The sequence below is a fragment of the Alkalicoccus luteus genome (assembly GCF_012034335.1).
GTDB classification, from domain to species: Bacteria; Bacillota; Bacilli; order Bacillales; family Salisediminibacteriaceae; genus Alkalicoccus; species Alkalicoccus luteus_A.
Genome location: NZ_JAATHJ010000010.1, coordinates 1 through 56,462, shown reverse-complemented (window position 1 = coordinate 56,462; position 56,462 = coordinate 1). Strand labels below are relative to the sequence as shown.

General features: G+C 47.2%; 62 protein-coding genes, 1 tRNA gene and 1 riboswitch. Of the genes, 54 read left to right on the top strand and 9 right to left on the bottom strand.

From position 1 onward, the window contains the following. Position 1 precedes the first annotated feature (1 nt). Positions 2-406 (bottom strand): YueI family protein, encoded by a 405-nt coding sequence (locus HCN83_RS08805; RefSeq protein ID WP_168006416.1) that lies wholly within the window; start codon positions 404-406, stop codon positions 2-4. 143 nt (positions 407-549) lie between these two features. Between HCN83_RS08805 and HCN83_RS08800 the strand changes: the two genes are divergently transcribed. From HCN83_RS08800 to HCN83_RS18750, 4 genes are read left to right on the top strand one after another with little or no spacing between them, the layout of a single operon-like run. Then, positions 550-768 (top strand): YqgQ family protein, encoded by a 219-nt coding sequence (locus HCN83_RS08800; protein ID WP_168006414.1) that lies wholly within the window; start codon positions 550-552, stop codon positions 766-768. 48 nt (positions 769-816) lie between these two features. Further along, positions 817-1,806: an ROK family glucokinase gene (locus tag HCN83_RS08795; protein WP_168006412.1), complete on the top strand. Its 990-nt coding sequence runs from the start codon at positions 817-819 to the stop codon at positions 1,804-1,806. Beyond that, positions 1,796-2,335, top strand: coding sequence for a hypothetical protein (locus HCN83_RS08790; protein WP_168006410.1), 540 nt, complete (start codon positions 1,796-1,798; stop codon positions 2,333-2,335). The genes HCN83_RS08795 and HCN83_RS08790 overlap by 11 nt, the downstream gene beginning before the upstream one ends. After that, positions 2,332-3,012, top strand: a complete 681-nt coding sequence (locus tag HCN83_RS18750; RefSeq protein WP_168006408.1) for a DUF1385 domain-containing protein — start codon at positions 2,332-2,334, stop codon at positions 3,010-3,012. Before HCN83_RS08790 ends, HCN83_RS18750 begins: the two co-directional genes overlap by 4 nt. A gap of 18 nt (positions 3,013-3,030) precedes the next feature. Here the strand turns inward: HCN83_RS18750 and HCN83_RS08780 are convergent, their stop codons facing one another. Beyond that, on the bottom strand, positions 3,031-3,216 hold the full coding sequence (locus tag HCN83_RS08780; protein WP_168006406.1) for a DUF2759 domain-containing protein: 186 nt from the start codon (positions 3,214-3,216) through the stop codon (positions 3,031-3,033). Positions 3,217-3,391: 175 nt separating this feature from the next. Between HCN83_RS08780 and HCN83_RS08775 the strand changes: the two genes are divergently transcribed. Then, a complete protein-coding gene (locus HCN83_RS08775) occupies positions 3,392-4,030 on the top strand; it encodes an MBL fold metallo-hydrolase (RefSeq protein WP_168006404.1) in 639 nt (212 codons plus the stop codon). 46 nt (positions 4,031-4,076) lie between these two features. Here the strand turns inward: HCN83_RS08775 and HCN83_RS08770 are convergent, their stop codons facing one another. Then, complete coding sequence (locus HCN83_RS08770) at positions 4,077-4,319, bottom strand: DUF2626 domain-containing protein (protein ID WP_168006401.1); 243 nt, start codon at positions 4,317-4,319, stop codon at positions 4,077-4,079. Positions 4,320-4,546: 227 nt separating this feature from the next. On the opposite strand from HCN83_RS08770, the gene HCN83_RS08765 reads away from it, so the two are divergent. The 12 genes from HCN83_RS08765 to gcvPB all read left to right on the top strand — a co-directional run bounded on the left by HCN83_RS08765 (position 4,547) and on the right by gcvPB (position 14,004). After that, the gene (locus HCN83_RS08765) at positions 4,547-5,005 is read left to right on the top strand and encodes a YtxH domain-containing protein (protein ID WP_168006399.1); all 459 of its coding nucleotides are present in this window, start codon (positions 4,547-4,549) and stop codon (positions 5,003-5,005) included. 133 nt (positions 5,006-5,138) lie between these two features. After that, a complete protein-coding gene (gene comGA / locus HCN83_RS08760) occupies positions 5,139-6,206 on the top strand; it encodes a competence type IV pilus ATPase ComGA (protein ID WP_168006397.1) in 1,068 nt (355 codons plus the stop codon). After that, entirely contained in the window at positions 6,203-7,231 is a 1,029-nt protein-coding gene (gene comGB / locus HCN83_RS08755; protein ID WP_168006395.1) for a competence type IV pilus assembly protein ComGB, read from the top strand. The genes comGA and comGB overlap by 4 nt, the downstream gene beginning before the upstream one ends. 17 nt (positions 7,232-7,248) lie before the next feature. Beyond that, a complete protein-coding gene (gene comGC, locus HCN83_RS08750; protein WP_168006393.1) occupies positions 7,249-7,554 on the top strand; it encodes a competence type IV pilus major pilin ComGC in 306 nt (101 codons plus the stop codon). Further along, entirely contained in the window at positions 7,502-7,975 is a 474-nt protein-coding gene (locus HCN83_RS08745; protein ID WP_425483606.1) for a prepilin-type N-terminal cleavage/methylation domain-containing protein, read from the top strand. Before comGC ends, HCN83_RS08745 begins: the two co-directional genes overlap by 53 nt. Further along, entirely contained in the window at positions 7,959-8,276 is a 318-nt protein-coding gene (locus HCN83_RS08740; RefSeq protein ID WP_168006391.1) for a hypothetical protein, read from the top strand. Before HCN83_RS08745 ends, HCN83_RS08740 begins: the two co-directional genes overlap by 17 nt. After that, positions 8,242-8,832 carry a competence type IV pilus minor pilin ComGF gene (locus HCN83_RS08735; protein WP_168006390.1) on the top strand — a complete coding sequence of 197 codons (591 nt, stop codon included), beginning with the start codon at positions 8,242-8,244 and terminating at the stop codon, positions 8,830-8,832. Before HCN83_RS08740 ends, HCN83_RS08735 begins: the two co-directional genes overlap by 35 nt. Further along, positions 8,819-9,193 carry a hypothetical protein gene (locus HCN83_RS08730; protein ID WP_168006389.1) on the top strand — a complete coding sequence of 125 codons (375 nt, stop codon included), beginning with the start codon at positions 8,819-8,821 and terminating at the stop codon, positions 9,191-9,193. Before HCN83_RS08735 ends, HCN83_RS08730 begins: the two co-directional genes overlap by 14 nt. Then, the gene (locus HCN83_RS08725; protein ID WP_168006388.1) at positions 9,186-9,707 is read left to right on the top strand and encodes a shikimate kinase; all 522 of its coding nucleotides are present in this window, start codon (positions 9,186-9,188) and stop codon (positions 9,705-9,707) included. Before HCN83_RS08730 ends, HCN83_RS08725 begins: the two co-directional genes overlap by 8 nt. A gap of 96 nt (positions 9,708-9,803) precedes the next feature. Next, positions 9,804-9,895, top strand: a riboswitch (glycine riboswitch). 200 nt (positions 9,896-10,095) lie between these two features. Then, positions 10,096-11,184 carry a glycine cleavage system aminomethyltransferase GcvT gene (gene gcvT / locus HCN83_RS08720; RefSeq protein ID WP_168006387.1) on the top strand — a complete coding sequence of 363 codons (1,089 nt, stop codon included), beginning with the start codon at positions 10,096-10,098 and terminating at the stop codon, positions 11,182-11,184. Between the two features lies 1 nt (position 11,185). Next, positions 11,186-12,532 (top strand): aminomethyl-transferring glycine dehydrogenase subunit GcvPA, encoded by a 1,347-nt coding sequence (gene gcvPA, locus HCN83_RS08715; protein ID WP_168006386.1) that lies wholly within the window; start codon positions 11,186-11,188, stop codon positions 12,530-12,532. Further along, complete coding sequence (gcvPB, locus tag HCN83_RS08710) at positions 12,529-14,004, top strand: aminomethyl-transferring glycine dehydrogenase subunit GcvPB (protein ID WP_168006385.1); 1,476 nt, start codon at positions 12,529-12,531, stop codon at positions 14,002-14,004. Before gcvPA ends, gcvPB begins: the two co-directional genes overlap by 4 nt. Positions 14,005-14,236: 232 nt before the next feature. On the opposite strand, the gene HCN83_RS08705 is transcribed toward gcvPB, so the two are convergent. Next, on the bottom strand, positions 14,237-14,611 hold the full coding sequence (locus HCN83_RS08705) for a rhodanese-like domain-containing protein (RefSeq protein WP_168006383.1): 375 nt from the start codon (positions 14,609-14,611) through the stop codon (positions 14,237-14,239). 132 nt (positions 14,612-14,743) lie between these two features. On the opposite strand from HCN83_RS08705, the gene HCN83_RS08700 reads away from it, so the two are divergent. The 3 genes from HCN83_RS08700 (at position 14,744) to mntR (ending at position 19,102) form a co-directional block, all read left to right on the top strand. Further along, positions 14,744-15,574, top strand: coding sequence for a lipoate--protein ligase family protein (locus tag HCN83_RS08700; RefSeq protein WP_168006381.1), 831 nt, complete (start codon positions 14,744-14,746; stop codon positions 15,572-15,574). Between the two features lie 277 nt (positions 15,575-15,851). Further along, a complete protein-coding gene (locus HCN83_RS08695; protein WP_205774562.1) occupies positions 15,852-18,407 on the top strand; it encodes a vitamin B12-dependent ribonucleotide reductase in 2,556 nt (851 codons plus the stop codon). A gap of 251 nt (positions 18,408-18,658) precedes the next feature. After that, a complete protein-coding gene (mntR, locus tag HCN83_RS08690; RefSeq protein ID WP_168006378.1) occupies positions 18,659-19,102 on the top strand; it encodes a transcriptional regulator MntR in 444 nt (147 codons plus the stop codon). 122 nt (positions 19,103-19,224) lie between these two features. On the opposite strand, the gene HCN83_RS08685 is transcribed toward mntR, so the two are convergent. Then, positions 19,225-20,016: a hypothetical protein gene (locus HCN83_RS08685; protein ID WP_168006377.1), complete on the bottom strand. Its 792-nt coding sequence runs from the start codon at positions 20,014-20,016 to the stop codon at positions 19,225-19,227. A 65-nt stretch (positions 20,017-20,081) separates the two neighbouring features. Further along, positions 20,082-20,480, bottom strand: a complete 399-nt coding sequence (locus HCN83_RS08680) for an SA1362 family protein (RefSeq protein ID WP_168006376.1) — start codon at positions 20,478-20,480, stop codon at positions 20,082-20,084. A 230-nt stretch (positions 20,481-20,710) separates the two neighbouring features. On the opposite strand from HCN83_RS08680, the gene aroQ reads away from it, so the two are divergent. From aroQ to spo0A, 18 genes are all read left to right on the top strand, one after another. Beyond that, positions 20,711-21,148 carry a type II 3-dehydroquinate dehydratase gene (gene aroQ / locus HCN83_RS08675; protein WP_168006495.1) on the top strand — a complete coding sequence of 146 codons (438 nt, stop codon included), beginning with the start codon at positions 20,711-20,713 and terminating at the stop codon, positions 21,146-21,148. After that, entirely contained in the window at positions 21,145-22,206 is a 1,062-nt protein-coding gene (locus HCN83_RS08670) for a M24 family metallopeptidase (RefSeq protein ID WP_168006375.1), read from the top strand. Before aroQ ends, HCN83_RS08670 begins: the two co-directional genes overlap by 4 nt. Before the next feature lie 38 nt (positions 22,207-22,244). Next, positions 22,245-22,802: an elongation factor P gene (gene efp / locus HCN83_RS08665; RefSeq protein ID WP_168006374.1), complete on the top strand. Its 558-nt coding sequence runs from the start codon at positions 22,245-22,247 to the stop codon at positions 22,800-22,802. A gap of 32 nt (positions 22,803-22,834) precedes the next feature. Continuing rightward, positions 22,835-23,212 carry a hypothetical protein gene (locus HCN83_RS08660; protein WP_168006373.1) on the top strand — a complete coding sequence of 126 codons (378 nt, stop codon included), beginning with the start codon at positions 22,835-22,837 and terminating at the stop codon, positions 23,210-23,212. A 230-nt stretch (positions 23,213-23,442) separates the two neighbouring features. Then, a complete protein-coding gene (gene accB, locus HCN83_RS08655) occupies positions 23,443-23,949 on the top strand; it encodes an acetyl-CoA carboxylase biotin carboxyl carrier protein (RefSeq protein ID WP_168006372.1) in 507 nt (168 codons plus the stop codon). Between the two features lie 11 nt (positions 23,950-23,960). After that, positions 23,961-25,328, top strand: a complete 1,368-nt coding sequence (gene accC, locus HCN83_RS08650; RefSeq protein ID WP_168006371.1) for an acetyl-CoA carboxylase biotin carboxylase subunit — start codon at positions 23,961-23,963, stop codon at positions 25,326-25,328. Continuing rightward, on the top strand, positions 25,321-25,722 hold the full coding sequence (locus HCN83_RS08645; protein WP_168006370.1) for an Asp23/Gls24 family envelope stress response protein: 402 nt from the start codon (positions 25,321-25,323) through the stop codon (positions 25,720-25,722). The genes accC and HCN83_RS08645 overlap by 8 nt, the downstream gene beginning before the upstream one ends. Before the next feature lie 164 nt (positions 25,723-25,886). Then, positions 25,887-26,279 carry a transcription antitermination factor NusB gene (nusB, locus tag HCN83_RS08640; protein WP_425483605.1) on the top strand — a complete coding sequence of 131 codons (393 nt, stop codon included), beginning with the start codon at positions 25,887-25,889 and terminating at the stop codon, positions 26,277-26,279. A 17-nt stretch (positions 26,280-26,296) separates the two neighbouring features. Continuing rightward, entirely contained in the window at positions 26,297-27,154 is an 858-nt protein-coding gene (folD, locus tag HCN83_RS08635) for a bifunctional methylenetetrahydrofolate dehydrogenase/methenyltetrahydrofolate cyclohydrolase FolD (RefSeq protein ID WP_168006366.1), read from the top strand. Beyond that, the gene (gene xseA / locus HCN83_RS08630) at positions 27,151-28,500 is read left to right on the top strand and encodes an exodeoxyribonuclease VII large subunit (protein ID WP_168006365.1); all 1,350 of its coding nucleotides are present in this window, start codon (positions 27,151-27,153) and stop codon (positions 28,498-28,500) included. Before folD ends, xseA begins: the two co-directional genes overlap by 4 nt. Next, positions 28,497-28,709, top strand: a complete 213-nt coding sequence (gene xseB, locus HCN83_RS08625; protein WP_168006364.1) for an exodeoxyribonuclease VII small subunit — start codon at positions 28,497-28,499, stop codon at positions 28,707-28,709. The genes xseA and xseB overlap by 4 nt, the downstream gene beginning before the upstream one ends. Position 28,710: 1 nt before the next feature. Beyond that, positions 28,711-29,589 carry a polyprenyl synthetase family protein gene (locus HCN83_RS08620; RefSeq protein ID WP_343033685.1) on the top strand — a complete coding sequence of 293 codons (879 nt, stop codon included), beginning with the start codon at positions 28,711-28,713 and terminating at the stop codon, positions 29,587-29,589. A 644-nt stretch (positions 29,590-30,233) separates the two neighbouring features. Beyond that, positions 30,234-30,830 (top strand): hypothetical protein, encoded by a 597-nt coding sequence (locus HCN83_RS08615; protein ID WP_168006362.1) that lies wholly within the window; start codon positions 30,234-30,236, stop codon positions 30,828-30,830. A gap of 37 nt (positions 30,831-30,867) precedes the next feature. Next, the gene (gene dxs, locus HCN83_RS08610; RefSeq protein WP_425483607.1) at positions 30,868-32,742 is read left to right on the top strand and encodes a 1-deoxy-D-xylulose-5-phosphate synthase; all 1,875 of its coding nucleotides are present in this window, start codon (positions 30,868-30,870) and stop codon (positions 32,740-32,742) included. Beyond that, a complete protein-coding gene (locus HCN83_RS08605; protein WP_168006360.1) occupies positions 32,742-33,563 on the top strand; it encodes a TlyA family RNA methyltransferase in 822 nt (273 codons plus the stop codon). Before dxs ends, HCN83_RS08605 begins: the two co-directional genes overlap by 1 nt. Before the next feature lie 10 nt (positions 33,564-33,573). Next, complete coding sequence (gene ahrC / locus HCN83_RS08600) at positions 33,574-34,023, top strand: transcriptional regulator AhrC/ArgR (RefSeq protein WP_168006358.1); 450 nt, start codon at positions 33,574-33,576, stop codon at positions 34,021-34,023. A 104-nt stretch (positions 34,024-34,127) separates the two neighbouring features. Further along, positions 34,128-35,846: a DNA repair protein RecN gene (gene recN / locus HCN83_RS08595; RefSeq protein WP_168006356.1), complete on the top strand. Its 1,719-nt coding sequence runs from the start codon at positions 34,128-34,130 to the stop codon at positions 35,844-35,846. Between the two features lie 103 nt (positions 35,847-35,949). Next, complete coding sequence (gene spo0A, locus HCN83_RS08590; protein WP_168006354.1) at positions 35,950-36,723, top strand: sporulation transcription factor Spo0A; 774 nt, start codon at positions 35,950-35,952, stop codon at positions 36,721-36,723. Positions 36,724-36,756: 33 nt separating this feature from the next. Here spo0A and HCN83_RS08585 read toward each other — a convergent pair whose 3' ends face one another. Continuing rightward, entirely contained in the window at positions 36,757-37,008 is a 252-nt protein-coding gene (locus HCN83_RS08585) for a DUF2627 family protein (RefSeq protein ID WP_168006493.1), read from the bottom strand. A 114-nt stretch (positions 37,009-37,122) separates the two neighbouring features. Here HCN83_RS08585 and HCN83_RS08580 point away from each other — a divergent pair, with 114 nt between their 5' ends. The 8 genes from HCN83_RS08580 to HCN83_RS08545 all read left to right on the top strand — a co-directional run bounded on the left by HCN83_RS08580 (position 37,123) and on the right by HCN83_RS08545 (position 47,218). After that, positions 37,123-39,075, top strand: coding sequence for a sigma-54 interaction domain-containing protein (locus tag HCN83_RS08580; protein ID WP_168006352.1), 1,953 nt, complete (start codon positions 37,123-37,125; stop codon positions 39,073-39,075). Between the two features lie 292 nt (positions 39,076-39,367). Next, on the top strand, positions 39,368-40,270 hold the full coding sequence (locus HCN83_RS08575) for a bifunctional enoyl-CoA hydratase/phosphate acetyltransferase (protein WP_168006350.1): 903 nt from the start codon (positions 39,368-39,370) through the stop codon (positions 40,268-40,270). A gap of 15 nt (positions 40,271-40,285) precedes the next feature. Continuing rightward, positions 40,286-41,383, top strand: a complete 1,098-nt coding sequence (gene bcd, locus HCN83_RS08570; RefSeq protein ID WP_168006348.1) for a branched-chain amino acid dehydrogenase — start codon at positions 40,286-40,288, stop codon at positions 41,381-41,383. Positions 41,384-41,397: 14 nt separating this feature from the next. Then, the gene (gene buk, locus HCN83_RS08565) at positions 41,398-42,492 is read left to right on the top strand and encodes a butyrate kinase (protein ID WP_168006346.1); all 1,095 of its coding nucleotides are present in this window, start codon (positions 41,398-41,400) and stop codon (positions 42,490-42,492) included. Positions 42,493-42,507: 15 nt separating this feature from the next. Beyond that, on the top strand, positions 42,508-43,932 hold the full coding sequence (lpdA, locus tag HCN83_RS08560) for a dihydrolipoyl dehydrogenase (protein WP_168006344.1): 1,425 nt from the start codon (positions 42,508-42,510) through the stop codon (positions 43,930-43,932). Between the two features lie 28 nt (positions 43,933-43,960). Further along, positions 43,961-44,959, top strand: coding sequence for a thiamine pyrophosphate-dependent enzyme (locus tag HCN83_RS08555; protein WP_168006342.1), 999 nt, complete (start codon positions 43,961-43,963; stop codon positions 44,957-44,959). Then, complete coding sequence (locus HCN83_RS08550; protein ID WP_168006340.1) at positions 44,960-45,943, top strand: alpha-ketoacid dehydrogenase subunit beta; 984 nt, start codon at positions 44,960-44,962, stop codon at positions 45,941-45,943. Positions 45,944-45,958: 15 nt separating this feature from the next. Further along, on the top strand, positions 45,959-47,218 hold the full coding sequence (locus HCN83_RS08545; protein ID WP_168006338.1) for a dihydrolipoamide acetyltransferase family protein: 1,260 nt from the start codon (positions 45,959-45,961) through the stop codon (positions 47,216-47,218). Positions 47,219-47,284: 66 nt separating this feature from the next. On the opposite strand, the gene HCN83_RS08540 is transcribed toward HCN83_RS08545, so the two are convergent. Then, positions 47,285-47,707, bottom strand: a complete 423-nt coding sequence (locus tag HCN83_RS08540; protein ID WP_168006336.1) for a hypothetical protein — start codon at positions 47,705-47,707, stop codon at positions 47,285-47,287. A 104-nt stretch (positions 47,708-47,811) separates the two neighbouring features. Here HCN83_RS08540 and HCN83_RS08535 point away from each other — a divergent pair, with 104 nt between their 5' ends. The 4 genes from HCN83_RS08535 (at position 47,812) to HCN83_RS08520 (ending at position 50,061) form a co-directional block, all read left to right on the top strand. After that, a complete protein-coding gene (locus tag HCN83_RS08535; RefSeq protein WP_205774556.1) occupies positions 47,812-48,240 on the top strand; it encodes a BrxA/BrxB family bacilliredoxin in 429 nt (142 codons plus the stop codon). A 188-nt stretch (positions 48,241-48,428) separates the two neighbouring features. Then, positions 48,429-48,794, top strand: coding sequence for a hypothetical protein (locus tag HCN83_RS08530; protein ID WP_168006334.1), 366 nt, complete (start codon positions 48,429-48,431; stop codon positions 48,792-48,794). 61 nt (positions 48,795-48,855) lie between these two features. Next, positions 48,856-48,930 (top strand) — tRNA-Arg (locus HCN83_RS08525). Between the two features lie 150 nt (positions 48,931-49,080). Further along, a complete protein-coding gene (locus HCN83_RS08520; protein WP_246238162.1) occupies positions 49,081-50,061 on the top strand; it encodes an aromatic acid exporter family protein in 981 nt (326 codons plus the stop codon). 834 nt (positions 50,062-50,895) lie between these two features. On the opposite strand, the gene prli42 is transcribed toward HCN83_RS08520, so the two are convergent. Further along, positions 50,896-50,985, bottom strand: coding sequence for a stressosome-associated protein Prli42 (prli42, locus tag HCN83_RS08515; protein WP_168006330.1), 90 nt, complete (start codon positions 50,983-50,985; stop codon positions 50,896-50,898). Between the two features lie 128 nt (positions 50,986-51,113). On the opposite strand from prli42, the gene HCN83_RS08510 reads away from it, so the two are divergent. From HCN83_RS08510 to HCN83_RS08495, 4 genes are read left to right on the top strand one after another with little or no spacing between them, the layout of a single operon-like run. Continuing rightward, complete coding sequence (locus HCN83_RS08510; protein ID WP_168006328.1) at positions 51,114-52,757, top strand: acyl-CoA mutase large subunit family protein; 1,644 nt, start codon at positions 51,114-51,116, stop codon at positions 52,755-52,757. A 13-nt stretch (positions 52,758-52,770) separates the two neighbouring features. Then, a complete protein-coding gene (gene mce / locus HCN83_RS08505) occupies positions 52,771-53,601 on the top strand; it encodes a methylmalonyl-CoA epimerase (RefSeq protein ID WP_168006326.1) in 831 nt (276 codons plus the stop codon). Continuing rightward, positions 53,588-55,135, top strand: coding sequence for an acyl-CoA carboxylase subunit beta (locus HCN83_RS08500; protein WP_168006324.1), 1,548 nt, complete (start codon positions 53,588-53,590; stop codon positions 55,133-55,135). Before mce ends, HCN83_RS08500 begins: the two co-directional genes overlap by 14 nt. A 51-nt stretch (positions 55,136-55,186) precedes the next feature. After that, positions 55,187-56,302, top strand: coding sequence for a M20/M25/M40 family metallo-hydrolase (locus tag HCN83_RS08495; protein WP_168006322.1), 1,116 nt, complete (start codon positions 55,187-55,189; stop codon positions 56,300-56,302). Positions 56,303-56,462 lie beyond the last annotated feature (160 nt).

Here is a 56,462-nt window from a genome sequence, read left to right as displayed (position 1 = left end):
CCTACACTTCTGCTTCCTCCATGTCTCTCTCAAATATATCGTCTTCAATATATATATAGCTCTTCTGCACCGGCTTATAATCAGATGTGAGCACGATCCCTAAAGGTGTAAAATGAAAGTCGTTATGAACCGTGAATGGAACCTTCAGTCTGCCAGCCTCTTTAACGTAGTTGCTGTAAGACGTATAAGGTAAATTGCCGTTGATGAGCAGTCTGATGTCTGAATGACGCTTTATTAAGTCAATCGCTTCCTCATACATACCTGCTTTATATACTTGCCCGTTTGTTAAAGCAAGGTACACCCGCTCTGCGAACGTGCCGAGGAACAAATGTTTCTCTTCCGGACGCAGCTCCGGCTTTCCGTATATACCTTCTTTCACGATCTGGGTTAGTTTGGAATCTTTCATGATAATGCCCTCCAATTTGTGAAGTACTGAACAAACTAATCATACCATGCTGTACAACAATATTCAACGTCCTTTTAGACGAATCCTGCCGTGAACGTAAAGGCGGAATCTGATATAATGACACTGGTCAGGAGGGGTGAACGTTGACGTATGCGGAACTGCTCTCCCATCTTCGCACATACCATATGATCGTTTATACCGGGGACGCCAGCGCAGATCTTGACATGATCGCTGATGAGCTGAAAGAGCAATACCAGTTAGGCATTATTGATGCTGATTTTTACGGGGATGCACTGCATGCAATACAGGAGAAACGAAGCCGTCTGCCGTCAGTTAAAACTGACGGGAAAACGTCCCGGTAATACGAAACGCACGTACATTTATTTTGGGCAAGGAAGAGGGGAAAAAGAATGGGAAAGGCACAATCATTAGTAGCAGGTATAGATGTAGGAGGAACAACTGTAAAGATTGCGTTAATTGATACAGAAGGCACGATTCAGCTGAAGTGGGAGATTCCTACAAACCAGAAGAATCAAGGCGCCTATATTATGCAGGAAACAGCAGCATCGATTCAGGCTGTGCTGAAACAGGAAAGCTTGTCTATCCATGCAGCAGGAGTAGGTGCACCAGGTTTTATAGATGTTGAGAACGGGATCATTTCAGAAGCAGTCAATGTCGGCTGGAAAGATTATTATCTTAAACAGGAACTTGAAGCGCTGCTTCATGTTCCGGTAGTAGTAGACAATGATGCCAATCTTGCAGCTGGAGGAGAAAAATGGAAAGGCTCCGGTGCAGGCGCTTCTAATCTTCTGGCTGTGACGCTCGGCACGGGTGTGGGCGGAGGTATTATTGCAGGCGGAGAAATCATCCATGGTGAATTCGGTATGGCCGGTGAAATTGGTCACATTCAGTCTGTGAGAGAAAACGGGGCCCGCTGTAACTGTGGGAAATATGGCTGTCTTGAAACGGTCTCTTCAGCAACTGGTATTGCTAGACTCGGGCTCGAGAAAGTTCAGACCGAGCGTCGCGGCTATCTGCAGGACCGCTTATCCGAACAAGGAACGATTTCTGCCAAGGACGTTCTGGACGGAGCGCGAGCTGGTGATCCTGATGCAGAAAGTGTTTTTGAAGAAGCTGTGGAGCATTTAGGCTTTGCGCTGGCCAACCTCTGTAATTCACTGAACCCGGAAGTAATTGTAATCGGCGGAGGCGTTTCAAAAGGCGGAGCTTTTCTTACAGATGCGATTACCCGTCACTTTAAGCGATTTGCTATACCGGTGATCGGAGAGAAAACAAAAATCAATCTCGCCGTTCTCGGAAATGATGCAGGGGTGATTGGTGCAGCATGGCTTGCCTCTAAAACCTTCCCGGAAGGAGCCAGACAGCTTTATGAAAGGTAATAAAACTGTGATTTTTCTTCCGCTTGCTGTAATGGCAATGCTGTTTGTATTTGGCTATATATCAATGAGCGGCACAGGCGGATTTACAAACACAGATCTGGAAGATAATCTGGAGCTGTCTATGCAGCCCGAGGCGCCTCTGCAGCTGTCGTGGCAGTGGGGCAGTTTTCCTGAAGACGGCATAGCCGGTCATGATTATGTGGAAATCATTTCTGACAGTGAGCCTGAATCAGCAGCGCTTGAACTTACGCACGGTGATGAAACGCTTTATGAAAGCAGCTCGTGGTTTGAAACTGAGGATGGTTTTGCAGTTGCTTTTCCAACTTACACAGATGGGGAACAAATCATCGGGGCGCTCGGCCAAGTGGAGTTTGGCGGAATGGATCCGGATGTAGTTGAGGAAATAAGGTATCATCATACGTGGGCAGATGCAGAATTAGAGGAAGACTCCCCTGATTTGGAAACGGAGCTGTCGGATATGCTGCCGGCTAACTCCTGGACAAAGCAGATATCCGCGGAGGAACTGTGAGAATTTCAGGGCTCTCCCATGCCAATGGCATATTCTTCATTGGACCGACCCAAATCGCTGAAGTGGACGGTTCTGTTATAAAAAAACCAGTTAAAAAATCAACTTGGTGGCAGTTGAGGCTTCTTATTAAAGCGTGGCGAAGCCTTTCTATTCCGGTTCAGCTGGCTGTTGCTTTTCCTACAGGAGCTTTGCTTGGCGCAGCAGTGTGGTACCAGGAGTGGTTCTGGCTTCATGCTGCTTTGCTTTATCTCGCTTCGTTTCATTTCTGGTTTCCGGTTCAGCTTAAACGCTATCATGGAGCAGAGCACATGGCTTTTACGATTCGCAGGCAAAAGCTCGAAAAAGAGAGCTGGATGGAGGCGGATATACGAAATGCAGGCTGCTCAACCGCTGCAGCCGTTACAGGCTGCTTCTTTCTGATGGGGATGCTTCCTTTTCACGGCTTTGATTTTCATGGAGTAATTATTACTGCTGCTGCTCTTTCCGCAGCTTTCATAACCGAAGTCCTGCGCCGGCGTTTTCCAGAGCGCCTCGCCCTGATCACCCGGCTCTCAGGCCGGCTTCAGCAGGCATGTACGACGGCGATGCCGGATCGGCTGATGGTCAGCCTGGCCGTACGAAGTCTTGAGGAGTTGATAAAACATGAAAAAACACCGGTCAGCGTCAAAACCCGCTAACCGGTGTCTGTCGTACAGTCAGGCAACGACTCCGCCGCCGCCTGTAAAAATAACTGCAAAAAGTGTACGGACGGAGAACCATCCAAATACGGCTACTGAAACAAAGGCAAATCCAGCTCCAAACACATTTTTGCGCTTCATCTCTTTAATCATGCCAAATAACGATAAAATAGTAACACCAAGAGTTATGAGTCCAAGAAACATGCATGTAACCTCCTTCTCGCAAGCTGACAATAAATATGTAGCAGCCTGAAAAATACGAAACTGCTTCCATGTTTTATTTTACTTTTTTTATGCAGATTTGTCGAGAGAAGTCTTGCATTTCCATTGGACGTAAAGGAAAATGTGACAATACATTGACATTATTGGAGGGATTGACATGCAGATCGAACAACTTCCGCTCGGAGCGCTGCAGACAAACTGCTATATAATCTATAAAGATAACAGTGCGCTCGTAGTGGATCCGGGCGGTAATTTTGACCTGTTAAACAACAGAATTCATGAACTCGGCGTAACGGTCCAGGCCATTTTGCTGACACACGCCCACTTTGATCATATTGGTGCTTTGCAGGAAGCGGCAAATACGTGGAAATGTCCGGTTTATCTTCACGAAGCTGAAAAAGAGTGGCTTGCTGATCCGGATAAAAACGGGTCTTCTAAATTTCCGGGTGTCGTACACGTAACTGCTGAAGATGCAGACGTTCTATGGTCAAACACGGGAGAAAAGAAGATCGGGGATTTTATGTTTGTACTCATGCACACGCCGGGCCATTCACCCGGGAGCGTAACGTATTATTTCCCGCAGCTTCAGACAGCGGTGTCAGGTGATGTTTTGTTTAAAGGTGGAGTTGGCAGAACGGATTTGTATGAAGGAGATCATGATCTTCTCATGGAAACCATTCACGAGACGATGCTCTCATTGCCTGAAGATACGAAGGTTCTAAGCGGCCACGGGCCGGAAACGGTGATTGGAGTAGAGATGGACACGAACCCATTTATTAATGGATTCGGCTGGTAGGATGAGCCAATTAAAAACCACCCGGCATAAACCGGGTGGTTGCTCGTTAATGTCCGACGCTTGGTACCATGATAAATGTCGTGTAATAAGTAAATCCGACGAAAAAGACCGTTAAGTATGCTCCGAAAATATAAATATAGGCCCGTTCAGACAGGTTAAGATAGCTCAGCGCGATAAACACTGCCGTTTGAGCAAAAAATAAAATAGCAGCTTCCAGCATGTCCCCGACCAGAAATAAAACAGCAAAAATTCCGGTCCAGAAACCGAGAACCCGAAACATGCGCTCCATGCTTTTCCCCTCCTTTTATGTAGTAGCTTCAAATAGGTATGAACGAAAGTAAGTTCACCTTATTATAAATCTTTCGTATACGGTTTGTAAACTGATGTCATGAAAACGTTTGTGAACATTACGTTGCATCTGTACGGAAAAACATGTTTATTTTTCCGGAATAGAAGGAATTAGACAAATTATGTAGAACAAACTTACATACGTACTTTTAAAGGAGGATGTTAGAGATGAGTAAAATGGACACAAAAGACTTTATAATAGGAGCACTTGCTGGTGCCGTCGTAGGTGCTGCTGCAGCCATGCTGTATGCTCCTAAGTCAGGACGCGAGCTTCGCACGGATATCAATGAGAAAGCGTCCAGCGTGGCAGACCGCACGTCGGAGTGGACGAACACGGCGAAAGAAAAGAGTGCCGAGTATTCTCAAACTGCCAAACAGAAGTCTGATGAGTGGACTAGCGCTGCGAAAGAGCAGTTTGAACGGGTAGCTGAAAAAGCTTCCGGAGTAAAAGATAAAGCATCTGATATGGGCGAAGAGCTAGCCGAAGATGTAAAAAGTATCATGGAAACAGAAAAGACTGAAGGCAAGAAGCTTGCGGAGCAGGTTGTTCAGGAAATTGAAGAAACAAAACAACGCCTCCGCAGTGATGTGGAAGCCCTTAAAACAGAAGAAAAGAACAAGCAGTAATATAGAGGCCGCTTCCGGTTCAAGCCGGAAGCGGCTTTTTTCAGATTTCTTTGTATAAATTTCAAATTAAAAGCAGGAATTCCCAATTAAACGTCGAATATATGTTCTATAACCTAATAAAGGATGGTGGTTTATGGAAGCACCAACAGCACTAAAAAGCCTGCTGACCGATGCCGTTAAGCTGAAAGCCTCTGACATTCATCTTATTCCGGCAGAAGAAGGCCTGCGGATCAGGTATCGTGTTGACGGGGTTCTTCTTGATGTGAAACAGATCCCTTTTAGTTCGGGAAGAAAGCTCGTCTCTCATATGAAGTTTATCGCCGGTATGGATATCGGTGAAAGGCGTCGTCCGCAGAACAAAAGAATGGAAGTAAAGCTTCAGGGACACACCATTTATGTCAGGTTGTCTACTTTTCCTTCCGCCCTGCTTGAAACGCTTGTATTGCGTATTTATCCGGTTGAATCATCAGCCGGGCTGCTTAACCTGACGCTGTTCCCCAGTCAGGCAGCCTCCCTTCAGAAACTCATCCATTGCCCGCACGGACTCATTCTTATATGCGGTCCCACCGGTTCCGGAAAGACTACTACACTATACTCCCTTCTGAAAGACAGAATGACATTTGCAACAGAAAATATTATGACGCTGGAAGACCCTGTTGAACGTAAAGAAACAGGTCTGCTTCAAATGGAGATAAATGAAAAAGCGGGTGTCACTTATGCCGCCGGCCTACGCAGCCTGCTTCGGCACGATCCCGATCTGATTGTTATTGGAGAAATCAGAGATGAAGAAACAGCAGCAGTTGCCGTTAAAGCAGCCATGAGCGGGCATCTCGTGTTATCCAGTCTGCACTGCAGTTCTGCAGCTGCTGCTGTCAGGAGAATGCTGGATTTAGGCGTAGATCGGACAGATTTACAGGAGGTGCTGCATGGAACAGTCTCTCAGAGGCTTGCAGATCTGGCATGTCCTTATTGTGAAAATTCCTGTTCGATCCATTGCAGAAGCAGAAGAAAAGTCAGGCGAAAAGCTGTATTCGAAATCCTAATGGAACAAGAACTCCAGGATGCGTTTCAGCAGCTTGAATCAGGAATTCCCGCAACAGTGCCCAGGCTGGATATGCAAAGACTCTTAATAAAAGGGACCGCTCTCGGTTATATTCCAAATGACGTCTGGAAGCAAAGACGTAAGGGTTCAGTTCATTGAGAAATCGCAGAGGGTTTAAAAACGATTTGGAACGCGGGAGGCTGCTTCTTGGCATTTCTGATCTGCTGAAGGATGGTTACATGCTGACTGATGCGATTGGTTTATACGGATCGTTTCTCAGTGGAAGAGCACAGGAGTGGCTTGAAGCAGCAGAAGAACAGCTGCATGATGGCGAACTGTTCAGTGATCAGCTTTCCGCAGCTGGTTTTACAGGAGAAATTGTCAGCTACCTGAAGATGATGGAACTTCACGGTTCTTTTCAACAGGGCTTGGAGAACAGCGGACGTCTGCTGGTGAAACGTGCAGAAATGCATAAGGAGCTGCGGAATGTGCTCTATTATCCCATCGTTCTGATGGCAGCTGTTGCTGTCTTGGGGATCGTGTTAATGGAGGGAATCCTGCCTCAATTTGAACAGTTTTTTGATTCAATGGGCAGTGAACTGCCTGTCTATACTAAACTGCTGCTGTTTCTGATTAATTGGATACGTATTCCGTTTATCATCGTTATTACAGCCGTACTGCTGCTGACAGGAATCTGGTTTCAGCGACTGCCCGTGAGCAGAAAGATCCAGCTTCTATTAAGAGTTCCAGGTTTGCGTACATATGTGAAACAGTTACTGACGTATTTTCTTTGTGCCCAGACAGGGCCTCTGCTTCAGGGAGGGATGTCGCTGCATGAAGCACTTACAACGCTTGAAGCGGATGCTGAAATCCGTTTTTTTCAGGGTGAAGCTGCTTCGTTAAAAGAAGGATTAACGAGCGGACTGCCTATGACCGAATTGATAGGCGAAAGAATGTATTATATGCCCCAGCTTGCAAACGTCTGGTCGTTCGGTGAATCAAGAGGAAAGCTTGGTGAAGAGCTTGAAGCCTTTGCTAAATATATGATGCAGCAGATTCAAATGCAGACAGGAAGCATGATACGGCTTATACAGCCGGCTGTATTTATTGTCGTAGGTGCTGTTGTGATGATTTTATTTTTATCGATGATGATGCCTGTGTTCTCCATTATGGAATCATTTTAAAAGGGAGGAAATGTGAAATGAAAAAACGATTGTCGGAAAAAGGATTTACGTTAATAGAAGTAATGGTCGTGCTCGTCATTATTTCCATTTTATTGCTTGTTTTTATACCGAATCTGACTAAAAATCAAGGTGTGGCTAACAGCAAAAGCTGTGAAGCAGTTCTCGAATTAACGGAAGCTCAAATTCTGGCCTACAAAGCCGACACCGGCAGTCTTCCGAGTTCAATTGCTGATCTGACGGGTGATTATATAGATTCTGATACGTGTCCGGATGGTTCTTCCATTACGATCGATGGCTACCGCGCCAGTGTTTCTTCAAATTAACCGGCGGGGATTCAGTTTAATGGAGACGATGGCGGGACTTGCTTTAATTTCCGTTTTCGTTTCCATCGGTGTGTTGACAGTTGAACACACGGTTTTTCAGCTTAACAAGGAGCGCGTTATACACGAATTACGAACAGATCTGCTCAAGGCTCAGCACCATGCTGTTTATACCGGTAAAGAAGTGAACGTCAGGTTCTCGCCGGACGGCGCTTACCAGATCAGGTCTTCATCAGGGATACTTGCGGAAAAGAATCATCAAGGTGTTTCTTTTCAACGCTTGACGCTCGGACTTCACGAGGTGGCCTTTTTACCAAATGGGAATATACGAAAATTCGGGCAGCTGAGAATGGAGATAGACGGTGACGGATACCGGATTGTGTTCATGATTGGAGGCGGGAGATTTTATGTGGAAGCAGTCTGAGAGAGGATACATCATGCTGGAGGTCTCCCTTGCGCTGCTGATTCTTTCAGGGGCAGCGCTCGTCTGTGCTGCTGTAATAGCGGCTTATGAAACGGAAAGAGATATTCGTCATCTGGAAAAGGCGGCGGCTGAGTATTTGACTGAAAAAAGTCTGTTTGATGTTCAATCGAGAGGAATCGCTTATGTGGAAGGGGTGAACCTGGTCATTGAGCAACAAGAGGCTCATCCTTTTACAGAAGTCTGCCTGCAAGGAGGAGACTCGGGACGTGAAATACGTGTCTGCAAATATTATTACAAGTGAGAAAAAAAACAAAGGCGGCATCATGATTCAGGTTCTGGCCGGATTCACAGTGCTTATGGTTATAATCCTGCTTTTTACGTCAGGTTATACGGTGGTGAAGAAAACGATGACAGAAGAGCAGGGGTTCCATCCATATGAGTTTGCAGTTTTTACCGCGCAGCTTGAAATAGAAGTGAAGCAGGCGGATTCAATTTCCGTATCATCCACTGGTGACAGGCTCGTGCTCATATCAGCAGGATCGGTGATTTCATACGAGCCTTATGGCACAGGAATCCGGAGACGGGTCAATTACAGCGGCCATCAGATGATGCTTCAGCAGGCGTCACATGTGACGTTCTCATCCGGAGAGCAAGCTGTTGCCGTTGAAGCCGAGGGAGCCGGGAGAACGTTTCGGGCAGCCATGTTATTTCCGTCCGGTCTCCTTCGCGGGTATCATCAATCTGAGCAAACACCGGAGCTGAAAGAACGTATCACATCAGAGTATTGCCAGCCCGGCAGAAATGACACAGAATCTCATAACTGCCAGGTTGCCGAAGCTGCGTATGAACGTGAATAATCAGCAAGGGTTTGCCTTGCTCTACGCAATGATGTTGCTGCTGCTGATGAGTACCAGTGCGCTGCTGATTGTTTCAGATTTGAATAACCTGCACCAGCTTCACGAGCAGGAGATGAACAGAAAACAGACTGGAATGCTTCAGCAGACAGCGATGGAATTTCTGATTAGATCCGATTTTCGCGGCTACTTGGAATGGGAGCATGATCAGGAGCGCATTCTGGTGTGGCATGAGCCCATTGATGAAACCACGATATATGTTACGGTCACCTCCGGCTCCTATACAAGGGAAGCTGAATTTGTCTATAATGAAGAAAGTCGTCAGATTTCAGCCTGGAAGGAGCGCGTTTGGAGCCATGACTAAAAATGAAACGGTCTATTTAACAGGATTTATGGGAGCCGGAAAAACAACGTCCGGCAAGCTGCTTGCGGAGAAATTAAACATCTCGTTTAAAGATCTGGATGTTCTGATTCAGGAGCAGACCGGAAAAACGATTCCTGATATATTCGCTGAAGAAGGTGAGAAAGGCTTTCGGGAGCGCGAGTATGAAGCTCTTAAGATGGTGTCAGGATCGGAAGCTGTAGTCGCAACTGGGGGAGGGATTGTAGAGACCCCGGAGGCGAGGGATCTCCTTTCGAAAAGCTGCTGCTTTTATTTAAGCGTGCCTTTCGAAGAATTGTTTGAACGAATCGAAGGGGATGAAACACGACCGATCGCTCTGCTTGAAAAGCCGAAGCTTCAGAAAAGGTATGAGAAACGGCTGCCGTTTTATGAATCGTGCGGAAAAACGATTGATTGTGCATCGCTCACACCCGACCAGCTCAGCGAGGAACTTGTGAAAATACTTCAGGATGCACGTTCGTCGTGCGGAAAGTAAAAGTGCTCGTTTCAAAAAGGAATGACTTGCCTGAAAAAAGAAAATAGTGGTACGATAAAGACGCAGGAACGACACGTGAGTAAAGAAATAATGCGAATGACAGCAAGGGGAGAGAACGGAAACTCCGTCGCCGAAGGAGCAAGCGAATAATCGTGAATCTCTCAGGCAAAGCAGACTCTTGCTGGACGCATCTCTGGAAAGACCCGCGCAGGAATGGGTCACCGATGGGGAAACTTTCTACGGAGCCTCATGCTGCCGAGGAAAGGTAAACTCTCAGGTCAACAGGACAGAGGCGTACAGATGCTGAGGCATCCGTATGCACTCTGTCCTTTTTTCGTTCTTTGCTGTAAGCCTATACATACTAAAATTCAGATCAGGGGTGGAAATCATGGGTAAACGTACACCGCTTTATGAGCGTTATGCAGTTTACGGCGCTAAAACGATTGATTTTGGAGGCTGGGATCTTCCTGTTCAGTTCAGCTCTATAAAAGAGGAACACGAAGCTGTAAGATCAAAAGTCGGTTTATTTGATGTTTCGCATATGGGTGAAATCCGCGTCACCGGGAAAGGCACCATGGATTTTCTGCAGAAAGTTCTCACGAACAATGTAGAAAAAGCGGCTGATGGCCAGTGTCAATACACAGCTATGTGTTATGAGGACGGAGGAACAGTAGACGATCTCGTAATATACCGCTTCAGCAGTGAAAATGTTCTGCTTGTTGTAAACGCAGCGAATATCGAAAAGGATGAAGAGTGGCTGCGAAAGCACGCGGACGACCGGGTGACGATTACAAATGAGTCTGCTGAAACTGCTCAGCTTGCCCTTCAGGGACCAATGGCACAGGAGCTGCTGCAAAAACTCAGCGACACAGATCTATCGGAAATATCCTTTTTCCGGTTCCGGGAAGTTCGTATTGACGGCATAAATGCCGTTGTATCCAGAACAGGTTATACAGGAGAGGACGGCTTTGAGATTTATCTTCATAAGAATGAGGCAGCCGGTCTCTGGGATAAGCTGATTGAAGAAGGAGCGGCGCCGATCGGACTTGGAGCAAGAGACACATTACGCTTCGAAGCAAAGCTTGCTCTTTACGGACAGGAACTATCTGCAGATATCACCCCAATCGAAGCAGGTATAGGATTTGCAGTAAATGCGGACAAACCGGCTGATTTTCTCGGGAAAGAAACACTGCAGAAACAAAAAGCAGACGGTCCGCCGAGAAAGCTTGTCGGTATTGAAATGATCGATAAAGGCATACCTCGTCACGGCTATCAGGTCTTTGGAAACGAAGAGGAAATTGGTTTTATTACAAGCGGCACACAATCTCCGACTCTCGGCAAAAATGTTGGATTGGCCTTGCTTTCAGCGGACTGGACCGAGATAGGTACAGAAGTTGTAGTACAGGTCAGAAAGAAAAGGCTTCAAGCTGTTGTTGTCGAAACCCCTTTTTACAAAAGATCCAAAGGAGGAAACTAACATGAGCAGTCACCGTTATCTGCCGTCAACGGAACAAGATCAGCAGGCAATGATGGAAACGATTGGAATTGATTCTCTGGAAGAGCTGTTTGCAGATGTCCCTGAGGAGGTTCGTTTCCAAGAAACGTTAAACGTACCGAAAGCATTGAAAGAAACGGCGTTAATTAAAGAGATGCAGCGACTCGCTGAAAAGAATACGAATGTAAAGGATGTTCCGTCCTTCCTGGGAGCAGGCGTATACGAGCACTACATCCCTTCTGTCGTAAACCACATGCTGCTTCGATCTGAATTTTTCACGGCTTATACTCCGTATCAGCCTGAAATTTCTCAAGGCGAACTGCAGGGAATTTTTGAGTTTCAAACGATGATCGCTGAGCTTACCGGCATGGATCTCGCAAACTCTTCTATGTATGACGGTCCTACGGCTCTCGCTGAAGCGGCAATGATGAGCTGCGGAGTAACAAAGAAAAAGCAAATTCTTGTATCAGAGGCGGTTCACCCTGAAGCGGTGGAAGTGCTTCGGACAAATGCTAAAGGACAAAACCTGGAAGTAACCGTCATTGAAGCCACTGATGGGCAGACCAGCCTGGATGCTCTGAAAAACAGTTATTCAGATGAAACTGCCTGCGTGATTGTGCAGTACCCAAACTTTTTCGGTCAAATTGAAGACTTGGAGGAAATTGAAAAAATTGCACACAGTAAAAAAGCGCATTTTATTGTTTCTTCCAATCCGTTAAGCCTTGGCATGCTGCAGCCGCCAGGTGAATTTGGAGCAGATGTTGTCGTCGGAGACGCACAGCCCTTTGGGATTCCCACTCAGTTAGGCGGACCGCACTGTGGTTATTTTGCTGTCACAAAAAAGCTGATGCGAAAAGTACCTGGGAGACTTGTCGGAGAAACAGTTGATGAAGACGGCCGACGCGGATTTGTGCTGACATTACAGGCACGGGAGCAGCATATCCGCCGAGATAAGGCTACGAGTAATATTTGTTCCAACCAGGCGCTTAATGCACTGGCAGCGTCTGTTGCCATGAGTGCGATCGGAAAATACGGACTTCAGGAAATGGCGTCTCAGAACATGCAAAAGGCCCTTTACACGAAAAAGCGACTTCAGGAAGCTGGTTTTGAACTGGTTCATGACGGCCCGTTCTTTAACGAATTCGTCATTAATCTGCCGAAACCTTGTGAACAGGTCAATGAATCACTTTTTGATAAAGGCATCATCGGCGGTTTGGATCTTGGCAGATTTTATGAAGGACGCGATCACCACATGCTGATTGCAGTCACGGAGCTTCGCACCAAGGAAGAAATTGAAGCGCTCGTAGAAGGACTGGAGGGGTTAAAATGAGAACGGATGAACAAGCACTCATTTTCGAGCTGAGCAGAGAAGGTCGCATTGGTCATAGTCTCCCGGAGCTTGATATCGATCCGGTTGATGAACAGGAGCTACTGCCGTCTAAGTATCGCAGACAAGAACCGGCAGAGCTGCCGCAGGTATCCGAACTGCAGCTCGTCAGACATTATACTGCTCTATCACGCCGTAACCACGGGGTTGACTCCGGATTTTATCCGCTCGGATCGTGTACGATGAAATACAACCCGAAAATCAATGAAGATGTGGCGAGATATCCAGGCTTCGCTCATCTGCATCCGTATCAGCCGGAATCCCAGCTTCAGGGAGCTCTTGAGCTTATGTATGAGCTCCAGCAGTCTCTCGAAGCTGTTACAGGAATGGACCAGGTAACGCTCCAGCCTGCAGCCGGAGCGCACGGTGAGTGGACCGGTTTAATGCTGATCCGTGCATTTCATGAAGCAAATGGGGATTACGGCCGCACTAAAGTAATCGTTCCTGATTCCGCGCACGGCACGAATCCTGCTTCTGCGGTAGTAGCAGGCTTTGATGCTGTGACGGTCCGCTCTAACGATGAAGGTCTTGTTGACCTTGAGCATTTAAGAGAGCTTGCTGGTGAGGATACTGCAGCTCTTATGCTGACCAACCCAAATACGCTCGGCCTGTTTGAGCGGGATATTGTTGAAATGGCTTCCATTATTCATGAAGCGGGCGGGAAGCTGTATTATGATGGTGCGAACTCCAACGCGATTCTCGGAATGACCCGTCCTGGAGACATGGGCTTTGATGTAGTGCATTTGAACTTGCATAAAACATTCACTACCCCTCATGGAGGCGGCGGTCCCGGTTCCGGTCCGGTCGGCGTAAAACAGGACCTCGTTCCGTATCTGCCCGCTCCAATCGTTGCAAAAGATGGCGAAAGCTACCGCTTCGCCTGGGAGTTTCCGGATTCCATCGGCCGTGTTAAACCGTATTATGGGAACTTCGGTATTAATGTTCGAGCCTACACGTATATCAGAACGATGGGGCCGGAAGGATTAAGGCAAGTTTCCCGGCAGGCTGTACTCAACGCAAACTATATGCTTCGCAGGCTTCAGCCGTACTTTGATACCCCTTACGAGCAGCACTGTAAGCATGAGTTTGTTCTTTCTGGTAAAAGACAGAAAAAGCTTGGTGTCCGGACGCTGGATATCGCAAAGCGTCTGCTCGATTTCGGATATCATCCGCCAACTATCTACTTCCCGATTAACGTCGAGGAGTGTCTTATGATCGAACCGACAGAGACAGAATCGAAGGAAACGCTGGATGAATTTTGTGATGCGATGATTCAGATCGCAAAAGAAGCCGAGACAAACCCTGAAATAGTTCAGGAAGCCCCGCACACGACTGTTGTAAGCCGCCTGGATGAAACACAGGCTGCCCGAAAGCCGGTGCTTCGCTGGGAAGCAAAAGAAGAAGCAACTGTCTGATTGCAGACGATGAAAGGCCTTCCGGTTATCTTTCCGGAAGGCCTTTCATGTCGAATCCATCATGATTTTTCTATTAATGTATAATGACATTGTTTTCTGAGAAGAAGGATTATCTTCAAATATCCCTTCCTTATGCAGCGACAGCAATAACTATTCTGCAAGCTTCTCTTATCAAACAGCACGAAAACGGCCTTCCGGATAAACTTCCGGAAGGCCGTTTGTGAGCACGAAGCTATTTTTTCACTTTACCTGTCCATTTTTTGAAGCCGCCTTTAAGCATATTTAAGTCTTCAGCATCTCTTTTTTTGCGAAGAATTTTAGCAGCTTGCACGGATCTGGAACCGTTCTGACAATATAAATAAACGGGCTTATCCGGGCGTATCTCCGAGTTGCGCATACGCATCTGGGACAACGGAATATTTCGTGCGCCAAGGATATGCCCGGTTTTAAATTCCCGTTCTTCACGAACATCAATCAGCTGTGCTTTTCGATAGTTTTTCGTAAATTCCTCCTGCGTTAAAACCGATAAATAAGATGGTTTTTTCATCCGGAAAATGAGAAAAACAATCAGCAGAACGGTTACTGCAATCAGTATCCATATTTCCATTTCGACACCCCTTTACATGACGTTTACCATACTAAATAATAAACGTTATCAGGCCTTTGTGCAATGTTTCTCTTTCTGCTTTGTTCTCCGCGTCGTTTTTCTGTATGATAGAGTGGTTGGGAGGTTGCTCGTATGGAACAGTGGTACTACATAAATTCAGGTGCGGCAGGGCCTGCCTATAATATGGCGCTTGACGAGAAGCTGATGGACTGGCACAGGGAAGGACATATCCCTCCGGTTATCCGTTTTTACGAATGGGATCCTGCGTCACTTTCTCTCGGATATTTTCAGCGCGTGGACCGGGATATTGATACAGAGGCTGTTAAGCACCATGGAGCAGGCCTTGTAAGAAGGCCGACCGGCGGCAGGGCGGTTTTACATGAAGATGAGCTGACTTACAGCATCATAGTAAAAGAAGATCATCCAGGCATACCTGCGGGCATCACAGAAGCCTACAGAGTTTTATCAGGAGGATTGCTTTTAGGGTTTAAAAATATGGGACTGGAAGCAGGGTTTTCCATCCCGCGAACGGAAGAGGAAAAGGCAGATCTTAAATCGCCTCGTTCTGCCGTCTGTTTTGATGCTCCTTCCTGGTATGAGATGGTCGTAAACGGCCGGAAAATAGCTGGAAGTGCGCAAACGAGACAGAAGGGTGTTATTTTGCAGCACGGTTCGATTATCCGCAGTTTTGATGAAGAAAAATTGTTTGATATGTTTTTATTTAAAAGCGAGAAAATCCGTCGTCGAATGCAGGCCGGTTTCCGGAGCAAAGCAACGCCGATGGAAGAGCTGATGGATCACGTTCCTTCAGCGGCTGAAATGAGAGCCGCATTCGTGCGCGGGTTTGAAGAAGATCTTAATATCCAGCTGACCGAGTGGAAACTCAGCATGGCCCAGGAAGATCAAGTGAGAAAACTGGCTGCAGACAAATATGCCGCGGATGAGTGGAATTACAAATACTAGTATATAACTATTTTTTCAGGGTAAACCCGTGTCCTTAGCGGCACCCCCGAACGACGCATGTTAATTTCATAACTTTTACGTTTACAAGCTGATGCCCAGGGTATAGAATAGCAATATATCCTATATATAGTTGTTTGTTTCACTCCGGACACTATATATAGCGTCGTGTTTACGTAATTTTATAAGGAGCCTTGCCGGGCTTCCTTTCTTTTTGCCCGGACAAAGACTCTCTTCATTCACAAAAGAACGAGAAGGAGCGAGGCCAGTGACTACGTATATGTCAGAAAAACGAATCGATCTCGATCAGCTGAATAAGGACATTGAGCAGTTTCCGCAAGTATTTCCCGTGACACCAGATATGCACCGGCAGCAAAGCGGAGTTTCCAGACTGGTGATGCTGGATCGATACACGTTTAAAGATACAGAAAAGATCACGTTAAAAGAGGGAGACTTTGTCGTACTGACTGTTAAAAACGATCCGAAATTCCCTGCACGCGGATATGGTTTTGTTACCAGTATCGACTGGGAAGCTGGTACTGCTAAAATTGCGGTGGAAGAAGAATTTCTCGGAGTGCTGGACTCTCCTGAAGAAAAAAAGACAGGTATCGTCGAACGAGCCCTTGCTACAATCGACAAACCGCTTGAGCTTTACTACGAGCAGATTGCCAAACGGAATGCCCGCGGCCTTGCATCGGTTGAACAGACCGAGGAAAAGCGCAGCGAGTGGTTCGAAAAATTTTACAAGCAGCTGGTGAACATGAACTTTGTTCCCGCCGGCAGAGTGCTCTACGGGGCAGGCTCAGAAACCGACGTCACCTATTTTAACTGCTACGTGATGCCATTTGTTGCTGACTCTAGAGAAGGTATTTCCGATCATCGCAAGCAGGTAATGGAAATTATGAGCCGAGGCGGCGGAGTCGGTACGAACGGTTCTACGCTTCGCCCGAGAAATGCTCTTGCCAGAGGAGTTAACGGAAAGTCTTCAGGATCTGTCTCCTGGCTTGATGATATCGCTAAGCTGACGCATCTCGTTGAGCAGGGAGGTTCCAGACGCGGTGCTCAGATGATCATGCTGTCAGACTGGCATCCTGATATTCTGGAATTTATAATCTCTAAAATGCAAAATCCACGGATACTCCGCTATCTGCTTGAACAGACAGAAGACGATCAGATCGCTTCTCTCATAAAAGACAAACTGAAATTCACGCCATTTACAGAGCTCGAAGAAGCGATGTACCAAAGTATTATTAATTACAAGCACATTGAAGGTCAGGGAGGATTCGATCCGAAGGTAATCCGTGACGCCGAACAAAAGCTACGGGACGGCGGAACGTATCAGGTGAACAATGCCGAATTTCTGACTGGCGCAAACATATCAGTCTGTATCACAAAAGAGTTTATGGAAGCTGTCGAACAGGATGCCGACTATCAGCTCCGCTTCCCGGATGTAGAAAATTACTCCGAAGCTGAAATGCAGGCTTACAACCGCGAATGGCAGGAATACGGTGACGTCCGTGAGTGGGAGAAGCTAGGATTTGGAGTACGCACTTATCGCACTATTAAGGCAAAAGAGCTTTGGAATCTGATCAACATTTGTGCGACTTATTCTGCAGAGCCCGGCATTTTCTTCATCGATAATGCGAATGAAATGACAAATGCGAGCGCTTATGGTCAGAAAGTTGTTGCAACGAACCCTTGCGGTGAACAGCCGCTTGCACCATATTCTGTATGTAACCTCGCTGCAGTGAACCTTGCTGAAATGGCCGATACAGAGAGGAAAACAGTAGATTACGATAAACTTGCAGAAACAGTTGCTACCGGTGTCCGGATGCAGGACAACGTTATCGATGCAACACCTTATTTCCTGGAAGACAACACGAAGCAGGCACTAGGCGAACGCCGGGTCGGTCTTGGTGTGATGGGCCTTCATGATCTGCTGATTAAAACGGAGACACGATACGGCTCTGAAGAAGGAAACGTACTCGTGGATAAAATATTTGAAACAATTGCGGTAACGGCTTACCGTACTTCGATTAAGCTTGCAGAGGAAAAAGGCAGCTTCCCTTATCTGGAAGCTGCCGGTGCAGAAGAAACGAGCTATCTTCGCACCAGATTTACGGAAACCGGCTATATGAGAAAAATGCCGGAGGATGTGTTGGAAGGTATTCGTCAGCACGGTATTCGCAACTCTCACCTGCTTACGGTCGCACCAACTGGATCTACAGGTACAATGGTCGGTGTTTCAACCGGACTTGAACCATACTTTTCCTTCTCATATTTCCGCAGCGGAAGACTAGGTAAATTCATTGAAGTGAAGGCAGAGATTTTACAAAAGTATCTTGAGGAGCACCCGGAGCAAGATCCGGAAAAGCTTCCTGAGTGGTTTGTTTCTTCAATGGAGCTTTCTCCGGAAGAACATGCAGATGTGCAGTGTGTCATTCAAAAGTGGGTAGACAGCTCTCTAAGTAAAACAGTGAACGCTCCGAAAGGATATACTGTTGATCAGGTAAAATCTGTTTATGAGCGTCTGTATAAAGGCGGAGCCAAGGGCGGCACGGTTTACGTCGACGGAAGCCGTGATTCTCAGGTTCTGACGCTGAAGGCAGAAGAAAACGATAACTACGCGGTCGATCTTACTGGTGGAGAACAGCAAAACGAAACGAAGCAGCCGGTTGTGCTTGTCGAGACGATCACCGATGTGCGCTCCACATCCGTGAATTACGGCAGTGAAGTAGGCGACACATGTCCGGTGTGCAGACAGGGAACAGTAGAAGATATCGGAGGCTGCAATACGTGCACCAACTGCAGTGCCCAGTTGAAGTGCGGCCTTTAAATCGACTGATAAGAGAGGACTGCAGAGCTCGTCAATCGAGTCCTGCAGTCCTTTTATGGTTACATAATTTCGGAAAAAAACCTGTCAAATAAGTATTGAAAAAGGAACGAAAGAAGTAAAGCGTACTACCAGCGGAAAGTCTTGTTCCTGTAGATATGAATAACCGAAAGCTAAGAAAGGATAGAAATAGACTGTCGCATATGCTAAAATGTGACATGCACACTGAATGCAAGCTGTCTGGAGGATCGTACATGCCTACACCCAGTATGGAAGATTACTTAGAACGAATTTATCAATTAATCGATGAGAAAGGCTACGCCAGAGTATCTGATATAGCAGATGCACTGGAGGTCCACCCGTCATCTGTCACTAAAATGGTTCAAAAGCTTGATGGCGAGGATTATTTAGTCTATGAGAAATATAGAGGGCTCGTCCTGACAGCCAAAGGAAAAAAGATTGGGAAAAGACTCGTTTACCGTCATGAGCTGCTGGAAGAATTTATGCGTATCATCGGCGTTGATGAGAAGCGAATTTACAGCGATGTGGAGGGTATAGAGCACCATCTGAGCTGGGAAGCGATTGACCGGATTGGTGATCTCGTAACATACTTTGAAGAAGACGAGATACGCGTAAAGGAGCTCAAAGCGACGCAGCGTAAGCAGGACCCTGAAGCGGATGAAGGGGAGCAGCAATGATGACGTGCTGCCCGGAAAACATAGAACAAAAAGAACGCCAGCTCCGGTCGACCGGAGCTGGCGTTCTTTAGTAGATAACCAAATCGTTCACCTGCGGCGGATAACTGCAGTAAAAATGATTCTCAGATTATTTTTTCGCCGCGGCCGTATTGGACGTACAACCCGGAAACAACCATAATAAACGGCAGTATTATCGTGATCCATAGTCCTAAAAACAGACCTGCAGCCACGTCTCCAATTAAAAAACCGTCGAAAGCAGGCCGGACCCCGAAGTGGACAAATAATATACCGGCTGCGCCGATCACAGAGGCTAGCCACTTAGCTGAGACACCGGTCTGTTCAACGAACATCCGCACCTTGTACTGTTCCAATACCGCACCGATGCCCGTACCGAGCAGCAGACCAGGCAGCACCAGGAACAGCTCATCAGGAGCCAGAAGCAGAGCAAGAAAAAAAGGTAGGATAATAGCGAAAGAAAACAGGTAAGCATCCGGCATCGACCCGATCCATTCCAGACTGCGGTAAAACGTATAGCTGATGAAACCCCCAATCAGTATACCGCCAGTCACGGTAAAAACCGGTACCCCTCCGGCAAGCAGATAAATAAGGCTTACAGCTGCAGCGGCAGAAATACAGAGCGCTGCTTCCGTTTTTCTCCTGCAAAGCGGAATCAAAAACGCAAACAAAGTGACCGTCGCCTGTATGTGAGGATGAGTGAAAGGCACGCTGTCATTGCTCAGCAGCAGAAATGGAAAATACATCAGGATGATATAACCAAGTGATAAAGATAGCACAGTCAGATATAGAAGCTGAAAACCGGAGCGCTTATCCAGCGTCCAGAAGATGGTTCCGGCAGTGATCAGCCAGACGGCAAATAGTATCTGTGAATAGACGGTGACAAAATAGGAACTCAAAATTGATCCCCCGCTTCCTGAAGAACTTCAGCCATAATCTGGATGTAAAAGAAAAGAGCCAAGCGTTAAAACAAAGCCCGGCTCTTTTTCTTTGGGTTCTTTTTCCCTTCGATAACTGTCAGCTTCACCTCGGACTGCCGTTTTAGCAGCGGCTTAGGATGACGCTTTTCCTGCTTAACTGTTTTAAGCGGAACGTGGCTGCGGCGTGACTTCGGCTTCGGCTTTTGCTGCTGTTTCACGACCGGGCGACCGTTCTTGACAGGCACCTGAAACCCGCTCTGACGCTGCATCAGCTTGGGCTGTAAAAACTTTTTAAACAGCAGAATAAGCAGTGTGACAATTCCAATCGTTACAAAGATGCTGGTTATGAATCCGGCGGGATCACTGAACAGGGAGACCCCGATGCCGAGAGCTGCAAAAGCTAATACGATAACCACAAGCGGATGTATGCGCCTGCTTTTCATTAGGTCCACCTCCATAAATAGTAAGCGGATTTGTAAAATCCGGTGAAGGAATATGTGTAACTACAGTTTACACGAGCATTACAATTACTGCTAGATTGATCTACCGTTCTTTTCCCTGTTTCAACCGTTTTTACACCTTGTATTGACAACCTTCATGAACTATTCATTCCCGGTGTACTGTGATAAAATGTTCGATGGGAAAGAATTTAGCAGGAAGGCGGTGCGACCGCGTGCTGAAAGTCCATATTATTAACGGACCGAATTTAAACCGGCTCGGAAAAAGAGAGCCGCATGTATACGGTTCAGAAACGCTTGATGACCTTGAGAAGAAAGTGACAGCTCATGCGGATAGGCTTGGTGCAGAAGTAACTTTTTTTCAGCACAGCAGTGAAGGAGCGATTATCGATACGCTTCATGCAGCTGAGGAACAGGCCGATGCGGTCATTTTAAACCCGGCAGCTTTCACTCATTACAGCTACGCTGTCAGAGATGCATGCGCCTCGATCAGCATACCGGTTGTAGAAGTTCACTTATCTAATGTTCACGCACGGGAATCGTTTCGGTCGGTATCGGTAACAGCGCCTGTCTGCAGAGGGCAGATCAGCGGCTTTGGTTTTGAAGGTTATTGCATGGCACTCGACTTTTTATACAGGGAGGAATCCAAATGACAAAAACAGATCAATTAAGAAGCAGATTTGATGCAACGGGCATAGATGCATTCCTGACCCAGAGTACATATAACAGAAGGTATTTAACCGGTTTTACCGGAACAGCAGGAGCGGCGCTGGTGACTGCAGACAGTTCCAGACTGATCACCGATTTCCGATATACCGTTCAGGCCCGCAGTCAGGCGCCTGAATTTGAGATCGTCGAACACTCAAAACCGCTGCTTGAAGAGCTTGCTAATCAAGTGAAGGAGCTTGGCATTCACAAGCTGGGGTTTGAGAAAGATCATGTATCTTATACGCAATATGAAGCACTGAGCGAGCAGCTTGATTGTGAACTGATTCCCGTTTCCGGGCTCGTTGAAGATATGAGACTTCTGAAAACAGCGGATGAAATTAGCGTGATCGAAAAAGCTGTTCAAATAGCAGACGAAGCGTTTTCTCATATTCAGTCCTATATTAAAGCCGGCGTAAAGGAAATCGACGTTTCCAATGAACTGGAATTTTTCATGCGAAAGCAAGGGGCTGTCTCCTCTTCTTTCGATATCATCGTAGCCTCTGGTGAACGGTCGGCCTATCCGCACGGTGTGGCTTCTGATAAGATAATAGAATCCGGTGAACTGGTTACGCTTGATTTCGGTGCTTACTATAATGGTTACTGCTCTGATATCACGAGAACGGTAGCGGTAGGTGATGTCTCAGCTGAGCTGAAAGAAATTTATGACACAGTCCTGCAGGCCCAGATTAAAGGTGTTGAAGGTTTGAAGCCTGGTCTGACAGGTCGTGAAGCGGATGCACTTACCCGGGATTATATTAAGGAAAAAGGATTCGGCGAGTATTTTGGCCATTCTACGGGCCACGGTATGGGAATGGAAGTACATGAAGGACCAGGTCTGTCACACCGCTCTGACAAAAAGCTGGAGCCGGGGATGGTTGTCACTGTCGAACCTGGTATCTATGTAGAAGGGACCGGCGGAACGAGAATTGAAGATGATGTCGTTATTACAGAGGACGGATGCCGTATTCTCTCTGCATCTCCTAAAGAACTGATTATTTTATAAACCACTGAGTACGTTTTACTATAGAAGGAGGAATTAACATGATCTCTGTAAACGATTTTAAAACAGGATTAACGATTGAAGTTGATAATGATATTTGGCAGGTACTGGAGTTTCAACATGTTAAACCAGGTAAAGGAGCTGCTTTTGTTCGCTCCAAGCTGAGAAGTCTCCGATCCGGGAATATTCAGGAAAAAACGTTTCGTGGCGGAGAAAAGGTGGAAAAAGCACACATCGATAATGCAAAGATGCAATATCTCTATTCTTCCGGAGACGAGCATGCTTTTATGAACACGACAACATATGAGCAAATTGAACTGGCTACTTCCCAGATTGAACGACAGCTTAAATTTCTAAAAGAAAACATGGAAGTAAGCGTACTTTCCTTCGGTTCGGAAATTCTTGGTGTTGAGCTGCCGCAAAATGTGAAACTGGAAGTGACAGAAACGGAGCCTGGGATCAAAGGAGATACGCAGTCGGGTGGTACGAAGCCGGCAACGCTTGAAACCGGTCTTACGGTTCAGGTTCCATTCTTCGTTAATCAGGGAGATATACTGATCATTGACACGAAAGACGGCAAATACGTATCCCGCGGCTAACAGCGAATATAAACTAATTGGAGTGAACAGCAATGGAATGGTCAGAATTGACAGAAGGCGCAAAAGCGGTTCTCGAACAAACCCGGAGCCAGAAAAACGATAAAATTCAAATCGTTGAATTCGAAGTGGGATTTTCCCAGTCTGAAGAAGAAGCGGAAAGCGGCATGCCAGTTTCGATTCAGGAAGAGGATTATAAAAGCCTGAAGGCATACACACAGGAAAATGAATATGGCGAAAAATATCATATGGCACGCAATAAAAACATCGTGAAAATTATTTTGCTTGAAGACGGAAAAATCCCTGATAACTTATCCGATTTTCCAATTTTCCGGGATTATAAAACCGTGGAGAAACAGGAAAGTGAACAGGAAGAAGCTTCCGTAACGAACGAAGAAGACAGGGAGTCCTAAGGCTTGATGACATCCCCGTATCGTTTATTACGCCTTTGATATCGGAAAAATGAATGGAGGCGAAGGGCAAACCTTCGCCTTAGAAAGCCGGCTTATGAGAGCGCTTACTTAGTGGTCTGACCAAAAAGATGTTTTCAAAATATCTGAAATACGGTAGCATATTTATGAGTAACTCCTAACGGTTTGTCGTTATATAAAATGGAAGCTAAATGATGAAAGGGTGGATCACGATGTTGAAGATTCAGGAAATCAGAGAGCTGATCAAGCTGATTGACGATTCAAGCATTGACGAATTTAAGTATGAGCAAAATGGAGCAAAAGTTTCTCTTAAAAAATTTGGCGGTCAGACGGTAAAGACTTCCGCACCTGCTCCTCAAGCTGTTGAAGCTGCAGCACCGCAGGCAGCGCCGTCACCGGCACCACAGCCTGAAAAGCAGTCAGCCCCCTCCGAAGAGCAGAAACCAGAGAGTTCTCAGTCAAGCAGCGACCAGGATGATACATACAAAATAACGTCTCCCATGGTCGGAACCTTTTATTCTTCACCGTCACCGGAATCTGATCCATATGTAGCCGAGGGCGATACAGTTAAAAAGGATTCTGTCGTCTGCATTGTGGAAGCAATGAAGCTGATGAATGAAATCGAAGCAGAAGTGAACGGGCGAATTGTGAAAGTACTGGTTGAAAACGGCGAGCTGGTTGAATACGGCCAGGAATTATTCCTCGTCGAAGCAGAATAGAGGGATTGGTTATGAAAAAAATATTAGTTGCAAACCGCGGAGAGATCGCTGTCCGGATTATCCGGGCTGCTCAGGAAATGGGCATCGGCACCGTAGCTGTTTATTCAACTGCAGATAAAGAAGCCTTGCACGTACGCATGGCTGATGAAGCAGTTTGCATCGGACCTGTCTCCAGTGCAGAGAGCTACTTAAATTTTACGAACATTATCAGCGCCGCTAAGTTGACGGATGTTGACGGTATTCATCCGGGGTATGGTTTTCTGGCCGAAAACCCGGATTTTGCAGAAATCTGTGATGCCTGCAACGTAACTTTTATCGGACCAAGCCCTCAGGCAATCAGTCAGATGGGGACTAAGGATGTTGCACGAAAAAAGATGCAGGAAGCCGGGGTTCCGGTCGTACCTGGGTCAGATGGTCTCGTAGATGGTCCTGAGCACGGAGCTGAAGTAGCGGCCGGTATTGGGTATCCGGTTATTATTAAGGCGACAGCAGGAGGCGGAGGCAAAGGCATCCGCGTCGCGAAAGACGAAGCAGAGCTTAAAAAGGGAATCTCCGTCACTCAAAAAGAAGCGAAGGCGAATTTTGGAAACGACGGTGTCTATTTAGAGAAGTTTATCGAAGATTTCCGTCACGTAGAGATTCAGGTGCTGGCTGATCAGCACGGCAACACGATTCATCTGGGAGAACGAGACTGTTCGATTCAGCGCAGGCTCCAGAAGCTTGTAGAAGAAACACCGTCTCCGGCAGTAAGTCCGGAAGTGCGAAAGAAAATGGGCGATGCAGCAGTGAAAGCTGCAGAAGCAGTTGACTACGTTGGGGCAGGCACAATTGAATTTATTTTCGATCATAATACGGATGCTTTTTATTTCATGGAAATGAATACAAGAATTCAGGTCGAGCACCCGGTAACAGAAATGGTGACAGGTGTGGATCTGATTAAAGAGCAGATCCGCGCAGCTTCCGGTGAGAAGCTCAGCGTCCGCCAGGAAGATGTGACGTTCAACGGCTGGAGTATTGAGTGCCGGATCAACGCAGAAGATCCATTTCGGAATTTCATGCCATCACCGGGAAAACTGTCTTTTTATCTTCCGCCGGGCGGCCCTGGAGTCAGAGTCGACAGTGCGTGTTATAATGGGTACACAATAAGCCCGTTTTATGATTCAATGGTGGCAAAGCTGATTGTACACGGTGCCGATCGAGCGGAAGCCGTGAGCAAGATGGAACGCGCGCTGAAAGAATTTTATGTGGAAGGGGTGCACACAACGATTCCTTTCCATATCAGACTTTTTCAGCATGACGTATTCCGAAGCGGGGATTTCAACACGAAATTCCTCGAGCTTTACCCGATACGTGCTGAAGAGGAGGAGAATGATGGCTGAAAACCATGCAGTAAAAATAGCCGATTACAAAAATGAGCTGGGAACTGTGGAGATCTCACCAGAAGTGGTGGAAATTATCGCCGGTCTGGCAGCTGCAGAAGTAGAAGGTGTGGACCACCTGCACGGGAATTTTGCAGCAGGAGTTGCAGAAAAGCTTGGACGCAAATCTCTGAGTAAAGGCATAAAAGTCGACATGAATGGAGAGAATGTCACGATAGAAGTGTATATCGTAACGAAATACGGACATTCCATTCCGGAAGTCGGCGGCAGGGTGCAGGAAAACATTGTACAAACGTTAAAAACGATGACTGCACTGGAAGCGAAAGCCGTTCACATTCATGTGACTGGCGTGCAGTTCGAGACTAAGCTGGAAGCTGAAACTGCTCCGGAATAATGCAGCGTTCTGCAGGCATCAAGTTGCCTGCAGAACGTTTTTTCTTGATTAAAGCGCTTCCGGCACTTTCCGCATGGTGTAATCAGGCTGACGGATATGCTATTATGTAAAAGGTAATCAGACAGAGCAGTTAAAAAGGAGCAAGATAGCTTATGAATAGAAGAGTGGCTAGAATCAAATCGGTTCAGGCCCTTTATCAGGTGGAAATGACCGGAGTCGAACCGGCTGCTGCCATAGAGGCGACGCTGGAACAAGACGAAAAGAGCAGTGAGTTTCTGGAAAAGCTGGTAAACGGAACACTGGAACATCAGTCAGAAATAGACGGCCGTCTGGAAGGAGCGCTCGATCACTGGTCACTTGACAGACTCTCACGGATCGACAGGGCCATCCTCCGACAGTGCGTTTATGAAATGATGAATTTAGAAGACGTACCTGTTAATGTGAGCATCAACGAGGCCATCGATCTGGCGAAAGGATTTAATGCCGATGAAGAAGCGGGTAAATTTGTAAACGGAGTGGCGTCCCGAATCGCTGCTGAGTTAAACGAAGACAACTAATTAAAGGGGATGGGAATATGGGAGCAGAAGTAATTTCCGGTAAAGAGCTTGCACAGGCGACGCGCCAAAGTCTTAAGGAGCGGACTGAGGAATTAGTGTCACAGGGGATCACACCCGGTCTCGGTGTCATTCTGGTAGGAAATGACCCTGCTTCCGCCTCTTATGTGCGCGGTAAAGAAAAAGCATGTCTGGAAACAGGCATCCATTCAGAAGTTGATCGCCCGGATGAATCAATTACAGAAGAAGAGCTGCTTGGGAAGATCGACACCTTGAACAACCGTGAAGACATCCATGGCATCCTGGTTCAGCTGCCGCTGCCGTCTCATATTGATGAGCAGAAAGTTATCATGGCGATTGATCCTTCCAAAGATGTAGATGGCTTTCATCCGTATAATACAGGAAAAATGCTGACAGGCGACGATGGATTTTTACCATGTACTCCGTTTGGAATCATACATATGTTAAAGTCACGAAACATTCCCATCGAAGGTCGTCATGCTGTCGTTGTCGGCCGAAGCAATATCGTCGGGAAGCCAGCAGGAATGCTGCTGCTAAAAGAGAATGCTACCGTTACATTTTGTCATTCCCGCACAAAGGATATGCGGAGTCATACGAAGCAGGCTGATATTCTTATTGCAGCCGTAGGAAAAGAAAAATTCATATCAGCTGATGACATCAAAGCCGGAGCTGTAGTAGTGGATGTCGGAGTCAACCGCACTTCTGACGGCAAGCTGGCCGGGGATGTGGATTTTGAGAGCGTGAAAGAAAAGGCATCTTTTATCACGCCGGTTCCTGGGGGGGTCGGTCCCATGACAATTACGATGCTGATGTATAATACCGTTATTTCAGCTGAAAAGAGGCTGCATGCCACATGAATCATGTAACTGTAACCGCGATTACGACGCTTATTAAACAGACGCTGGACAGAAGCGCAGGTCTGCAAAACGTATGGGTTCAGGGCGAAATATCCAACTTTAAAAAGCACAGCCGCGGTCACATGTATTTTACGCTGAAAGACGACAAATCACGGCTGCAGAGCGTGATGTTTGCCGGAAACAACCGCAGCCTCGCTTTCGCTCCCGATAATGGAATGAAAGTGCTCGTCCGCGGAGACATTTCCGTATATGAGCCATTCGGCCAGTATCAGTTTTATGTAAAAGAGATGCAGCCTGATGGAATCGGGCACTTGTATATGGCATTTGAGCAGCTGAAAAAAAAGCTGGAAGCAGAAGGTTTATTTCTGCCGGATCACAAAAAGAAAATTCCTAAAATACCGGAGCGCATTGCTGTTATTACATCCCCGACGGGTGCTGCCGTACGTGATATTGTAACTACTATTCGGAGAAGATACCCGCTTGCTGCAGTAACACTTCTTCCGGTGCTTGTTCAGGGGCCAGGTGCTCCTGCCTCAATCGTCAGCGCTCTGAGACAGGCCGACGAAACTGAATCATTCGATGTTATCATAGCAGGCAGAGGCGGAGGGTCGCTTGAGGAGCTGTGGGCATTTAACGAAGAAGAGGTTGCCCGAACTATATTCTCCATGTCGACCCCTGTTATTTCTGCAGTCGGTCATGAAACAGATGTAACAATCAGCGATTTCACAGCCGACTTACGGGCTCCGACTCCAACCGCTGCAGCGGAGCTAGCGGTACCGGACATTCAGGATATGCGGGCTTTTGTAATGGAACGTCATACCCGTTTGCTTCGAGCTGTCAAACTGAAAATCGACCGGAAGCAGGAACAGCTGAAAGCGCTGGATCGTTCATATGCGTTTCAGTATCCAAGGCGTCTGCTGGAACAAAAGGAGCAGGAGCTCGACATCTGGACAGATAAATTACGCCGTGCCTTACAGGAAAATAGTCAGTCCCAGCGCAACAGGCTCGAGAAACTGGAGCAGCGGCTGTTGAATGTTCATCCGCAGCGTGCAGTTGAGAAAGAAAAAAACAAGTTGCTACAGTTTGAGCAGGCAATGAAGACAGCAATGAGACGGCAGCATGATAACAGTCGTCATCGACTGGATGTCCAGCTGTCAAAACTAGAGCTGCTCAGCCCGCTTCAACTGATGCGAAAAGGGTACAGCCTGACGTACGATAAAAACGGAGGGTTGTTAAAATCTGTAAAAGATATTGCGGAAGGTGATACAGTTTCATTGACGCTGCAGGACGGGCGGATATATGCTTCCGTCGAAAATGTGATCAGAGAGGAGCGGGAAGACAGATGACGTTTGAAGAATCAATGAAAAAGCTGGAGAGTATTGTGCAAAATCTTGAGCAGGGAGACGTTCCGCTCGAAGAAGCCATTGAGATGTTCCAGGAGGGAATGAAACTTTCAAAAGCTTGTCACGACCGGCTGCATAAAGTTGAAAAACAGATGACGGAAGTACTTGAGCAGGATGGCACCCTATCAGAGCTTCCGGAGGAGGAATTATAGCGTGCAACTGAAAACATTTATGTCTGTGTATAAAGACCGTGTTGAAGAGCTTTTCCCATCTGTAATCAACTCCTCGGAAATGCCTCGGAAACTGAAGGAATCGATGCTTTATTCCTTGGAGGCAGGGGGGAAAAGGGTGAGACCGCTGCTTGTGTATGCAGTTCTGGACACATACGGAATCTCAGCGGAAAAGGCAGATAAAACAGCATGTGCAATCGAGTTTATCCATACCTACTCGCTCATACACGATGACCTTCCGGCAATGGATGATGACGATATTCGCAGAGGACGGCCTACTAACCATCGTGTCTACGGTGAGGCCTGCGCTGTCCTGGCTGGAGATGCTCTGCTCACACAGAGCTTTCAGCTGATTGCAGGTGACAAGCTGCTGTCAGCAGATAAAAAAGTGGATATAATCGCTGCTGTATCAGAGGCTTCAGGTGCACCGGGAATGGTCGGCGGGCAGCTCGATGATATGGAAGCAGAAGGCCGTGAAGTAGATGTCGAAGAGCTGGAATACATTCACGCACGAAAAACCGGCGCATTGTTATCCGTTGCACTTCAGGCTGGAGCAGTTATAGCCGGAGCTCCTGAAGAAGAGCAGCGTGCGCTGGAGGCTTTCGGTAAACACATCGGCCTCTCCTTTCAGATCAAAGACGACCTTTTGGATGTTGAAGGAGAGGAATCCGAAATTGGTAAGCCGGTTGGAAGCGATGAGTCGAATGATAAAAATACGTACGTTCGGCTTTTAGGTGCTGACGGAGCAAGAGAAAAGCTGGATTATCACACGAGCATGGCTCTTGCTGAACTGGAGCGTGTTTCAGGCAACACAGAGGTGCTGAAAGAACTGACGGCCTACATCAGCGAACGCACGAAGTAATTGTCCGTACCTCTTTGGTCATGATATAATAGCGGTGAAGAGTGGTGCAGTATTCTAGTCAGTTCTTCACCTTCGAAAGCGGGCCTAAAAATCCACTAAAGGGCACATCGATGAAGTTCCTAGTCTCGGCTTGAGGCGCCCAGCCTTGGGTCCTGACTGGGAGTAAAGGCTGTAGGGCGATCCACAATGGCATGTGGGCGTTGACCCTGCAGCCGCGGAGGCCCATGAGTGTGGTGCTGTTCCCATCAGCGCTATGCTCATGGGTATGAACCTGCCGCGCGGGAAAGGGAAACCCGTGGGCAGCGTAGCCTGCCTTGAGTGGAGTATGAGGGGATTACGGCCGCCAGCCGTATGAAATCATCTCTGCAAAAGAGGATAGAAGGTGGCCGGAGCTGCCAAGGAAAACTTCTAGACTGTTCCATGTACATGGACAGGGGATTATAGTGCGTACTAAGTGGTAATCCAGTCTGGTGTTTGGCGACAGCACCAAGCCGGCTTTAAAGGGAAACCACCAGAGCGGCGACGCTTTGGCAGCCGGTTGGGAAAACCTACTGGACCTATGGCGCAGTCTTTACCCTGTTTATGACCACTCTTCTTACATAACGTACATAGAAAGCACTTTTAGAGAAAGCCGGGCTGCTTAAATGAAACAATCAATGATCGATTCGTTGAAATGGAGCTGGATGATTGCCGTTATCACTCTTGTGTTAGCGGCTATTTTTTCTGTTGTCTCCACAGCCATCCTGAGCGGTGTTGCCTGGGGTGTCGGCATGCTGATTGTGTTTCTAATCGTGCTGATAGGGGTAATATCAGATACGATAGGTGTAGCAGCAACTGCAGCTGCCGAGAAACCGTTTCACGCAATGGCAGCAGAAAAACTTCCTGGTGCACGCGAAGCGGTCACCATAACACGAAACGCTGACAAATTTTCGAACTTTACAAATGACGTGATCGGGGACATCGCCGGAGTTATAAGTGGTACCGCCTCCGCCTATGTTGTACTGCAGCTGGCTGTGCAGCTCGGTCATGGCGAAGGATCTACGCTCCAGTTCGTTATATCTGTCGTATTTACAAGCATAGTAGCTGCGATCACAGTCGGCGGCAAATCAGTCGGAAAAACGATTGCAATCCGCTATTCCACCGAGATCATCTACCGTGTGGGTAGATTATTTCATTTGTTAGAGGTAAAATTGAAGATAACCATTTTTAAGGATAAAAAGAAAAGGCGGAAGAAAGCTTAAAGTTAGAAAGCGAGGGTTTCTCTTGGACGTATTAAATATGAAAGACCCGTCCTTCCTGAAAAATATGACAGATGCCGAACTCGAGCAAACGGCTGAAGATATCCGGTCGTTTCTGATCGACAAACTATCTGTAACAGGCGGACACCTGGGGCCGAATCTGGGAGTTGTGGAGCTGACACTGATGCTGCATCAGCTTTACGACAGCCCGAAGGATAAATTTTTATTCGATGTTGGACACCAGGCATATGTACACAAAATTTTAACCGGCCGCGCCGATCAGTTTGACACACTTCGTCAGCATAAAGGACTCTGCGGGTTTCCTAAGCGCTCCGAATCGATCCACGACTGCTGGGAGACAGGACACAGCTCCACCTCACTGTCAGGTGCTATGGGAATGACACTTGCACGTGATCTGAAAGGTACAGATGAGAACATTGTTCCTATCATCGGAGATGGCGCACTAACCGGAGGTATGGCCTTGGAAGCGCTTAACCACATTGGCCATGAACAAAGGGACATGACGGTCATTCTAAATGATAATGAAATGTCCATAGCTCCGAATGTCGGAGCTATGCATAATATGCTGGGACGTATGCGTACCGCAGGTAAATACCAGAAAGCAAAAGACGATTTGGAAATGCTCATTAAAAAGGTGCCGGCATTCGGCGGCAGACTCGCTGCAGCTGCAGAACGGGTAAAAGACAGTCTTAAATATCTGCTCGTTTCGGGCATGTTTTTCGAGGAATTAGGATTTACGTATCTCGGTCCGGTAGATGGACATGACCTTCACGATCTGCGGGCAAACATATCGTATGCAAAGAAGACGAAAGGGCCGATTCTGATTCACGTTGTTACGAAAAAAGGCAAAGGGTACGCACCTGCTGAGAATGATGCAAAAGGCACTTGGCATGGGCTTGGGCCTTACAAAATTGAATCCGGTGAAGTTGTTAAGAAGCCGGGACCGCCGAGTTACAGCGGTGTGTTTGCAGAGACAATGAAAACGATCGCACGCTCGGACGACAAACTGGTAGCGGTGACACCCGCCATGCCAAACGGCAGCGGACTTGATAAATTTGCAAAAGAGTTCCCGGAGCGAATGTTTGATGTCGGGATTGCAGAACAGCATGCTACGACAATGTCTGCGGGTCTTGCAGCACAAGGCATGAAGCCTGTGCTCGCGATATACTCAACTTTCCTGCAGCGCGGCTATGATCAGCTCGTGCATGATGTATGCAGGCAGAACCTGAACGTGATGTTTGCGATTGACCGCGCCGGACTTGTCGGCGCGGACGGGGAAACGCACCAGGGTGTTTTTGATATTTCTTATATGAGACATCTGCCGAATATGACCCTCTTATGTCCAAAAGACGAAAATGAATTTCAGCATATGCTCTACACGGCCTATCAGCATAATGACGGACCAATTGCAGTCCGCTATCCGAGAGGGGCCGGCACCGGAGCGCCAATGGATAAGAAGCTGCAGGAACTGCCAATCGGCACGTGGGAAACGCTTCGTTCCGGTGGCGATGCAGCGGTACTCGCGGTCGGCACGATGGTTCCTGTTGCAGAAGAAGCGGCAGAACTGCTTGCAAAAGAGGGTATTTCTGTCGAGGTGATCAATGCGCGGTCCATTAAGCCGCTGGATGAGACGATGCTTAAACGGCTGCATGGAGAAGGCAAACCGTTGCTTACGCTGGAAGAACATGCCTTACAGGGTGGCTTTGGAAGTGCAGTGCTTGAATTTTTCAACAATGAAAATCTGTACAACGTTCCGGTAGAGCGTATGGGGATTCCTGATTGGTATATTGAACACGGAAGCGTGTCTGATCTGCTGAAGGAAATCGGACTGACCGGAGAAAATACAGCTGCCCGCATAAAGTCAATTCTGCCGAGAAAGCAGCAGCGGGCCTGATGAAAAAAGAAAGAGCAGATATACTACTCGTGGAGCAGGGACTGTTTGAGTCCAGGGAAAAAGCGAAGCGGGCGATTATGGCCGGACAAGTTCTGGCCGATGGTCACCGGGTTGATAAAGCAGGGATGAAGATCCCTGCCGATTCGGTGTTAACGATGAAAGGAAAACCGATGCCTTATGTGAGCAGGGGCGGTCTGAAGCTGGAAAAGGCTTTGAAGGAGTTCGACATATCACTTCAGGGCAGGATCATGCTCGACATCGGATCGTCAACCGGCGGATTTACTGACTGTGCCCTTCAAAACGGAGTCGAGCTCGTCTATGCAGTGGACGTCGGCTCTAACCAGCTCGTCTGGAAGCTCCGCCAGGATCCGAAAGTGGTCGTCATGGAAAAAACAAATTTCCGGTACTGCACGACTGAAGATTTCGCTCAGAAAACGCCGGATTTTGCATCAGTTGACGTATCATTTATTTCGCTGAAGCATATTCTTCCAGTGATGTATGATGTACTTGCTCATGAAGCCGAGGCCGCCGTTCTTGTGAAACCCCAGTTTGAAGCAGGAAGAGAGCAGGTAGGCCGCAACGGGCTCGTTAAAGATCCGGCGATTCATCTGGAAGTGCTCAAACAGACCGCTGCTTTTGCTCGTCAGGCAGGATTTTGTGTCGCAGCAGGAGCATCTTCTCCGATCAGGGGTGGAAGCGGCAACATTGAATTCCTGTTTCATCTTGTTAAAACAGCTGTACCATGCCCGGAAGAGCCTGATTTTAAAGCGATTGTCAACAAGGCCCACCAGCCGGATGCAGCGGGTGCAGAAAACGGATAAGGGGGAAGCTATGAACAAAGGCCAGCGACATATTAAAATTCGGGATATAATTGGCAACAACGATGTTGAAACACAGGATGAATTAGTAAATGAACTTCGCCGGGCGGGCTTTAACGTGACTCAGGCGACAGTCAGCAGAGATATAAAAGAGCTGCATCTCGTTAAAGTTCCTATGATGGACGGCCGTTACAAATACAGTCTTCCATCTGATCAACGGTTTAATCCGCTTCAAAAGCTGAAGCGGGCCCTTGTGGACAGTTTTGTCTCAATCGATCATACCTCACACATGATTGTCATTAAAACGCTGCCGGGAAATGCTAATGCCGTAGGTGCATTAATTGATAACCTCGATTGGCAGGAAATCATGGGAACGATTTGTGGAGATGATACCATTCTCATTATTTGCCGCTCTGACAAAGACCCGGAAAAGCTTTCGGATAAATTTCTGGAAATGCTGTAGCGCCGCCGCAGTATTTTCAGGTGTAGAAAAAGGACTGGAGCTGCCGAGCAGAATTTCAGTCCTTTTTTTGTCTGATTATTGTTGAAGAAAGGACTGTGAAAAACATGCTGCTTGAGCTTACCATACGCAATTTTGCAATTATCGAAGAACTGACGGTTTCCTATGAAGAAGGACTCACGGTACTTACTGGTGAAACCGGAGCGGGAAAATCGATTATTATTGATGCGATCGGTCTGTTGATAGGAGGGCGCGGCTCGGTTGATTTCGTTCGCCATGGGAGCAAGCGCGCTGAAATTGAAGGTCTTTTTACGATCGATGGAGAAGCGCAGGAGCTGGACAGTTATCTGGCAGATGCCGGAGTTCCGATAGAAGAAGGGTCAATCATTTTACGACGTGAAATAACCGGTGCAGGGAAAAGCATCTGCCGGATCAATGGCAAACTTACAACGCTCGCTGTTCTCAGGCAGATAGGTCAGCAGCTTGTCGATATTCACGGTCAGCATGAACATCAGCAGCTTATGCAGACTGACAAGCATCGTATGTTTCTCGACAGGTTTGCAGAAGAGAAGCTGACTAATTCACTAAGAGAATACCGGGAAATGTTTGCTCGTTTTCAAAAAAAGCGGACACAGCTAAAAGCCCTCTCTGAGAATGAGCAGGAAATGGCACAGCGGCTTGATCTCATTCGTTACCAGCATGAAGAAATAACGAACGCAGATTTGAAGCCGCGGGAAGATGAACAATTAGCCGAGGAAAAGCAGCGTCTTGCGAACAGCGAAGGCTTGTATAAGACCGTTCATGGCTCTTATGACGCCCTTTACGGGGAAGGGAAGGGTCTGGAGTGGGTGATGACTGCAATGAATCAGCTGGAAGAGGCCGCAGAAATGGACCCCTCTCTCTCCGAACTAAAAGAAACAGTAACGAATAATTATTATCTGTTGGAAGAAGCATCTTTTTCGATGCGGGAATATTACGATGCGATTGAATTTGATCCGGAAAGACTCAATGAAATAGAGGCTCGCCTAAGTGAGATCAGCCAGCTGAAGCGAAAATATGGATCATCAGTCGAAGAGATACTGGAGTATGCAGCTTCTATTGAGGAAGAACTGGATAACCTTACGAATAAAGACGAGCGGCTGCATGAGTGGGAAAAGGAATTAGAGGCTCTGGCCGAAGATCTGTTAGTAGAAGCTGGAAATATTTCAGCTATCCGCAAACAGTCTGCGGCAGGGTTGGAGGATGCGATTCACCAGCAGCTGGAAGACCTGTATATGAACGATACAGTTTTTCAAGCCTCAGTAAAGCCTCGCGAGCCAGGTGCTATGTCCGCTTCTGCTCTTGTCAGGCAGCATCCGTTTACAGAATACGGCATGGATGACGTAGAATTTCAAGTAGCCACTAATAAAGGTGAACCGCTGAAGCCGCTTGCCAAAATTGCTTCAGGAGGGGAGATTTCAAGAATGATACTGGCTCTTAAATCAATCCTTGCAAAGCATGAAGGGGTGACATCGCTCATTTTTGATGAGGTAGATACTGGTGTGAGCGGGCGTGTCGCTCAGGCCATTGCAGAAAAAATTCATCGGATTGCTGAAGGCTCTCAGGTGCTCTGCATTACGCACTTGCCGCAGGTTGCAGCGATGGCAGACACACATCTGTACATCTCCAAATACGGACAGGATGGAAGGACAGTAACCAGCGTGCTCCCGCTTACGCAGGAGGAACAAACAGAAGAAATCGGCAGAATGATTTCCGGTGTGGAAGTAACAGATGTAACGAGGGATCATGCCAGAGAACTTCTGGAACAAGCTTCCCAGAAAAAGTAGCTTTAGGCCCTCTGGAAGAATGCGACTTTTATTGTGCTCAGTACGTATGGTATACTGATTTCGGCATAAATTATAGCAGGCAGCGTCAGAGGGGGAGCACGGTGTGAAGACGATAAAAGTCAGTGTTGCAGATGATAATCAGGAGCTAGTTGGTATTCTTGCTGATTACGTGGAGCAGGAAGAGGATATGCAGGTTCTTCATAAATCGTATAACGGGCAGGAATGTCTGGAATATCTCGAAGAAATGATACCGGACGTGCTTATTCTGGATATTATCATGCCGCATCTGGATGGTCTTGCGGTTTTAGAAAAAATCAACCGGATGCAGCTGGATAAAAAACCGTATATTATCATGCTGACTGCCTTTGGGCAGGAAGATGTAACCAAAAAAGCGGTTCAGCTCGGGGCTTCCTATTACGTGTTAAAACCGTTTGACATGGATATTCTTGTAGAAAAAGTACGTGAGATTGCAACCGGTTCAGCCGGAGCGGTTTACGAACCCAACGTCGCAACGGATAACAGGCCGATGAATCTGGATGCAAGCATCACGAGTATCATTCATGAGATCGGTGTTCCGGCTCATATAAAAGGCTACATGTACTTAAGAGAGGCTATTACAATGGTTTATGAGGACATTGATCTTCTTGGCTCTGTCACAAAAGTCTTGTATCCGGAAATTGCAGATAAATTTAATACGACATCGAGCAGGGTGGAACGAGCGATCCGGCATGCGATTGAAGTTGCCTGGAACAGAGGGAATATCGAGTCCATTTCCAAAATGTTCGGCTATACGGTTAACACTGCTAAATCGAAGCCAACTAACTCCGAGTTTATTGCAATGGTTGCAGATAAGCTGAGAGTCGAGCATCGCCGCTGACCGCTGCATAAAAAAACAGCCTGCGGAAGGTAATTACCTTTCTGCAGGCTGTTTTTTCTGAAAGCGCGGAGCTACTTTATTGTTTTTGCGGTCTCTGTGCAAAATAAATCCGCCAATAAACCATACACCGACTGCGAGAGCGAGGGCTCCGGCAAAAAATTGAATATACAGTGTCGGATAGGGGCTGTTAAGGATTTGAAAAAGTGTGTCTCGCATCTGCTTGATCCCGTAACCGGCAGTAAATATTGGAATGAGCAGCACGATAAGCGCAGCAAATCGTTGAATAGTCATGAAGCAAGTCCCTTCTTTCGTAAACATGCATATAACAATCATTTTAACGAAAATAAAGGATTCTGTCGAGAATATCTGTTCAATACGAACGGAAAAGCAGGTGATGAAATGAAACATGTATTGCTCATCGGAACGGCAGCTCAATTAGAGGAAATGGAGAAAAGTATACCCGCTGGAATAAGCTGCTTTGCCGGGCTGACAGATCAATCAGACTGGGAAAGCAGCCGCTTTACCCTTGTCCGCAAGAGTGAGTGGACATCTGAAAAGTTCGAGCTTGTTTTTGGTGACGCTGTCTGGAGAGAGGGAGCACTGCCTTTGCAATGTGCACCGATTTACTTCCGACAGATGGAAGCAGATGCTGAAAAAGCGGAATTGCAGCAAATAGCTGAGCGTTTAAAAGAAGTGCTGAATGCTACTCATGACGGCATGATTGCAATCAATTCTGACACACAAATCACGTTATTAAATAAGCGCGCTGAAGAAATGACCGGACTTTCCACATCGCGTGACATTGGGAAAAACGTACACGACGTGATGCCGACGAGTATGCTTCCACGGGTGCTGAAAACCGCAAAGACTGAGCATAACCGCAAGCAAAAACTTGGTAATGACAGAACGATTGTGACGACCAGGGTGCCAATCATGGATAACGGACAGGCGGTCGGAGCTCTTGGAGTCTTCAGGGATATAACAGAAATTGTAAATATGGCAGAGGAAGTTACGAATTTAAAAAGTATTCAGGAAATGCTGGAAGCCATCATTCACTCGTCAGATGATGCCATTTCGGTCGTAGATGAAAATGGCAACGGGCTGCTGATCAATCCGGCTTATACAAGGCTGACCGGTCTCACAGAAGCAGAGGTCGTCGGTAAACCGGCATCAACCGACATTTCTGAAGGTGAAAGCATCCATATGCAGGTGCTCCAGTCCGGCGTCGCAGTTCGTGGAGCTAGAATGAAGGTCGGACCTGCAAAGAAAGATGTAGTAGTCAATGTTGCCCCTGTAATAGTGGACGGAGACGTAAAAGGCAGCGTAGGTGTCGTTCACGATGTGTCCGAAATGGAGGCGCTTACAAAAGAGCTGGAGCAGGCGCGTAAAATCATCCGGACGCTTGAAGCCAAATACAGTTTTGATGATATTATTGGACGCACGCAGGAAATCAAGATGGCTGTCGATCAGGCTAAAGTTGCAGCGAGAACCCCGGCAGCGATTCTGCTACGCGGAGATTCCGGAACAGGCAAGGAGCTTTTTGCACATGCTGTACATAATGAATCCGGTCGAAAATTCAATAAATTTATCCGGGTTAACTGCGCTTCTCTCTCTGAAACGCTACTGGAAAGTGAGTTATTTGGCTATGAAGATGGAGCGTTTTCCGGGGCAAAAAGCGGAGGCCGGAAAGGTGTATTCGAAGAAGCGGATAAAGGCAGTATTTTTCTCGATGAAATTGGGGAGCTGACGCACAAAATGCAGGCAAAGCTGCTTCGAGTGCTTCAGGAGCAGGAGATTGTCCGGGTCGGAGGTTCTCAGGTAATCAGAGTAGATGTCCGTGTCATTGCAGCAACAAATATGAATATTGAAAAGCGGATTGAGCAGGGGGAATTCCGCTCTGACTTATTTTTCAGGTTAAATCGAGTACCGATTTACATACCGCCGTTAAATGAGCGCAAAGATGATATTGGGAGACTCAGTGAACATCTGATGATGAAGCTGAATCAGGATTACGGCCGGCGTGTGACAAAGCTTTCGCCGGAAGCACTTCAAAAGCTGCAGCGGTACAGCTGGCCCGGCAATGTGAGGGAGCTTGAAAATGTGTTAGGACGTGCAATGATTCATCTGCCGCAAAATGCCCGAACGATCCGGGCAGCAGATATTGTTACGGATGAACAGAAAGAGGGATCAAAACTCTCGCCGGATATCAGTGAGGAGCCGCTTGATGAACAGCTGCGTCGATTTGAACGGGCGGTAATAGATAAAATGCTGATTGAAACAGACGGAAATAAAACGAAGGCAGCTCAGAAGCTTGGCATCAGTACGAGAAGCCTGTATTACAAATTAAAATAGCATAGACTTTTTCGGGGTTAAAAGTTTGCCCCTCCGCTTAAGCAGGAAGCTGCACTTGCTAGTCACCCAGGTAAAAAGGTCCGAAAATCCATCAGAATCATGACAAGGTACCCTCATACAGTGACACATGATTGATGTAAGTAACCGTAAAAGCGGATTTAAGAATTGCTTTTTGCAATAAAATGCGCGCAATATTTTTCGTAGTGTGAAAAATATTGCGCGTTTTTAGGTGGGATGAGGTGGAAGGGATCTGGTATACTTTTTTTAGAATGGGTGTAAAGGCGGTGAACGAATGAAAGTAACCGATCTAACGCAAATGGTACATAGTAAATCTGAACAAGTGACAGTAGCAGTGGCACACGCTGTTGAATCATCTATCTTCACAGCGTGCAGTCTTGCTGCTGAGCGGGGCACAGCCTTTTTTCATTTCATTGGACCTCTGACAGAGATGACAGACGCCATGAAAGAAGCCGGAGTTCAACAATCCGATCAATTTTCGTTTTCGGACGCTGCTGATGAATCAGAATCGGCTGAAAAAGCAGTGATGCTCGTTCATAAAGGTCAGGCTGACGTGCTGATGAAGGGGATGACCCCGACGTCGAAGCTGTTAAAAGCAGTGCTGCATAAGGAAAAAGGGCTGCGAACGGGAAGACTGTTGTCACATCTTGCCGGATTTCAATTTCGGGAACAGGAGAAGATGCTTTTTTTATCTGATGCAGCCATGAATATAGCCCCTGATTTGACTCAAAAACAAGGGATTATAGAAAATGCTGTCGCGGCGCTTTCAGCTATGGGGATGAAGCTTCCTAAAACAGCCCTGCTTGCGGCAGTGGAAACAGTCAATCCTGCAATGCCGGCAGCAGTCGATGCAGCGGTATTAACGCAAATGAACAGACGTGGTCAACTGGCAGACTGTGTTGTGGACGGGCCGCTTGCCCTTGATGTGGCGGTTTCTGCTAAAGCAGCCCATCAGAAAGGTCTGGATACGGAAGTAGCCGGGCAAGCAGATTTGTTAATTGCACCGAATATTGAAACCGGCAATACATTATATAAATCGATGACGCTGTTCGGAAATGCGACAGTTGGCGGCATGATCGTAGGAGCGAGAGCGCCGATCGTGTTAACTTCCAGATCTGACACAGCTGAAAGCCGCCTGCTTTCTCTTTTAATGGCGGTCAGTACGATTCAAAAATAACAGGGGGCGTTACGAATGAAGCTATTTACTTACATGGAAGAATACGATTATGAGCAGGTTGTCGTTTGTCAGGACAAAGAGTCTGGTCTGAAAGCTATTATTGCAATTCATGATACAACTCTCGGCCCGGCGCTTGGCGGTACGAGAATGTGGACGTACGCAACGGAAGAAGCTGCGTTTGAAGATGCGCTGCGACTTGCAAAAGGAATGACATACAAAAATGCAGCAGCCGGCCTGAACCTTGGCGGTGGTAAGACAGTCATTATCGGAGATCCAAAAAAAGATAAAAATGAAGCGATGTTCCGGGCTTTCGGCCGATTTATCCAGGGACTGAACGGCAGGTATATTACGGCAGAGGACGTCGGCACAACAGTGGAGGATATGGATCTTGTTTATTCGGAAACCGATTATGTGACAGGGGTTTCTCCTGCGTTTGGTTCATCGGGAAATCCGTCACCAGTAACGGCATATGGTGTATATGTCGGGATGAAAGCAGCTGCAAAAAAAGCTTTTGGAACGGATTCATTAAAAGGTAAAACGGTTGCTGTTCAGGGCATAGGCAACGTGGCCTATAATATGTGCCGATATCTGCATGAAGAAGGTGCGTCCCTGATCGTAACGGATATAAACCAGGATTCTGTACAGCGCGCAGTTCAGGAATTTGGAGCGACTGCAGTAGATGTGAATGATATTTATGATGTAGACGCGGATATTTATTCACCGTGTGCGCTCGGAGCTACGATTAATGATGATACGCTTTCCCGCTTGAAAGCCGGTGTCATTGCCGGAGCTGCAAACAATCAGCTGCTGGAAAACCGCCACGGGGATCTCCTTCAGGAGAAAGGAATCGTTTATGCACCGGACTACGTGATTAACTCGGGCGGAGTCATAAATGTGGCAGACGAGCTGCTGGGCTATAACAGGGATCGTGCGATGAAAAAAGTTGAAACGATTTATGACAGTATTGAAAAAATATTTGCCATATCAGAACGGGATGACATCCCAACATATGCAGCTGCTAACAGGCTTGCAGAGGAGCGGATTGCAACAATGAGGAAATCGCGCAGACAATTCTTGCAAAATGGCATGAATATTTTATCTCGCGGCAGATAATCTGGAGGGACATCATGGAACACTACCATCGGATTCTGGCTATAAATCCGGGATCGACATCAACGAAGATAGGCGTATTTGAAAACGAATCGGAGCTGCTCGAGCATACAATCCGCCACGACAGGACAGAACTCGAGGATTATCATTCCATCATTGAGCAATACACCTATCGTAAAGATATGATACTTAAAACGCTGGATGAAGCAGGAATTAATTTATCCAGGCTGTCAGCAGTGGTAGGCCGCGGCGGTCTGCTTCGTCCGATCGAAGGCGGTACTTACGAGGTTAATAAAGACATGCTTCACGATTTAAAAGAAGGATATGCCGGACAGCACGCCTCCAACCTGGGCGGCATTATCGCCTGGGAAATTGCCCGGCAGCTGAATATTGCGTCTTATATCGTAGACCCTGTCGTCGTGGACGAAATGCACGAATTAGCCAGAGTATCGGGCTTTGCAGACTTTGAACGAAAAAGTATTTTTCATGCGTTAAATCAAAAAGCGGTGGCCCGTAAAACAGCTGTTGATATGAACCGTGACTATGAAGATCTCCGGCTGATCATCACGCACATGGGCGGCGGTATCACCGTAGGCGCTCATCGATACGGCAGAGTAATCGATGTAAATAATGGTTTGCACGGTGAAGGACCCTTTTCGCCCGAACGTGCCGGAACGGTGCCGGCCGGCGATCTCGTATCTCTATGCTTTTCGGGAGATCACTTTTCCTCGGAAATCATGAAAAAAATTGTAGGACAGGGTGGGCTTGTAGGACATCTTGGAACAAACGATGCAGTTGAAGTAGAAAACAGGATTGCGAAAGGTGATGACAAAGCTGAGCTGGTCTACGAAGCGATGGCCTATCAGGTCGCAAAGGAAATCGGGGCAGCAGCTGCCGTTCTTGAAGGAAGGGTCGATGCAATTGTCCTAACTGGCGGACTGGCATTCGGAAAGGAATTTGTACAAAAAATACAGACACGTGTAGAATGGATTGGAGATGTGCTCGTTTATCCTGGTGAAAATGAGCTTGAGGCACTTACGGCAGGTGCTCTGCGGGTGCTGCGAGGTCAGGAAAAAGCAAAAACCTATCACATTCCTTCAGTGGAATCATAAAAAGGAGAGAATCGTATGGCTGAAAAATATGATCTGGTCATATTAGGAGCTGGTACAGGCGGATACGTTGCTGCGATCCGCGCTGCTCAGCTTGGACTTACGACAGCAGTAGTAGAGGCTTCTGAGCTTGGAGGAACCTGCCTGCACCGTGGATGTATTCCCAGTAAAGCACTTTTACGAAGTGCAGAGGTATATAAGACGGTGAAGCAGTCTGAAGAATTTGGCGTGAAAACGGAAGGCAGCTCGCTCGATTTTTCAGCTGTCATGAAGCGAAAAGACGGTATTGTCTCGAAGCTGCACCAAGGCGTACAGGGACTCATGAAAAAAGGGAAAATCGACGTTTATAAAGGGTTTGGCCGTATTTTGGGTCCTTCCATCTTCTCTCCAACACCAGGCACTATCTCGGTCGAATACGAAGATGAGCGGGAAAATGACATGCTGATTCCTGCAAACGTCATCATTGCTACGGGCAGCAGGCCTAGGACGCTTCCAGGTTTGAAACTTGATGAAACGAATGTCATCTCATCAAACGGAGCACTTAAGCTAAGCTCGCTTCCGGCTTCAATAACGATTGTTGGAGGCGGAGTCATCGGAGTTGAGTGGGCTTCTATGTTTGTAGATTTCGGAACGGACGTTACTGTAATTGAGTATGCGGACAGAATTCTCCCGACTGAAGACCTCGATGTTTCAAAAGAAATGAAGAAAGCTCTTGAGAAGCGAGGCGTTACGATTTATACGAATGCAGCTGTAAAGCCGGAAAGTGTGCAAATAAGCGATGATGGCGTTACAGCGAGCTTCGAGCACGACGGTGAAGAGAACTCTGTTACTTCCGAAAAGCTGCTTGTTTCTGTAGGCCGGGAAGCAAGCATTCAGAATATTGGCGTAGAGAATACGGATATTGTGGTGGAAAACGGAACGATTAAAGTGAACAAACACTACCAGACAAAAGAATCCCACATTTATGCGATCGGTGACTGTATCGGCGGCATGCAGCTGGCTCACGTTGCTTCGCATGAAGGCATCGCGGCGGTCAATCATCTTGCCGGAGCAGAAGCACACGGTGTTGACCCGGATACGACACCGCGCTGCACGTATTCATACCCGGAAGCAGCAGCTGTCGGAATGACAGAAGAGCAGGCTAAAGGAGCGGGCTTTGAGGTGAAAATTGGCAAGTTTCCTTTCTCATCAATAGGCAAGGCGCTCGTTCATGGAGACTCAGAGGGATTTGTAAAATTTGTATCAGATAAAAAAACAGACGATTTGCTGGGCGTGCATATGATCGGACCGCACGTAACGGATATGATTTCAGAAGCAGCGCTTGCCAAGCTGCTGGATGCAGCGTCGTGGGAAGTTGGCGCCGTCATTCATCCGCATCCTAGTCTTTCGGAAGCGGTTGGAGAAGCAGCACTGGCTGTTGAAGGGAAGCAGATCCATGGGTGATCGGAACAAACAAGAGGAGGTCATACAAGTGGCAGAAAACAGACATGAAGCGCTAGGACTGACAGATGCAGATGTACTGAACATGTATGAAACTATGCTTCAGGCCCGCATGATCGATGAGCGGATGTGGCTTTTAAACCGGGCAGGTAAAATTCCGTTTGTTATATCCTGTCAAGGCCAGGAAGCTGCTCAGGTTGGGGCTGCTATGGCTTTGGAACCTTCCATTGACTTTGCACTGCCGTATTACCGTGATATGGGGGTTGTGCTTCACTTTGGTATGACACCACGTGACCTGATGCTCTCAGCATTCGCTAAAGCAGAAGATCCGAACTCCGGAGGCCGTCAGATGCCGGGTCACTTCGGCTACCGGGACAAAAACATCGTAACCGGGTCTTCACCTGTGACAACGCAGGTGCCTCACGCGGTAGGCTTTGCATTAAAAGCGAAAATGAAAAGAGAAGATTCTGTGGCATTTACCACATTCGGAGAAGGTTCCTCCAATCAGGGAGACTTTCATGAAGGGATTAACTTCGCAAGCGTGCATGATCTTCCTGTTATTTTCATGTGTGAAAACAATAAATATGCAATTTCAGTTCCGCTGGATAAGCAGTTAAACATTGAGAGCGTTGCGGACCGTGCAGCTGGCTACGGCATTCACGGCGAATCTGTAGATGGGAACGACCCTCTTGCTGTATACAAGGCAGTAAAGGCAGCGAGAAGCCGCGCTGCAGATGGAACCGGACCTTCGTTAATCGAAACAGTATCGTACCGGCTGACCCCGCACTCGAGTGACGATGATGACAGCACGTACCGTTCCCGTGATGAAGTGGAAGCTGCGAAAAAGATTGATTCCATTCATACGTTTGGAGAATACTTGCGAGGAGCGGGAATTCTGGATCAGGAAAAAGAGGATGAGATCCGCGCCAGACTTCGCCGGGAAATCGATGAAGCAACAGATTATGCGGAGCAGGCAGCTTATCCGGATACGGATACGCTTATGGATTTTGTCTATGAGGAGGGGAACTAAATGCCGGTAAGAACATATATTGAAGCTGTTACGGCTGCTATGCGCGAAGAAATGGAGCGAGATGAGAACGTCTTTGTTCTTGGAGAGGACGTAGGAAAACGCGGGGGAGTGTTTCGAGCTACTGATGGACTGTACAATGCTTTCGGAGAAGAGCGGGTGATCGATACTCCGCTTGCGGAGTCGGCTATTGCAGGTGTCGGAATTGGAGCGGCTATGGCTGGTATGCGTCCGATAGCTGAAATGCAGTTTGCTGATTTTATTATGCCGGCTGTCAATCAGATAGTATCCGAAGCTGCAAAAATCCGCTATCGCTCTAATAACGACTGGACATGCCCGATCACGATTCGTGCACCGTTCGGCGGGGGTGTACATGGTGCTCTTTATCATTCACAGTCTGTGGAATCGCTTTTTGCCGGCACACCCGGACTGAAAATTGTGATTCCATCGAATCCATATGACGCGAAAGGGTTACTAAAAGCAGCAATCCGTTCCAATGATCCGGTTCTGTTTTTTGAACATAAGCGGGCATATCGGCTTCTGAAAGAAGAAGTACCTGATGAAGACTATACGGTCCCAATCGGTGAAGCTGCTGTTGTACGTGAGGGAAGCGATTTAACCATTATCACATACGGACTTTGCACGCACTTCGCCAAGCAGGCCGCAGAACAGGCTGCAGAAGATGGCATAGAAGCACATATTCTCGATCTCCGCACCGTCTATCCGCTTGATAAAGAAGCGATTACAGAAGCAGCTTCAAAGACGGGAAAAGTGCTTCTTGTGACAGAAGATAATAAAGAAGGCAGCATAATGAGTGAAGTGGCAGCTGTCATTGCAGAACACTGTCTTTTCGATCTGGATGCCCCTGTTCAGCGGCTCGCGGGTCCGGATGTGCCGGCTATGCCGTATAATCCGCCGCTAGAAAAGAAGTTTATGGTGAATACCGATAAAATTGAAGAAGCACTGCGGGAGCTTGCTGAATTTTAAGGAGGAGGAATCCGGATGGCCACAGAAATTACAATGCCCCAGCTGGGAGAGAGCGTGACGGAAGGAACGATTACAAAGTGGCTGGTGAAGCCAGGGGACAAAGTAAGCAAATACGATCCGCTCGCTGAAGTGATGACAGATAAGGTGAATGCCGAGGTTCCTTCTTCTTTCACCGGGACGATCACGGAACTTATTGCAGAAGAGGATCAGACTGTTGAAGTCGGACAGGTTATTTGTACGATGGAAACAGAGGGAAGCGGAGAACCAAAACCGGAAGCACCAGGACCCGGCGAGAAGCAGCCAAAACAGGAGGCGGCAACGTCCGCAGAATCAGATACCTCCCAACAGGGAAGATATTCTCCCGCTGTTATGAGACTGGCTCAGGAACATCAAATTGAGCTGAGCAATGTGCAAGGGTCAGGCAGGGGCGGAAGAATAACACGAAAAGATATTCAAAAACTGATCGATGACGGCGTTCAGGCTGAAACGAAAGAGGCTTCCCGTCCAGCTCAAGAGGAATCGACTGCTCCAAAATCGGCGCCGAAACAAGAGAGCGCGCCACCTTCATCTGATGCCCGCCGTGAGGAAGTGCCGGTAACAGGAGTTAGACGGGCCATTGCATCTAACATGGTTCAGTCCAAACACACGGCACCGCATGCCTGGATGATGGTAGAAGTGGATGTAACAAATATGGTGAACTTGCGTGAGCAGAAAAAAGCGGAATTTCAGGCGCAGGAAGGCTTTAAACTTACGTTCATGCCATTTTTTATGAAGGCTGTTACCGATGCGCTTAAAAAATACCCGCAGGTTAATGCGGCCTGGGCAGAAGACAAGATTTACCGGTATAAAGACGTTCACCTGTCGATGGCAGTTGCGACGGAAGAGGAACTGTATGTGCCTGTTATCCGTAATGCTGATGAGAAGAACATAAAGGGGCTTGCACGTGAGCTGAATGATATCGCCGGAAAAGTGAGGAGCGGGAAACTGACTTCTCAGGATATGCAGGGCGGAACGTTTACGCTTAACAACACCGGATCTTTCGGGTCAGTGCAGTCCCAGCCGATTATTAATACGCCGCAGGCAGCTATTCTTTCAGTAGAATCGATCATAAAGCGGCCTGTCGTTGTGGAAAAAGATGCGATAGCCATCCGCCATATGGTGAATTTGTGTATGAGCCTCGATCACCGGGTACTTGACGGATATATATGCGGGAAGTTTATGGAGGAAGTTAAAAAAACGCTGGAAAACATGAATGAAACAACCTCAATTTATTAAGAAATGCAAAAAAACCGCCCAGTGCGGTTTTTTTAATGGGATTCGCGCTTATCAGGAGGAACGGAATTAACGCTTCACAAGCAGCGACCAGCTTAACAAAGAGGGTTTTAACGAAAGATAGGAACGCAATAAGTAAACCATAATAACAATTATGTAAACTAAATAGATGCTCTCTGTAATTCTGCTGTCCATAACCATCATCAGCTCTGCCAGAAGTCGTGCTGGAATCCACAGACACGCAGCAACAAACCCTCGCAGCAGAAAAGAGCGGAAAGGGCCGCTGAGCCGGACTTTCGTCAGCAGCTGCCCAAGTGATTGCACGCCGGCTGCCGGCAGAATTCCATAGACAAGCAGTAACAATAGAGAAACGGACAAAATCTCAGCTGTTAATGATAACGATGCCAGCATCGGGATAACGAACAGCAGCCGAATGATGAAGTAGTCTGCTGCAAGTCCAAGTCCCTCTGCAAATTTAGCACGATAATTCATATTCTTCCTCCTAAAAAAGCAGCTTTCATGACAAAGGCTTTGGCATTTATGTGTGATACGTGTAAAATGGTAATAGAAATCCTCATCAGAAAGGGTGAATCAACATGGAATTTCAAATGTTTATGAACGATGTGGTGCAGGCCGCTCGTCAGGATATGGACCAAGCCGGCTATGATCAGCTTACATCAGCCGAGGACGTTGAGAAAGCACTTGATGCTGAAGGCACAACATTCGTAGTCGTCAACTCCGTCTGCGGCTGTGCCGGGGGAATTGCCCGGCCGTCAGCTGCTTATATGAAGAACTACGAGGTTCAGCCGGATCGTTTCGTAACGGTCTTTGCAGGTCAGGATAAAGAGGCAACTGAAAAAGCAAGATCCTATTTCACGGGATTTGCTCCATCGTCCCCTTCTTTTGCACTTTTGAAGGATGGCGAAATTAAAGCAATGGTTGAACGCCATGAAATTGAGGGTCATGAACCAATTGAAGTCGTCAACAAGCTGGAAAGCTACTTTGACGAGCACTTTAAAAAGTAAAGCTGATGAATCCGGGAGAGCTGCTGCTGTCCCGGTTTTCTTTTCATTCGCAAGGATACGAAAAGCGCTTTTAACAAGGATTCAACTCACGTATATTTTTCCTGATTTACTGGTCAAACCTCGGGGGATATGCTATAATTTGAAATCGTCAGCACCTAACCGTTGAAATGTATAGGAGTGAAACCGCAATGCAGGATCTCTATAAAGAAATACATATGTACCTCAATCAGGAGGAAGAAATCGGCTTTAAACAGTTCGATGATTTTTACAAGCGTGTGATCGGCTATTTTAATGACCATGCCGACAGCTTTGAAGAAGAGGATATCTGGAAGGCACTGTTTATTTCAGAGAATGTGATGTCCAACGCTGATGGCCGCGCTAAAGAAGCCACTACACAGAAAGAAACGAAAAAATATGCAAAGATGTCGAAGCGATTAACGCTATGGGCACAAAACTTTGCTGCACGACTGGCTCGAAAAGGATATAATGAAGAGCAGATGAATGCGACATTTGAAAAGATGTTTGATGACTATGAAAAATTTAAAGAAGAATAGACTTGCCGGTTGAACATTATATTGGTATAATACTTTATGTGCTGATTCATCAGCACTTGCTGCGCCCGTGGTGAAATGGATATCATACAAGATTTCGGCTCTTGCGTTCCGGGTTCGAATCCTGGCGGGCGCGCCACTATACAATTATTCGTTCCTTCAGGACTTCCTGAAGGATTTTTTGTATCATTAGACTGACTACAGCAGCTTCGACTAAATGAAACAGCCCGGAAATTGTTATAAAGATGAAACGCTTAAGGATGATCGAGATGAGAGGAGAAACCGTGCTTTGAACATACCGATTGGGTACAGAACGTTAAAAACTGCTATCGGCGCTGCTTCCGCAGTTGCTGTTGCGCAGGCGCTTCAGCTAGATTTTTTTGCCTCAGCCGGGATAATTGCGATTTTATGCATACAGCGTACTCGAAAAAAGTCTCTTATGACGGCATGGGAGCGCTTCGCAGCGTGTATGCTCGGTCTTGCCGGAGGAAGTCTTCTCTTTGAACTTATAGGCTATCATCCTCTCTCGATCGGACTTCTTATGCTGCTATTTATCCCGCTTTGTGTCAGGCTGCGCATCACTTCAGGAATCGTTACGAGCACAGTCATTATTTTTCATGTCTACACTGCAGGGATGGTGACCTCCGGATTGCTGATCAATGAAACAGCTCTTATTGTTATAGGAGTAGGCACAGCGCTGCTGATGAACAGCTATATTCCAAGCAACGAACGAAAATTAGAGCGATATCAGGCAGAGCTTGAGCAGTATTACGCCGCCATCTTTCATCGGTTCGCTGAGTATATCCGGCATGGGGATTCAAATTGGGATGGGAAGGAAATTACAAAAGTATCTGCCTTAATTCAGGAAGCGAAAAATGAAGCGATGCAGAACCTTGAAAATCATATTATGCGCTACGAAGATACCTTTTATCATTATTTTAAAATGAGAGAAAAACAGCTTGATATCATTGAGCGGCTGATGCCTATGCTGACGTCAATCGATTATCATGTAAAGCAGGCAGATATGCTGGCAGCCTTTATGGATGACCTGGCAGATGGTGTGCATCCGGCCAATACGGCTTATAAATTTATTGATAAGCTAGAGGAACTGAAAGAATCATACAGGGACATGAAACTTCCGTCGACCCGTGAAGAGTTTGAAGCCAGATCAGCGCTTGCACATGTCGTAAAAGAACTCGATGACTATCTTGCCATCAAGCAGCAGTTTAAGACTAAAAAGCGTTACGGTGTACTGGAAACAGGTAACTAAGCATATTACACGCGGAAGCCGGTTTAGTAGTAAGGCAGAAAATCATTTTTATGACGGATCACATCATGAATGAGTTTAGACTGTCTTTAAACGGCCGGCCAAAAATGCGCCCGAAACATCGTGGAGAAGTCCCTGAAAGTGAATTCGTTTTACAGTTGATGCAAGCGTCGGCTGACATGTCAGGTCAATAGGATAACATTGAAGTTTATCGGCTGTTTTTGCTTTATGAGGCAGACGAAAAGCCGGATCAGTTAACCTGATCCGGCTTTTCAGATTGTTGATAAAGTCATTTTCGGTGAATAACGTTGCATCTGCCTGTATCTGCGGACACTCGCTTTCCGGAGGGAACGGGCTCGGCTTTCCCTTCTGCTGTCGGAAGCGCTGGATCTTCGCCTCGTTCTGATCCTCCCGGAGTCGAGATCCTCCGATGTCGGCAGTTTGCAGTGCGTTTCACGTACCTGGTTAGGACTGCACGATCGGCTTCCATTCAGGATAGAACCTTCCCGATGAAACGTTTCGATGTTGAATAGGGGGTGTCCGTACTTCCTGGAAATCTTAATAGACGTAAAAAAGCAGTCACGTATATCTGTGTGCCGTTGTTCAGTCGTTTCCTTGATGTGTGCGGCGGAGACGCCTGTGGAATCCGCGCAGTCTGAAGATCCTTTCTCAGGGGGCACTCTGAGAAATAGCTGAAGGCAAGCCCACGGCAGGCTCGGTAAGCAGAGAGGAAATACAACCAAACGAATAAACATGTAGGTTGAAAGACTTTTTCAACAGCCTGAAAAGCCGGATCAGTTAACCTGATCCGGCTTTTTAGTGTTTAATATTCAAGCGTTAAAAGTAGCTGACTCCCATTAGAGCGGTACCTAAAAACATTACGATAATCATCATATAAACAATCGCTTTACGGAATTTACGGGGCATGATTTAACCTCCTCTGCACCATATGCTTTTCATATTGTACCTGCTGAGCGGCTGGTTTTCAAGAGGGTGGGAACAGAAGCTGGGGGTATGCTATAATAAACAGGAATTAACAGGAAAGGGGCGTGCAGATGGAAACGTATGAGAAAGCCTATCAAAAATGGCAGGAAAAACTGCAAAAACAGCTGCAAAAGCGGCCGGAGCGCAAAAAATCATTTCAGACCGGCTCTCAGATTGAGGTAGACCGGGTTTATTTTCCAAAAGAAATTGATAACGCTTACATAAACAAATCCGGTTTTCCCGGAGAATATCCATACACGAGAGGAATCCGGCACACGATGTACCGGGGCCAGCTCTGGACGATGAGGCAGTATGCAGGATTTGGTTCCGCTCAGGAAACGAACGAGCGCTTCCGATATCTGCTGGATCAAGGACAGACCGGACTCTCCGTCGCATTCGATCTGCCAACTCAAATCGGATATGACAGCGATGATCCAATGTCTCTTGGAGAAGTTGGAAAAGTGGGTGTTGCGATCGACTCGCTGGAAGACATGGAAATGCTGTTCGATCAAATTGATCTGGGAAAAGTCAGCACATCAATGACGATCAATGCATCAGCGGCTGTTTTGCTTGCCATGTACATAGCCGTGGCTGAAAAACAGGGCGTTCCCTATGAAAAAGTACGGGGTACAATTCAGAACGATATTTTAAAAGAATACATTGCAAGAGGGACATATATATATCCGCCAAAGCCTTCCATGCGACTAATTACAGACATTTTCGCCTTTTGCGGCGAGGAAGCACCGTCGTTTAATACAATCAGCATCAGTGGATATCATATACGGGAAGCGGGTTCTACCGCTGTTCAGGAGCTCGCGTTTACAATGGCAAATGCCATTGCTTATGTCGAAGCCGCAGTCGAAGCAGGACTGAAAGTGGACGATTTTGCTCCGCGTCTGGCGTTCTTTTTTAACGGGCACAACGATTTCTTTGAAGAAGCGGCGAAATTCCGGGCTGCCAGAAGAATTTGGGCAAAGCTGATGCGGGAGCGATTTAAAGCTGAATCGCCGCGGAGCGAGCAGCTGCGCTTCCATACTCAGGTAGCGGGATCTACGCTCACAGCCCAGCAGCCGGAGAACAACGTTGTTCGAGTTGCCCTTCAGGCAATGGCAGCTGTTTTAGGCGGCACGCAAAGTCTGCATACGAACTCCAAGGATGAGGCACTGTCTCTGCCTACAGAAGAGAGTGCCAGGATTGCGTTGCGAACCCAGCAGATTATTGCCCATGAAACGGGAGCTGCCAATACGATCGATCCACTAGGAGGATCTTACTACGTAGAAGCCTTGACTGATAAACTGGAAGAGGAAGCGCTTCGATATATCGATCACATCGATACCCTTGGCGGAGCTGTCAGCGCAGTGGAAAAGCAGTACATGCAGCGCGAAATTCACCGGTCTGCCTATGAAGCACAAAAGCGGCTGGAGCGTAATGAGGACATTGTGGTTGGTGTAAATGAATTCCGTACAGAGGATGAACAGGCTCCGGACCTTATGAAAGTAGATGAAGCATTCGTCGAAAATCAACTGAGCAGACTTGAGCGGTTAAAGCAGTCGAGAGATACGGAAAAGGTGGAGGCCGGCCTCGCTGAACTGAAGCGGAAAGCGTCAGGAAATGGAAACTTGATGTACCCTATTTTAGACTGTGTACGAGCTTACGCAACCGTCGGTGAAATCTGCCACGCGCTGCGGGAAGTGTTTGGAGAATATACGTCGTAAGGAGATGGAAGCAATGGACCGGATCAGAGTATTGATTGCAAAACCTGGGCTTGACGGGCATGACAGAGGAGCACTTGTTATTTCTCAGGCGCTTCGGGACGCCGGAATGGAAGTAATTTATACAGGCTTGCGGCAGTCCCCCCAGCAGATTGTACGTGCAGCTGTGCAGGAGGACGTAGATGTCATTGGCCTGAGCAGCTTATCAGGAGCACATAATGTTCTGTTCCCTGCTGTCGTTAAAGAGCTCCATAAACAAGAGGCGGAAGATATTATCGTTATCGGCGGTGGCGTCATTCCCGCTGACGACGCAGCAGAGCTTGAACGAAATGGAATCGAAAAAATATTTACACCGGGGACGCCGACGGGAACGATTGCTGCTTATATCGAAGAAACAGTTAAGGGCGGTCAGACAGAAGCGTTTGCTCCTGTGAAACGAATCGATCATATAGGCATTGCCGTTCACTCCATTGAAGAAACAGCGTCCTTTTATTCCACCCATTTTCAGCTGAAAGTGGAGAAGGTGGTTGATGTAGCTGAACAGGGAGTCAGAGTAGCCTTTATTCCGGCAGGAAACGTGAAGCTGGAATTATTGGAGCCACTCGGTGAAAACAGTCCGATCACCCAGTTTCTTGATAAACGAGGCGGCGGACTGCATCATATTGCCGTCGAAGTAGATAATATCGAGGAGCGTTTGAATCAAATGAGAAAGTCAGGAGTTGCGCTGATTGATGACATACCTAAAACAGGTGCTTCAGGTCATCCAATTGCATTTTTGCATCCGAAGGCAGCGCACGGAACGCTTGTGGAACTGTTGGAAGGGGATGATCAGGATGGATATGTATGACAAGCTGAATGAGCTTTATGATAAACGAAGGCGTGTTGAGATGGGAGGCGGTGATGAACGCCAGCAGAAGCAGCGGGATAAAGGGAAGCTCACTGCACGGGAACGAATCGACCTCCTCCTGGATGACGATACGTTTGTAGAGCTCCAGCCATTTATGGAGCACCGGTTTGACGAGCCTGGCATGGAGAAAGGGTCAGCTCCTGGAGAAGGCGTCGTTACCGGATACGGAGACGTGAACGGACGCCGGATTTTCCTTTTTGCTCAGGATTTCACCGTCTACGGCGGGGCATTGGGAGAGATGCACGCAAGGAAAATTGCGAACGTAATGGACCTTGCGGTAAAAAACAAATGTCCATTTATCGGCTTGAATGATTCTGGCGGCGCAAGAATCCAGGAAGGTGTGCTGTCACTGGATGGATATGGGAATGTGTTTTACCGCAATGCTATTTATTCCGGAGTTATCCCTCAAATATCCGTCATTCTTGGCCCGTGTGCCGGGGGTGCTGTGTATTCTCCGGCTATCACAGATTTTGTATTTATGGTGGAGAAAACGAGCCAAATGTTTATCACTGGTCCAAAAGTGATTGAAACGGTAACCGGTGAAAAAATATCTTCTGAAGCGCTCGGCGGTGCAAGTATTCACAGTTCTGTGAGCGGAAACTGCCATTTTACAGGTACATCTGAAGAAGAAGTGCTGCAGGAAGTGCGAAAGCTATTGTCATATCTCCCCCAGCATCAGGGAGAAGAGGCGCCTCATACATCATATGAACAAAAAGATGAATTTCTTTACGATCTGCTTGAAGCTGTGCCGGCAGATCCTTCAAGGCCGTATGACGTTCGCAATATGATTAAGCAGACTGTGGATGAGGGCAGCTTTATGGAAGTGCAGAAAGACTTTGCAAAAAATGCTGTCATCGGTTTTGCGCGAATCGGCGGACGTCCGGCGGGACTGATAGCGAACCAGCCTAAAGTGATGGCGGGTGGGCTCGATATTAATTCATCAGACAAAATTGCACGGTTTATCCGTTTCTGTGACAGTTTCCGGATTCCTCTGATCACATTTGAAGATGTGACAGGCTTTTTACCGGGCGTTCAACAGGAGCATGGCGGGATTATACGGCACGGGGCTAAAATTTTATATGCGTATTCAGAAGCTACCGTTCCTAAAATCACTGTGATTACACGAAAAGCATATGGCGGTGCGTACGTGGCATTGAACAGCAAATCGATCGGGGCAGATATTGTGTATGCGTGGCCGAACGCTGAAATTGCTGTGATGGGCCCGCACGGAGCAGCTAACGTGATTTTTGCTCGTGAAATCCAGGAAAGTGATGACCCAGAGGCTGTAAGAGCTGAAAAGATTGAACTGTATCGCGAGAAATTTGCCAATCCGTATATTGCAGCGGCAAACGGAATGGTGGATGATGTGATCGACCCAAGGGAAACCAGAATGAAGCTGATGCAGAGTTTACGTATGCTCGAAGTGAAGTCGGAGCAGCGTCCTGAGAAAAGACACGGAAATATTCCTCTGTAAGTGCCTTATGTTACAATCAGAAGCGTACATCAGCCGGAGGAGGACATAACGTTGAATAAACAAAGACTGCTTCAAGAATTTCTGGAATTGGTGCAGACTGATTCCGAAACGAAATATGAACGTGAGATTGCGGACTTGCTCATTCATAAACTTAAAGATATTGGAATGGAAGTCACAGAAGATTCCTCTCAGTCTCGAACTGGGCACGGAGCAGGAAATCTGGTAGCAACACTGGCAGGGAACACGGAAGGGAAAGCGATCTACTTTACGTCACATATGGATACAGTCGTTCCCGGATTATCTGTGCAGCCCGTAGTGAAAGACGGCGTAATCCGATCAGACGGTACAACCGTCCTTGGCGCAGATGATAAAGCCGGCATTGCAGCAATGCTGGAAGCGGTCCGATCGCTGAAAGAGGAAAATGCTCCTCACGGAACGATTCAGTTTGTGATTACTGTAGGAGAAGAATCGGGTCTCGCAGGAGCAAGAGAACTGGATATGGATCTCGTTAAAGCGGAGTTCGGCTATGCGCTTGACAGCGACGGCGAAGTTGGAAATATTGTGACTGCTGCTCCTAATCAGGCGAAGCTCTTTATCACCTGTCACGGACAAAAAGCACATGCGGGAGTGGCACCTGAGAAGGGTATTTCTGCCATTCAGGTTGCTGCCGAAGCAATCAGCAGCATGCCGCTGGGACGTATTGACGAAGAGACAACGGCGAATATTGGGAGAATCGAAGGCGGGAGCCAAACGAACATTGTTTGTGACAAGGTGGAATTAAAGGCAGAAGCCCGCTCGCTCGTCCGTGCTAAGCTGGAAAAGCAGACGGCAGCTATGAAGCAGGCTTGTGATCAAGCAGCAAAGCTGTATAACACGAACGTGGATGTAGACGTTCATTTTGTCTATCCGGGCTTTAAACAGTCTGAATCAGATGAAGTTGTCCAATTTGCAGTGGAGGCTGTTCAAAAGATTGGCAGAGAACCAGTGTTAAAGCAGAGCGGTGGCGGAAGCGATGCAAATATTATTGCCGGACACGGTGTTCCGACAGTTAATTTGGGTGTCGGCTATGAAAATATCCATACGACAAACGAGAGCATACCAGAACAAGAGCTCTATAAGCTGGCGGAGTTAACAGTTGAATTGATGAAACAAACAGCTAAAGCATAAGTAAAAGCGGTGCCGTTAATCCGGCACCGCTTTTCAGGCGTGTGCCCGGCATGTCTGACAGCTTGGTGGTGAAAGTCCACTACGGGCTTGGCAATGGGAACCGTTAGCGAATGGCAAGGGTGTCCGGGGCGACCCGGAATCTGAAGGAAGCCGGACGCAA

Coding starts and splice junctions, on each gene's coding strand:
- HCN83_RS08805 (WP_168006416.1), bottom strand. CDS start 406: ATGAAAGATTCCAAACTAACCCAGATCGTGAAAGAAGGTATATACGGA.
- HCN83_RS08795 (WP_168006412.1), top strand. CDS start 817: ATGGGAAAGGCACAATCATTAGTAGCAGGTATAGATGTAGGAGGAACA.
- HCN83_RS08790 (WP_168006410.1), top strand. CDS start 1,796: ATGAAAGGTAATAAAACTGTGATTTTTCTTCCGCTTGCTGTAATGGCA.
- HCN83_RS08780 (WP_168006406.1), bottom strand. CDS start 3,216: ATGTTTCTTGGACTCATAACTCTTGGTGTTACTATTTTATCGTTATTT.
- HCN83_RS08775 (WP_168006404.1), top strand. CDS start 3,392: ATGCAGATCGAACAACTTCCGCTCGGAGCGCTGCAGACAAACTGCTAT.
- HCN83_RS08770 (WP_168006401.1), bottom strand. CDS start 4,319: ATGGAGCGCATGTTTCGGGTTCTCGGTTTCTGGACCGGAATTTTTGCT.
- HCN83_RS08765 (WP_168006399.1), top strand. CDS start 4,547: ATGAGTAAAATGGACACAAAAGACTTTATAATAGGAGCACTTGCTGGT.
- comGA (WP_168006397.1), top strand. CDS start 5,139: ATGGAAGCACCAACAGCACTAAAAAGCCTGCTGACCGATGCCGTTAAG.
- comGC (WP_168006393.1), top strand. CDS start 7,249: ATGAAAAAACGATTGTCGGAAAAAGGATTTACGTTAATAGAAGTAATG.
- HCN83_RS08745 (WP_425483606.1), top strand. CDS start 7,502: ATGGTTCTTCCATTACGATCGATGGCTACCGCGCCAGTGTTTCTTCAA.
- HCN83_RS08740 (WP_168006391.1), top strand. CDS start 7,959: ATGTGGAAGCAGTCTGAGAGAGGATACATCATGCTGGAGGTCTCCCTT.
- HCN83_RS08730 (WP_168006389.1), top strand. CDS start 8,819: ATGAACGTGAATAATCAGCAAGGGTTTGCCTTGCTCTACGCAATGATG.
- HCN83_RS08725 (WP_168006388.1), top strand. CDS start 9,186: ATGACTAAAAATGAAACGGTCTATTTAACAGGATTTATGGGAGCCGGA.
- gcvT (WP_168006387.1), top strand. CDS start 10,096: ATGGGTAAACGTACACCGCTTTATGAGCGTTATGCAGTTTACGGCGCT.
- gcvPA (WP_168006386.1), top strand. CDS start 11,186: ATGAGCAGTCACCGTTATCTGCCGTCAACGGAACAAGATCAGCAGGCA.
- gcvPB (WP_168006385.1), top strand. CDS start 12,529: ATGAGAACGGATGAACAAGCACTCATTTTCGAGCTGAGCAGAGAAGGT.
- HCN83_RS08705 (WP_168006383.1), bottom strand. CDS start 14,611: ATGGAAATATGGATACTGATTGCAGTAACCGTTCTGCTGATTGTTTTT.
- HCN83_RS08700 (WP_168006381.1), top strand. CDS start 14,744: ATGGAACAGTGGTACTACATAAATTCAGGTGCGGCAGGGCCTGCCTAT.
- HCN83_RS08695 (WP_205774562.1), top strand. CDS start 15,852: ATGTCAGAAAAACGAATCGATCTCGATCAGCTGAATAAGGACATTGAG.
- mntR (WP_168006378.1), top strand. CDS start 18,659: ATGCCTACACCCAGTATGGAAGATTACTTAGAACGAATTTATCAATTA.
- HCN83_RS08680 (WP_168006376.1), bottom strand. CDS start 20,480: ATGAAAAGCAGGCGCATACATCCGCTTGTGGTTATCGTATTAGCTTTT.
- HCN83_RS08670 (WP_168006375.1), top strand. CDS start 21,145: ATGACAAAAACAGATCAATTAAGAAGCAGATTTGATGCAACGGGCATA.
- efp (WP_168006374.1), top strand. CDS start 22,245: ATGATCTCTGTAAACGATTTTAAAACAGGATTAACGATTGAAGTTGAT.
- HCN83_RS08660 (WP_168006373.1), top strand. CDS start 22,835: ATGGAATGGTCAGAATTGACAGAAGGCGCAAAAGCGGTTCTCGAACAA.
- accB (WP_168006372.1), top strand. CDS start 23,443: ATGTTGAAGATTCAGGAAATCAGAGAGCTGATCAAGCTGATTGACGAT.
- accC (WP_168006371.1), top strand. CDS start 23,961: ATGAAAAAAATATTAGTTGCAAACCGCGGAGAGATCGCTGTCCGGATT.
- HCN83_RS08645 (WP_168006370.1), top strand. CDS start 25,321: ATGGCTGAAAACCATGCAGTAAAAATAGCCGATTACAAAAATGAGCTG.
- folD (WP_168006366.1), top strand. CDS start 26,297: ATGGGAGCAGAAGTAATTTCCGGTAAAGAGCTTGCACAGGCGACGCGC.
- xseA (WP_168006365.1), top strand. CDS start 27,151: ATGAATCATGTAACTGTAACCGCGATTACGACGCTTATTAAACAGACG.
- xseB (WP_168006364.1), top strand. CDS start 28,497: ATGACGTTTGAAGAATCAATGAAAAAGCTGGAGAGTATTGTGCAAAAT.
- HCN83_RS08615 (WP_168006362.1), top strand. CDS start 30,234: ATGAAACAATCAATGATCGATTCGTTGAAATGGAGCTGGATGATTGCC.
- dxs (WP_425483607.1), top strand. CDS start 30,868: ATGAAAGACCCGTCCTTCCTGAAAAATATGACAGATGCCGAACTCGAG.
- HCN83_RS08605 (WP_168006360.1), top strand. CDS start 32,742: ATGAAAAAAGAAAGAGCAGATATACTACTCGTGGAGCAGGGACTGTTT.
- ahrC (WP_168006358.1), top strand. CDS start 33,574: ATGAACAAAGGCCAGCGACATATTAAAATTCGGGATATAATTGGCAAC.
- recN (WP_168006356.1), top strand. CDS start 34,128: ATGCTGCTTGAGCTTACCATACGCAATTTTGCAATTATCGAAGAACTG.
- HCN83_RS08580 (WP_168006352.1), top strand. CDS start 37,123: ATGAAACATGTATTGCTCATCGGAACGGCAGCTCAATTAGAGGAAATG.
- HCN83_RS08575 (WP_168006350.1), top strand. CDS start 39,368: ATGAAAGTAACCGATCTAACGCAAATGGTACATAGTAAATCTGAACAA.
- bcd (WP_168006348.1), top strand. CDS start 40,286: ATGAAGCTATTTACTTACATGGAAGAATACGATTATGAGCAGGTTGTC.
- buk (WP_168006346.1), top strand. CDS start 41,398: ATGGAACACTACCATCGGATTCTGGCTATAAATCCGGGATCGACATCA.
- lpdA (WP_168006344.1), top strand. CDS start 42,508: ATGGCTGAAAAATATGATCTGGTCATATTAGGAGCTGGTACAGGCGGA.
- HCN83_RS08550 (WP_168006340.1), top strand. CDS start 44,960: ATGCCGGTAAGAACATATATTGAAGCTGTTACGGCTGCTATGCGCGAA.
- HCN83_RS08545 (WP_168006338.1), top strand. CDS start 45,959: ATGGCCACAGAAATTACAATGCCCCAGCTGGGAGAGAGCGTGACGGAA.
- HCN83_RS08540 (WP_168006336.1), bottom strand. CDS start 47,707: ATGAATTATCGTGCTAAATTTGCAGAGGGACTTGGACTTGCAGCAGAC.
- HCN83_RS08535 (WP_205774556.1), top strand. CDS start 47,812: ATGGAATTTCAAATGTTTATGAACGATGTGGTGCAGGCCGCTCGTCAG.
- HCN83_RS08530 (WP_168006334.1), top strand. CDS start 48,429: ATGCAGGATCTCTATAAAGAAATACATATGTACCTCAATCAGGAGGAA.
- prli42 (WP_168006330.1), bottom strand. CDS start 50,985: ATGCCCCGTAAATTCCGTAAAGCGATTGTTTATATGATGATTATCGTA.
- HCN83_RS08510 (WP_168006328.1), top strand. CDS start 51,114: ATGGAAACGTATGAGAAAGCCTATCAAAAATGGCAGGAAAAACTGCAA.
- mce (WP_168006326.1), top strand. CDS start 52,771: ATGGACCGGATCAGAGTATTGATTGCAAAACCTGGGCTTGACGGGCAT.
- HCN83_RS08500 (WP_168006324.1), top strand. CDS start 53,588: ATGGATATGTATGACAAGCTGAATGAGCTTTATGATAAACGAAGGCGT.